Source organism: Calidifontibacillus erzurumensis (genome assembly GCF_013303125.1).
Taxonomy (GTDB): domain Bacteria; phylum Bacillota; class Bacilli; order Bacillales; family Bacillaceae_J; genus Calidifontibacillus; species Calidifontibacillus erzurumensis.
In genome coordinates, this window is record NZ_JABTTE010000002.1 from 57,672 (window position 1) to 115,342 (window position 57,671).

Sequence of the window (57,671 nt, forward strand, 5' to 3'; positions counted from 1 at the left end):
GCAGCAGGTATAAATTCGAATTATGAAAGCACTACGTTAACATTGATTCCTCAAATTGTTGATAAAGTAAAAATTCCTGTCGTTGCAGCTGGAGGGATTGGAGACGGTAGGGGACTTGCCGCTGTTATGATGTTAGGTGCCAGCGGAGCTCAAATTGGTACACGTCTCATCGCTACGCAAGAAGCTCCTTTTAGCGAAAAATATAAAGAAAAACTTTTATCTGCAACTGATACAGACACTGTCATCGTTGGACGTAAAGTAAATAGAGTGCGTCGAGTTTTAAAAACGCCATACGCAAAAAAACTACTAGAATTAGAGAATAGTAACGATTTTTCACTAGATAAGTTTTCTGAATTAACGAGTGAAAAATATCATAAAATTGGTGCTATAGAAGGGAATTTTGAGGAAGGTTTTATTAATGGTGGACAAATTTCCGGAATGATTAATGACGTTCCTACTGTAAAGGAATTATTGGATCGAATGGTTAAAGAAATGTATGAAGCAATTGGAACTGCAAACGATTTATTAAACAATAAATAATATTACGTGTAACAAACGTAATGCATAAAAACGTTATATTAGTATTTGATAAATTGGAAAATAAGAGGTTTTTGGTAGTATAGGTTCCGCCTGTACTGCTTTTTTTAAACGTTATTAATTCGGTAGTTTCCACATGCAACCAAAAAATAAACAAAAAAATATAATAAGTTTAAAAAATATTTAAAATTTTATTGACAGTTAATATATGAAAGCGGTATCATTCTAGATGTATCATCACAAAAAATAAACGTGAAAAAAACGTCATACAATTTCAGTTAGGAGGGATACGATTGGGTGAGTTGCTGCAATTTTTGATAACGGGTTTAACGATTGGAAGTATTTATGCAATCGTTGCTTTAGGTTTCGTCACAGTTTATAGTGTTACAAAAGTGATAAACTTAGCCCAAGGTGAATTTGTGATGTTAGGCGGCATGACGATGTTTACGTTACTTTCTTTCGGGGTGCCATATTTTATATCTTTTATAATTACTATAATAATAGTTGTTATACTAGGATATTTGTTAGAATTAACAATTATTAGAAGAGCGCGGAAAGCTGACGCGCTAAGCTTGATCATATTAACGATCGGTGCTTCCATTTTTGTTCGTGGTATAGCAAGTATCATTTGGGGAAAAAATCCTGTTAAAATTGAACCATTTACAAATAATGATCCTATAAACATTTTAGGTGCATCCATTACTCCACAAAGTATTTGGGTTATGATCATCTTACTCATTTCTGTAATCATCCTATATTTCCTAATGGAAAAAACGATAGTAGGAAAAGCTTTTCGTGCTTGTTCCGCAAACCCAATGGCAGCTCGTTTGATGAGCATTAGTCCTGCTAAAATGTCATCCTTCTCATTCGTTCTCAGTGCAGCTTTAGGAGCATTAGCGGGTCTCGCAATTTCCCCGATTCTATTCCCAGCTTATGACATGGGATCAATGCTAGGAATTAAAGGATTTTCAGCAAGTATTCTTGGTGGATTAGGAAGTGCTCCTGGTGCAGTTATTGGCGGTTTGATTCTCGGTTTAATAGAGTCGCTTGGAGCAGGATATATAAGCTCGGGAATGAAAGATGCCATCGTATTCGGTGTTATACTAATTATTTTATTAATTAGACCTTATGGAATTTTAGGAGAAAAAAATGTTGGTAAAGGAGGGCTCTAATTTGAAGGGTCTTCAAAAATCTAGCTGGGCAGGCTTACTACTTTTTGCCTTACTTGTTATCATTTTTCCGTTCATTATTACTGAATCATTTTATATAACGAAAGCCACTTATGCAGGTATTTATACGATTGTTGCCGTTAGTTTAGGTCTTTTAATGGGATTTGCCGGTCAAATATCATTGGGGCACGCTGCATTTTACGGAGTAGGTGCTTATACTACAGCGGTATTAACTACAACTTACGATTTTAATCCATGGATCAGCTTAATATTTTCTTTATTGCTTCCAGGGATCGTCGCTTACATCATCGGTTTTACGATGTCTAGATTAAGTGGTTATTATTTAGCAATGGCTACTCTCGCTTTTGGAATTATCGTTCATGTATTGTTAGTTGAATGGAAATCGGTTACAAAAGGTGCTTCGGGTTTATATGGAATACCTAAAATACAGCTTTTCGGATATACCTTAACACAAGGGATCGCTTATTACTATTTTGCTTGGGCATTTGCACTAATCATTATCATTATTTCATTGAATATCATTAATTCAAGAATAGGCCGGGCTCTTCGCTCTATTCATGGCAGTGAAGTTGCAGCAAGTGCGATGGGCGTTGATGCAGGGAAATATAAAATGCAAGTGTTTATATTAGGTGCTATGTTTACCGGACTAGCTGGTTGGTTAATGGCACATATGAGTTATAGCATTTCACCTACATCTTTTACGCTGGAAACATCAATCGTATTTTTGGCTATGGTTGTATTAGGAGGAAGCATCAGCGTTTGGGGAGCAGTTATTGGCGCCTTGCTTATAACGTTAATTGGAATAATCGTTAAATTATTAGGAGAGCACATTTCATTTATTACAAGTGATTTTGAGCATGTACTCTACGGATTAATCTTAATGTTAGTTGTTATCTTCCTTCCAAAGGGATTATTCCCATCATTGATGGACCTCTTGCAAAAAAAGCTTGTGAATTCTAAGAAAATGAAAGTCTCTGAAGATGTTCAAATGTAATAAAAGGGGGGAAAGAAAAAAGAATGAATAACTTACTAGAAGTACAAAACTTAACAAAGAGTTTTGGGGGAGTTGTTGCAAACAGCGACATATCCTTTACGATTGAAGAAGGATTAATTGTTGGATTAATCGGCCCTAATGGTGCTGGGAAAAGTACTTTGTTTAATATGGTTTCTGCTGTTTTTCCACCAACTGCTGGAGTAATAAAATATAAAGGTCAAAGGATCGATCATCTTCCATCTTTTAAGATATGTGAGCTAGGAATTTCACGAACATTCCAAAATTTGCAAATCTTCAAAAATATGACTGTATTAGAAAATGTAATGGTTGGACACCATTCGAGAACGAAATCAGGGATGATCAGTGCTGCTTTACGTTTGCCACGTTCTCGAAAGGAAGAACAAATTATTTATAATGCTGCAATGGAGCAAATTAAATTCGTCGGTCTTGAAGACGTTTGTGATGTAAATGCAGGAAGTTTGCCATTAGGAAAACTCAGGTTATTGGAGCTTGCGAGAGCACTCGCAACAGAACCTCAACTATTGCTTTTAGATGAAATTGCTGCTGGATTAAACCATCAGGAAACAAAAGAGATGAGCGATTTGATAAAACAAATTCGGGATAAAGGAATTTCTGTTTTTGTCGTTGAACATGACATGGATTTAGTGATGGGAATTTGTGATAAAATCATCGTTCTTGACCAAGGTGTAAAAATAGCGGAAGGAACACCTAAAGAAATTCAAAATAATGAAAAAGTAATCACTGCATATCTTGGCGAAGAATTCGCAGAAAAGATGGAGGTGACAGGATGAATAAAATAGCAGATTTAAATAATAGAATTCTTGAAGTTAAGAATTTGAATTTTAGCTATGGTCCTATTAAAGCATTAAATAACTTGTCCTTTCATGTAAATAAAGGAGAAATTGTTGCGTTATTAGGTGCAAACGGTGCAGGAAAAACGACATTATTGAAAACAATTTCCGGTTTGCAAAATGCTCAATCAGGCACTATTTACTATAAAGGTGAAGATATTACTAAACTGCCTGCTGAACAGATTGTTAAACGTCAACTTATTCACGTTCCTGAGCACCGTCAAATATTTTCTACGCTTAGTGTGATTGATAATTTGCATTTAGGTGCTTATCACCATTATTCGAAAACGAAAAGAAAAAACGTTGTTAAGGAAATAGAGCAGCTGTTTGAAATCTTTCCTATCTTGAAAGAAAGACAAAACCAGCTAGCTGGAACGTTATCAGGTGGTCAACAGCAAATGTTGGCAATTGCTAGGGCCATTATGGCAAAGCCGGATTTACTCTTATTAGATGAACCATCTTTAGGTCTGGCTCCGATCATTGTGAAAGAAGTATTAGATTTAGTAAAAAGGTTGCGAGATCATTATCAAACTACAGTTTTATTAATTGAGCAAAACGTATTTGCTTCATTGAAAATATCCGATCGTGCTTATGTTATGCAGCACGGAACAATCATAAATGAAGGCTATGCACAAGATATTTTGCGAGATGAAAATATTAAAGAGGCGTTTTTAGGTCATGCAGTAGGCTAGAAGTTTAGTAAATGAAATGAACTAAGGTTTTGAGTTAAAGAGTTTTTTGGAATATAAATTTTCTTTCTATTACAAATATTCCGAAAGACGATTTAACTAAAATAAATAATTTTCTATTATTTGGGGGGTAAATTATGAAAAAATTGTTGAATGTAGGAATTATTTTCTTGCTGGTTAGCATGATTCTTACTGCCTGTGGCGGTGGCAACCAGCAATCAGGAAACAGTTCTGATAATGAAAGCAAAGGGGAAGAAACGAAAGCGCCTGAAGTTTATAAAATTGGCGCCATTTATTCAAAAACAGGTCCTGCAAGTCCTCTAGGGGAGCCAGAATGGAATGCAACATTGCTGCTTGAAGAGCAAATTAATGCCAATGGTGGAATTAATGGTGTACCAGTAAAAGTGATTCTTGCTGATGATGAATCAAAGCAAGAAAAGGCGATTGAAGAAATGAACCGATTAATTCATGACGAAAAAGTTAGTATTATTCTAGGTACTTCCACAACTGGTCCAAGCCTAGCAATGAAAGGTTTGGCAATGGAAAATCAAGTACCAATGATTTCAGCAGCTGCGGCAACATCGATTGTTGAGCCAGTAGAAGAATCAACATGGGTGTTTAAGACGCCGCACTCCGATCTCCATGCAGTTACAAAGCTTTATGAACATTTTAAAGAAGTAGGAATTAAGAAAATTGCAACTTTAACAGACTCCAATGCTTATGGAGCTGCAGGATTAGAAGTTTTAAAACAACATGCTGGTGAGTATGGAATTGAAATTGTAACTAGTGAGTCATACAATACGACTGACGCTGATATGAGTACACAATTAACAAAAATCAATAACTCTGGTGCTGAAGCACTTGTAGTTTGGGGTACTAACCCAGGACCTGCTATTATAGCTAAAAATATGAAAGAATTAGGCATGAAGATGCCTCATTACAGCAGCCATGGTGTTGCAAATAATACATTTATTGAACTTGCCGAAGGTGCTGCTGAAGGCGTTATCATTCCGACTGGAAAACTTTTATTCCCATCACAAATTGAAGAGAGCGATCCTCAATACGAAGTTATTAAAAACTTCTATGATGCCTACCAAGCAAAATTTGGTGGAGAGCCTACACAATTTGGTTCTTATGGATATGACAATATGCTCTTAGCAGTGGAAGCGCTTAAAGCGGTTGGAGGAGACCGTGCTGCCATCAGAGATTATTTAGAGAACAACATTAAAAACTTTGTAGGTGCTACTGGTACATTTAACTTTAGCGATAAAGACCATAACGGCCTTCAAGCAGACAGCATGGTTTTAGCTGAAGTGAAAGATGGCAAATGGGTACTTAAAAAGTAAAAAAAAAGGGCTGTTTATGACAGCCCTTTCATATCTTATATAAATATTAACGTGAGGTGTGCAAATGATCGATACAAAGATATTGGATCGAGTGACGAATGATCCGTATGCAAAATTTTTAGGAATTAAAGTTGAAGAAGTGAAAGAAGGATATGCGAAAGCATCAATCGTTATAACAGAAGATTTGCTTAATATTCATCAAACCGTTAATGGTGGAGTCATCTTTTCATTAGCAGATGTTGTTTTTGCAATTGCAAGTAACACATATGATCAAACGGCTGTTGGAATTAATGTAAATATTAATTATATGTCAGCAGCATTCTTGAATGATAAATTAACAGCTGTTGCAAAAGAAGTCCATAAAAATCCAAGATTAGGATTTTACCATATGGAAGTAAAAAATGAAAAAAATGAATTAATTGCAACAGCAGAAGGGATGGTTTATCGGAAAAAGAAAAACAGCCAGTAATTAATGTCTTCCATTCTTCTTGATTTCTTGAAGTCTTCTTTTTGAGGAAACCAATGATAAATAAGATCTGAAAAAGAAAAAGGTCTTCATCTTTTTGATGAAGACCTTTTTGCCCATTTTGTACGATGCATTGCCTAAATCGCCAGCTTTATTCTAGCTCTAACAACAAATCATCGACTTGAACAGCTTCGCCGCTTTTTACATGAATTTCTTTCACAACACCATCAAACGGCGCTTGAACAGTTGTTTCCATTTTCATCGCTTCTGTAATCATCAAGTGATCGCCTTTTTTCACTTTTTCGCCTTTTTCTACTAGAACTTTAACAACCGTTCCTGGCATTGTTGCACCGATGTGATTTGGATTTTTCTTTTCAGCTTTCCGCTTCGCATGTGTTGCTGTCTTGACACTTTCATCCTTGACAACCACTTCGCGCGGCTGTCCGTTTAATTCGAAGTAAACGACTTTCGTTCCATCACTTTGAGTTTGGCCGATCGATACAAGTTTGACGATTAGCGTTTTACCTTGTTCGATTTCAACTTCGATTTCTTCACCAAGGCGCATGCCATAGAAGAATGTAAGTGTATCTAGGACTGAGACGTCGCCATATTGGTTATAGAACTGTTGATATTCTTCAAATACTTTTGGATATAAAGCATAGCTAATGACATCTAAATCGGTAAATTCTTGTTCGAATGTTTCTTCTAGTTCTTTTTTCAAGGCTTCAAAATCAACGTTTTCAAGCAGTTCCCCAGGTCTTACAGTAATTGGTTCGCGTCCTTTTAAAATAACTTTCTGAAGTTTCTCTGGGAAACCTTGATATGGCTGTCCTAAATAGCCTTGGAAAAACTCAACGACTGAATCAGGAAAGTCGATCGTATCTCCGCGTTCATAAATATCTTCTTCTGTCAATTGGTTTTGAACCATAAATAAAGCCATGTCACCGACAACTTTTGATGAAGGTGTTACTTTAACAACATCACCAAACATATCATTGACTTTGCGATACATCTTTTTAACATCGTCCCATTGGCTTTCTAAACCAACAGCTTTTGCTTGCTGCTGCAAGTTGCTGTATTGTCCTCCAGGCATTTCGTGATTGTAAACTTCAGTGTGCGGTGCCATCATTCCAGATTCAAAAGCTTTGTAGTAATGGCGGACATCTTCCCAGTAATGGGACAGTTTTTCTAGTGCTTCAATATCTACGTTAGGTTGACGGTCTTGATGTTCTAATGCATAGTACAGCGTATTGGCGCTTGGCTGTGAAGTTAATCCAGCCATTGAGCTAATCGCAACATCAACGATATCAACACCAGCTTCAATCGCTTTTACATACGTATAAATGCCGTTGCCGCTCGTATCATGAGTATGGAGATGAATCGGCAAATCAACAGTTTCTTTCAGTGTTGAAATCAAGGCGTATGCGGCTTGAGGTTTTAACAATCCTGCCATATCTTTAATTCCTAAAATGTGGGCACCGGATTGTTCAAGTTCTTTTGCCAAAGCTTTGTAATAATTTAGATCGTATTTTTGACGTGTTGGATCTAGAATATCGCCAGTATAACAAATAGCAGCTTCAGCAATTTTTCCAGCATCGCGTACCGCATCAATGGCCAATGTCATTCCTTTTACCCAGTTCAAGCTATCGAAAATCCTGAACACATCAATTCCGTTTTCAGCTGATTTTTGAACAAATTCTTTAATAACATTGTCTGGATAGTTTTTATACCCAACCGCATTGGATGCACGAAGCAGCATTTGGAAGAGCAAGTTCGGCATTTTTTCACGTAATAATTGCAACCTTACCCATGGATCTTCTTTTAAGAAACGATAAGCGACATCAAATGTTGCTCCGCCCCACATTTCCACTGAGAATAAATTAGGCAATAGTTTTGCTGTTGGCTGTGCGATATGCAATAAGTCATTTGTTCGTATACGAGTTGCTAACAAAGATTGATGAGCATCCCTGAAAGTTGTATCCGTTAATAAAACTTCTTTTTTGCTTCTAATCCAGTTGACAACGCCTTCCGGGCCTTCTTTATCAAGGATTTGTTTTGTTCCCTCAGGCATTTTTTCTGATAACTTAATTTGAGGGATTCTCGCACTTTTCAACAGCGGTTTCTTTTCTTTGCCAATGCCCGGATATCCATTAACAACTGTATTCGCAATAAATGTTAACATCTTTGTACCGCGGTCTTTCGGCTTCGGAAACACAAATAACTCCGGTGTTTGATCGATAAAATTCGTATTATATTGGCCAGTTAAAAATTTCTCATGTGTAATTACATTTTCTAAAAATGGAATATTTGTTTTGATGCCGCGAATTCTGAACTCTTTTAATGTTCGGAGCATTTTCGCTGCTGCTTGTTTAAATGTCAACGCATGTGTAGAAATCTTAACAAGCAAGCTATCATAATATGGAGTAATTACTGCCCCGGCAAAAGAGTTTCCTGCATCTAAACGAACGCCGAATCCGCCTCCGGAACGATAAGCTGTAATTTTACCAGTATCAGGCATGAAATTATTTTCAGGGTCTTCGGTTGTTACACGGCATTGGATCGCATAGCCGTGGGTTTTAATTTCTGATTGATTAGGAATTCCAATCTCTTTACTATGTAGGGAATGACCCTCGGCAATGAGAATTTGAGATTGAACGATATCAATACCTGTAACCATTTCAGTAATGGTATGTTCTACTTGTACCCTTGGGTTTACTTCTATAAAATAAAATTCATTTTCTGTAACTAGAAATTCTACCGTTCCTGCGTTAATGTAATTGACATTTTCCATTAAGCGAACGGCTGCTTCACAAATCCGCTCTCTAAGCGAATTTGGTAATGAAATGCTTGGAGCTACTTCAACAACTTTTTGATGACGGCGTTGAACGGAACAATCCCGCTCATATAGGTGTACGATATTTCCAGAATTGTCGCCAAGAATTTGAACTTCAATATGTTTTGGATTTTCAATAAATTTTTCAACATAAACTTCATCATTACCAAATGAAGATTTCGCTTCTGATTTTGCACGTTCGTAATTTTCAACGAGTTCAGATTCATTACGTACAATCCGCATACCGCGGCCACCGCCGCCAAGAGCAGCTTTAATAATAAAAGGATACCCATATTGATTAGCAAAAGCTTTCACATCGTCAATGGAATGTACAGGACCATTAGAACCAGGAATGACAGGAATGTTTGCTAATTCAGCTTGCTGTCTTACTTTTACTTTGTCTCCGAACATATCTAAATGTTCTACTTTTGGTCCAATAAAGATAATTCCTTCTTCTTCACAACGTTTTGCAAATTGGACATTTTCTGACAAAAAACCATATCCAGGGTGGATGGCATCCACTTCATTTGCTTTTGCGATTTCAATGATACCTTCTATATCTAAATAGGCATCGATCGGGCTTTTTCCTTCACCAACTAAATAAGCTTCATCTGCTTTATAGCGGTGGTATGAACCAGTATCTTCTTTTGAATAGATTGCGACTGTGCGGATTCCTAGCTCTGTGCAGGCTCGAAATACTCGAATCGCAATTTCGCCCCTGTTTGCTACAAGTACTTTTCTAATTTTTTGTTGGCTCATGAATTAATTCTCCTCCTAAACATATACCTACTAGCACTGTAAATGATAGAAATCATTTTAGCAAAAATTCGAAAAAATAAAAATGAAAAAGTACTTTTTTTACGATAATAAAAGTTTTTAAAATTGTCTATTGTTGAAATGTACAATAATGGATTTCGTTAAAATGTAAATTTTTGTGATTGAATTCATTTTTAAATAAAAAAAGAAGAGGTTGATTTTTATAATAAAAGTCAACCTCTTTATAAAATTTTTCTATATTAATAATAGGGGCTTTTTATGGAATCATCCATGAGAATACCGTATGTTGTAAATAAGTAATAATCGCAATTAGTAACAGCAAGAAAATACTATGCTTTACAGTAAATCGGAACAAATCACTTTCTTTACCCGCTAAACCAACGGCCGCACAAGCAACTGCAATCGATTGAGGTGAAATCATTTTACCTGTAACCCCACCGGAAGAGTTTGCGGCAATTGCAAGAACTGGATCCATTCCAACTGAAGTAGCTGTAATTTTTTGTAAGTTTCCGAATAGTAAGTTTGCGGACGTATCTGAACCAGTAATAAATACGCCAAGCCACCCTAAGAATGGCGAGAAGAATGGGAATAATGCTCCAGTTAGAGCTAGTGTCATACCTAAAGATGTACTCATACCTGATGCATTCGTTACATAAGCAAAGGCAACAACTGACGCAATTGTAATGATTGGATTTTTTAATTCTACTAACGTTTCGCCAAATGTTTTTACCCAATCGCTCCAAGAAATTTTAACAATGAATTTCGTTACTACCGCTGAAAGCAAAATCGCTGTTCCAGCTGCAGCAAGGATTTCTAATTTGTAAACTGCTGCAATTGGTTGACCATCTGGATTTAATACTAAATTGTGTAAACCAGGAACTTCAGGTTTGAAAGTTAAAGCATGTCCAAGGGCACTAAGAGCTTTTAAAATCGGATTTGTTCCTTCGTATGCACCAACTAAAGCAGTTTTAATGGAAGGTATACCCCAAATTGAAATGAAAGCTGTCAAAATTAAGAAAGGTGACCATGCTTTGAAAACTTGTCCAGCTGTATATTGTGTATGGTTCGAATTTAATGTAGTATCTAAATTTTCAGTTGAAAAGCGGAAAACTGAAGCAGGTTTCCAAAACTTCAAGAAAATAGCTAATGCAAATAAAGAAACTAAAGCTGATAAAATATCTGGCAATTCAGGACCTAGGAAATTCGAAGTTAAGTATTGAGTGACTGCAAATGAAATTCCGGAAATTAGAATTGCTGGCATAACTTCTACTGTTTTCTTCCAACCAGCCATAATCATTACTAAATAGAAAGGAATAAATACAGATAAGAATGGCAATTGGCGACCAACCATTTTTGAAATTTCTGTAGCAGGAATTCCTGTAGGACCTTCAACGGCAATAATCGGAATACCAATTGCTCCGAAAGCAACAGGTGCTGTATTTGCAAGCAAACATAAACCTGCTGCATAAAGTGGGTTAAAACCAAGACCAACGAGGAGGGCTGCTGAAATTGCAACCGGTGCACCGAATCCAGCGGCTCCTTCTAGAAACGCACCAAAAGAAAATGCTACGAGCAAAGCCTGAAGTCGGCGGTCTTCTGTAATTGATAATACCGAATTACGAATGATATCAAATTGACCTGTTTTAACAGTAAGTTTATATAGGAATACAGATGTGATAATGATCCATCCAATTGGCAAGATACCATAAACAGCACCTTGCGTAGCAGACATAATAGCCATCGTTGCAGGCATTTTATATGCAACAATTGCAACAACAAGAGCTACAAGCAATGTAGTTAAACCTGCGATATGGCCTTTCATTCTTTTTATTGCAAGAGCCCAGAAGAAATAGAGAATCGGAATAAGGGCTACTAATGCAGATAAAACAACGCTATCTCCTACAGGAGAAAAATTTTGTGTCCATTGCATATCGTTCATTCACCTCTTCAAGTAAGATTTATTAAGCATAGTCTTTTTAAATATGAATGATTTATGCGTTTTTTCGTTCATTCCCCCTTCTGTTGATTAGAATCAAACATCTAATCATCTAGTCATCAGATGACCTCATGATAATGTAAGCGTAAACAATTTGCAATACATTTTTTTAAAAATTGTCCAAAAATTTTTATTGACAGAACAAAAATTCGGAAAAAATCAATATATTGTATATAGCGTCCAAGTAGTATACAATAATCTATGAATTTGGATAGAGGTGTAACAAATGAATTACAAGACGATTCAAAAAAAAAAAATTTATGAAGAAGTTGCAGATGCAATTATCGAATTAATTAAATCAGGTCAATTAAAACCTGGAGATAAACTAGATTCCGTTCAACAATTGGCTGAAAACTTCCAAGTAGGAAGATCTGCTATTCGTGAAGCGTTAAGTGCACTAAGAGCGATGGGACTAGTAGAAATGCGCCAAGGAGAAGGCACATTTATAAAAGAGTTTGATTCATCGTTGTTAAATCTCCCATTACAGTCTTCCATTTTGATGAGAAAACAAGATTTAAAGAACTTGCTGGAAGTAAGGAAAATTTTAGAGGTTGGAACGGTTGAGCTTTCTGCGGAACGAAGAACGGAAGAAAATTTGATGGAAATAAAAGAAGCTCTAAACCAAATGATGTATGCAAATGGGGATAAAGAATTAGGAAACCAAGCTGATTTAAAATTCCATTTTGCTATTGCAAAAGCTGCTAATAATGAATTGTTATTAAATTTGATGAACCAAATTTCCGAAATCATGAATGCAACAATGGCTGATACAAGGAAATTATGGTTATATTCAACAAAATCTTCTTGGGACAAGCTCAATGAAGACCATATTAATATTTATAAAGCGATTGAAGGGAAAAATAAGGAAGAAGCAAAAAGATTAATGTACAATCATTTAAAAAATGTCGAAAAAGTACTAGAGGATTACCTGTAAACATGCAGGTAGTCTTTTTTTATTTTTTCAAAAGATATCATCAAGTCATCAGATAACCTGTTGACTATTTTCTTATATACAATTAAATTAATGGATAAAGGTTATAAATTTTTTGAAATACTAAAAGTAATGATCAATTTTGAAAGGGGCATGAGCTAAGCGTGAGAGTATCTCTATTTGCTACTTGTTTAGTTGATCTATTTCATGGTGATATCGGTAAAGATACTGTCGAGCTTCTTGAGAGACTCGGATGCGAAATAGATTTTCCTGAAAGTCAAACGTGTTGTGGTCAGCCGGCATACAATAGCGGCTATGTGAAAGATGCGAAGGAAGCAATGAAAAATATCATTAAAGCTTTTGAACATTCAGAGTATGTTGTTGCTCCGTCAGGCTCTTGTGCAGGGATGATTAAAGAATATCCAAAAGTATTTAAAGGGGATCCCGATTGGGAAGAACGTGCTCAAAAACTTGCAGATAAAACATATGAATTAACTCAATTTATCGTTGATGTTCTTAAAATTGAAAATGTTGGTGCAAAGCTAAAAGGAAAAGCTACATACCATACATCCTGTCATATGACCCGTATACTTGGAGTAAAAGACGCACCTATTACTTTGTTAAAAAATGTTGAAGGCCTCGAATTTGTACCACTACCAAATAAAGAAGATTGTTGTGGATTTGGTGGAACTTTTTCAGTGAAAATGGCTGAAATATCCGAACAAATGGTTGATGAAAAAATCAGACATATTGAAGAAACCGGTGCTGATTATTTAATAGGAGCTGACGCAGGCTGCTTAATGAATATTGGAGGTCGAGCTTTGAGAAAAGAAAGGCCATTTAAAGTAATGCATATTGCAAGCGTTTTAAATAACCGATCATAAAAGAAAGGGGAAAGATGAATGCCTATCAAAATTGGAACTGCTCCATTTAAAGAGCGCGTTCAAGAAGGACTTCATGATTCCTTTATGCGCAATGCTGTTTCCAGTGCACAAGGACGGTTTCGCACTAGAAAACAAACTGCATCTGAGGAATTAGGAAACTGGGAAGATTGGAGAAGACATGGAGAAGAAATCCGGAAGCATACATTAGAAAATCTTGATTTTTATTTAGAGCAATTAAGTGAAAATGTTGCTAAACGCGGTGGCCATGTTTTTTTTGCACAAACAGCTAAAGAAGCCAATGATTATATTAAAAATGTCATTGAAAAGAAAAACGCCAAGAAGATTGTAAAGTCAAAATCAATGGTTACGGAAGAAATCAGCTTGAACCATACGTTGCTTGAAATGGGCTGCGATGTAGTTGAAACTGATTTAGGTGAATGGATTCTTCAAGTTGATGATTGGGATGCACCTTCTCATATTGTAACGCCGGCTTTACACAAAGACAAAGAACAAATCCGCGATGTTTTTCGCAAAAAATTTAACTATGATAAATCTGAAAAACCTGAAGAATTAGCTCAATTTGCAAGAGAAATGCTGCGCAAAGAATTTTTGTCTGCAGATGTAGGTATTACTGGCTGTAACTTTGCGATCGCCGAATCTGGAACTATGACTCTCGTTACGAATGAAGGAAACTTAGATATGGTGACGACACTCCCGAAAACACAAATTACAGTCATGGGTATGGAACGGATTGTACCGACATGGGAGGAAATGGAGATTCTCGTCAGCTTATTGACACGTGCAGCAGTCGGACAGCGCCTGACAAGTTATATCACCATGTTAACAGGTCCAAAAGACGAGGGGGATGTTGATGGTCCGGAAGAATTCCATCTTGTCATCGTTGATAATGGTCGATCAAAAATTTTAGGTACAGAATTTCGTGCGATTTTACAATGTATTCGCTGTGCAGCCTGTATTAATGTTTGTCCGGTTTACAGGCAAATTGGCGGACATTCCTATGGATCTATCTATCCTGGACCAGTCGGGGCAGTATTAACTCCACTCTTAGCAGGTTATGATGAATATAAGGAACTTCCTTATGCTTCAACATTGTGTGCGGCCTGTACGGAAGCATGTCCTGTGAAAATTCCGTTGCATGAACTGCTCATTAAACATCGTCAAAATATCGTGGAAAAAGACGGAAGAGCCCCTGTATTTGAAAATATTACAATGAAAGCATTCCGATTAGGAACAGCTTCACCGACGATGTATAATATTGGATCAAAACTTGCGCCAAAAGTTTTGCAAACATTTGTTAAAGATGAAAAGATTTCAGAAGGCCCAGGCCCGCTCAAACTTTGGACGGATGTCCGCGATTTTCCAGCTCCTAATAAAGAAAGGTTTAGAGACTGGATGAAAAATAGAAGCAAAGGGAGGGCTGACTAATGAAGACAGGAACAATTCATAACCGTGAAACATTTTTAAACAATATTGCAAAACAATTAGGCCGGGACAGAAGAAAAAATGTTGTACGTCCTGAATGGAAGTATAACCCTCAATTGGAAGTATATAAAGATGCATCCCAAGATGAGCTTTTGGAAATATTTAAAAATCATTGTAAAAATATTCATACCGCTGTTTATGAAACAAATACCAACGGTTTAGAAGATGTTCTAAATCAAGTAATTGCTGAATATGAAGGGCAGTCAATTATTACTTGGGATGATAAACGATTTGCGGAGTTTGGCTTAACTGATTATTTCCAAAATAAACTACCGAAAAACGGAAAACGTATACATGTTTGGGATCCTAGTCTTGGAACGGAAAATATTAATTTTGCGAAAACAGCTGACATAGGAATTACTTTTAGTGATTTTACCCTTGCAGAATCAGGGACAGTCGTTCTTTTTAGCGATAAAAAGAGAGGAAGATCTGTGAGTTTATTGCCAAAAACGTATATAGCCATCGTTCCAAAAAGTACCATTGTTCCACGTATGACACAAGCTTGCAGCAGTATTCACGAGCGGATTGCGAATGGTGAAAAAATTCCTTCTGCTATCCATTTTATTTCTGGCCCTAGTAACAGTGCAGATATTGAAATGGTATTAGTAGTTGGAGTACATGGACCGATGAAGGCAACTTATATTGTTGTAAATGATAAGTAATCGTTCAGCTGTCTTAAAAAGTCTATTTACAACAAATATGAAAGACTTTTTGAGATAGCTTTTTTTAATGGTGGTGGTTCGAATGCAGCTTTTCCCAGCAATGGCACAAAAAATTGTAAAAGAAGTTTCCAATGTCATAACAGAACAAATTATCGTCGTCGACAAATCTGGCACAATTATTGCCTCTAGTGATGAAAGTAGAATTGGTAACTTCCACGAAGGTGCGATGAAAGCACTAAAACAAGAAAAAATGATTTATATAAATACTGAACAAGCGAAATTAATGAAAAATGTTAAACCGGGAATCAACATGCCTCTTTATTTCGATAATATACCGATAGGCGTAATAGGTATAACAGGGGAGCCGGAAAGAGTTAAATCCTATGCGGAATTAATACGGAGAATGACCGAACTATTAGTAAAGGAAGCTTACCATTCTGAACAATTGCGGTCACAAGCGCGCGGACTTGAATCATTTATTTATGAATGGGTTAATTTAGACACGATCAAAGATGAATTTATTGAACGCGGTGAAATTTTAGGCATCAAGATGACGACGCCATATTTAATTACGATGTTTCAGTTAGATATTCAAACGCAAAATCCTAATATCCAAATGGTTGAAAGAGAAATGTTGGAATGGTTTCACCGGAATTTTTCAATGACAAAACAAGATTTCCTTGTGAACTGGGGGCAAGGGCGGTTTGTATTATTAAAAAGCATCGATCAAGTATTTAATCGTTCCTATTTTACCCAACAGTTAACACGCTGGAAAAATTATTTTGAAGAGACTTTTTCTGTTCGTTTTTCGATTGGAGTAGGGAAAACGATTCAATCAAAAACGATTGGAAAAAGTTATCTTGAAGCAAAAAAAGCGTTAAAAGCTTCAGAAAAGAAAAATAGCATCGTATTTTATGAAGATCTTATTTTGGAACTATTGCTTCAAGAAATATCTTTAGATGCGAAAAAAGAATTTTTGTCAAAAACGTTGATGCCTATACTTGAAGACGACGAATTAAAGGAAACATTAAAAATCTATTTGCTGGAAAATCAATCGATGAAAAAAACCGCTCAACGAATGCATATTCATAAGAACACACTCCACTACCGTCTTAAACAAATTAAAGAAAAAACGGGAATCGACCCAAAAAATACAGAAGGAATTGTTCTTTTTTACCTTGGTCTTGCTTTCCAATCTGATGATGTATAAATGCACAAAAAATCAAAAGTGAAAGCGATTTATATTTATTTCTTTTCACATAGAAACTAAAGTTTTGCTTCTTTATGATATAGAATATATCGATTTCCTAAAGAAAACGGAAAGGAGAAACCCGATGATTACAAATGATATTAAACAAAAATTCATTGATATAGTTGGGAAAGAAAATTATCAAGATTCAAATGAAATAAAGTTAGTGTATTCATATGATGCTACTCCAAATTTTCAATCGCTGCCGGATGCTGTCATTAGCCCTCGTAGTACAGAAGAAGTTAGTAAGGTTTTAAAATTATGTAATGAACATAAAATACCAGTTGTTCCACGTGGTTCTGGTACGAATCTTTCTGCCGGGACATGCCCTATTAACGGTGGAATTGTAATGATCTTTAACAATATGGCAAAAATTCTCGAACTTGATGAAGATAATTTAACGATTACTGTTCAACCAGGGGTGATTACCCAGGAAATTAACACCCTCGTTGAATCAAAAGGCTTATTTTATCCGCCAGATCCAGGCTCTATGAAAATTTCAACCATTGGCGGCAATATTATGGAAAACTCAGGTGGATTGCGCGGTTTAAAATATGGTGTCACTCGTGATTACGTCATTGGAATGGAATTTGTATTACCGAACGGTGATATCGTTAGAACGGGTGGAAAACTTGCAAAAGACGTTGCGGGTTATGATTTAACTAGGTTAATGGTTGGTTCAGAGGGAACATTGGGCGTTATTACTGAAGCAACATTAAAACTAATTCCAAAGCCAGAAGCAAGAAAAACAATTTTGGCTGTTTATGAAAATTTAGAATCAGCAGCACAAACCGTTTCCAATATTATTGCCAATAAAATTATCCCTGTAACACTAGAGTTTATGGATCAATCAACAATTCGAGTGGTTGAAGAGTTTGCTAAAGTTGGTTTGCCAACTGACGCTGAAGCCGTATTGTTAATTGAACAAGACGGTGCTCCAGAAGTTGTCGAACGTGATATCCAAATGATTGAAAAAATCTGTAAAGAGATGAATGCTGTCCGTGTAGATGTTGCTAAAAATGATGAGGAAGCTGCAAAATTAACAACAGCTCGCCGTTATGCTCTATCAGCATTAGCTCGTCTAAGACCTACGACAATTTTGGAAGATGCGACAGTTCCTCGCTCAGAAATTGCAAAAATCGTAAGAGCAATTAATGAAATTGCTAAAAAGTATAATGTTCCAATTTCTACTTTTGGCCATGCTGGAGATGGAAATATGCATCCAACATGTACGACAGATGTACGCGACCATGATGAAATGGAACGTGTAGAAAAAGCGTTCGAGGAAATATTTGATGCGGCAATTAAATTAGGTGGTACGATTACTGGCGAACATGGTGTTGGAGTTGTAAAATCCCCTTATCTTGCATGGAAATTAGGAGAATCCGGGGTTAATATTATGAAATCTATTAAACATGCATTTGATCCAAATAATATTATGAACCCAGGAAAAATGTTCGCCAAAGATACGAGAAAGCGAGTGGTTGTACAGTGACTACACAGCAACAGGAATTGCAACAAGCATTCAAAGAACGAATGAACTATGATGACCTGATCAATTGTGCCCGCTGTGGATTTTGTTTACCATCCTGTCCAACATATACACAAACGAATCGTAATGAGGCTGCTTCACCTCGTGGAAGAATTGCTTTAATTAAAGGTGTTGTCGACGGTCTTATTGAGCCGGATGAAGATTTTGAAAAGCAGTTGAATTTCTGTTTAGGCTGCCGAGCTTGCGAAACGGTTTGTCCATCAGGCGTCAATTACGGCCATATTTTAGAAGAAGCTCGCGATATTATTAATTCTAAAAAGAAACATTCATTCCCAGTGAAAGTGATTCGCAAACTTGTATTCAAGGAGCTATTTCCACATCAATCAAGAATGCGAACTGTCAATAGCTTACTATGGTTTTATCAACAAAGCGGATTGCAAAAGTTTGCACAAAAGAGCGGTGTATTGAAGGTATTGCCAGAAAATTTAAGATTGATGGAAAAAGTCCTCCCTCAAATCCCATCACCAAAAGAAATGAAAAATCGTCCAACCCATTTGCAGCCTGAAGTTGCGAAGAAGAAAAAAGTTGCCTTTTTCTCAGGCTGTTTAATGGATACGATGTTTATGAAAATTAATGATGCAACGATGAAACTTTTGCAAAAAGCGGGCTGTGAGATTATTATTCCAGAAGGACAAAATTGCTGCGGTGCCCTTCATGGACATAGCGGCGAAAAAACACAGGCAAAAGAATTGGCTAAGAAAAATATCAAAGCATTTGAAGATCTTGAAGTAGATTATATTGTATTAAATGCTGGAGGATGCGGGGCATTCTTAATCGAATATGACCACTTGCTTAAAGATGACCCTGAGTGGGCTGAAAGAGCAAAAGCATTTTCTAAAAAAGTAAAAGATATTTCGGAAGTATTGGTAGAATTAGAGTTTCACAAAAAAGATTTGAAACTACCTCCACAAGTCATCACTTATCAAGATTCTTGCCATTTGCGAAACGTTATGAAAACAGAAGCAGCGCCACGCCTTCTATTAAAATCGATCAAAGGTGCAGCTTTTGTAGAAATGAAGCATGCAGATCATTGTTGTGGATCAGCAGGTGTTTATAACATTGTACAAAAAGATATGTCGATGCAAATTTTAGATTTTAAAATGAAACATGTCAAAGATGCAGATCCAAAAGTCGTCGTGACAGCCAACCCAGGATGTTTATTGCAAATGAAACTTGGAATTGAAAGAGAAGGATTAAGCGACAAGATGCGTGCAGTCCACATTGCTGAGCTTTTATATGAAGCTATTTCATAAACTAAAATTTAATATTGTAAATAAACAAAGAGGTGTCTGATGAAAAATTTTTTCTTGGACAACCTCTTTTTTTCTTTAGATAAAAAATAATTGAGTAGGTAAGGTTCATCATGTTAATTGATCGATAGAATAATAATTATAGTCTTCTCATTTTCACAAAGTAAGAATGAGCTCCTTTGGATATGCAGATGGAAAAAATGATATCCCTTTTATTCCTTTTGTTACTTTTTAAAGAAATGTGCACTTCGCATTTTTCCTCATGATTTTTTTACAATATTTTATTTATGTACTTAAAAGTTTCAAATGAGTAAACGACATAAGTATGATAATACGAATTTTTATACAGTTTTTTATTGCAATAACGTTGCCTTATGGAAATTTGATAATTCTACATAAAAAAACCTACCTATATTTCATATATCGCAACAATTGGATTGTTAGCTATTTTGAAAAGATTTAGTATAAATAAAAAAGTTATTAATTTTAAGCTAAAGGATGTGGAAAGTTAAATGCCACTAATTCAAATTCACATCATCGAGGGACGCCCTCCAGAAAAAATTGAACAATTAATTAAGGAAGTAACGGATACCGTATGTAAAACTTTAGATGCACCAATTGAATCTGTTCGGGTGCTTATTAATGAAATACCTCCGGAACATTGGGGAATTGCTGGGGAATCGGTAAAAAAGCGACGGTTACAAGCAAATTAAGTGAGTAGCAATTTTTTGACGTTAATCGAAAAATATTCAATTCCAATATGAATTACAAAAAATGATTGAAGCAGCTAAGAAAAAGGAAACACAGTTGGGTATTGTTGTTAAGATTGCAATTGTGATGATTGAGGGAATTTAGTTGCTTTTTCATTCAAGCCTAATTATTGAGGTTTCACAAAATAAAGCGTTTATATCGATTGTATTTGGAAAACTAACATCAGACAGGTAACCGATAAATTAAGATGACCGTGATTTATCAAATGGTATAGTCTATACTTCCAGCTTAGTATTTTAGGAGGAGTATTTCCAATCAATTTAGATGGAAAAATTTTTGACGTAATTGATGTGAGCGGAGGCAGTGCTGCTGAGGATGAGAAGTGTTGAAACTATACAAAATAATAATTTAGGATAATATTATTTCGACTTTGACAGATCAATTAAAAGAAATAGGCTGGATATGTTGATACGTTTCTAGCCTGAAAAAATTTTGTTGTATGTATATATACATATAGGTTGCTTTTTCGAAATTATAATTTATATTACTAAATTTGTTATGGGAAATTTTAGCTTAAGTAAATACTATTGTAAATAGTTTTGATTAAATATTTATATATAGAAAAATTAGTGTCCCTTTGAAAAGGTTGATATACAGCCTTTTTAAGGGGTTTTTATCTTAAAAGCTATAAAAGTAGGGAATGATATAGGTAAATATGCTTTTTAATTGAAAACCATTCCATTCATTGACAATTAAAAATAGCAATAAAAGACATTCATGAGACAAGAAAAAAATAAATGCGCTAAAGTTATCATTGACAAGACAGGCTAGAACACCTCCCTTCGCAAATCATACCATAATGTTTTTTACTTTTCTTATTACTAAACGCTGCTCTATTTTTCATCGCCAATAACCCATTCGTTCCGATATTTCCATGCTAGATTCGATGACTTTTTTAGCTAATGGACGAATTTTCTCTTCAGTTATTCGCTGCATTGGCCCTACAACAGTTAATGCTGCGATCACTTTCCCAGTATAATCAAATATTGGTGCTGCCACTGAATTGACGCCTTCATTAAATTCTCCTAGGCTATAGGCAAAGCCATCCTTTTTTATTTTTTTTAAATGTTCCTTAAAATGAGCAGGCTCAATAATAGTTTTATTTGTGTACATTTTTAAACCTGAGTCAATTACATTTTGAATAGTACTTTCGTCAGAATAAGCAAGCAGTACTTTTCCTGAGCTCGTACAATGTACAGGGTTTTTTCTACCCACGTGCGTCAATGCTCTTACATAATGGTTGCAATCAATTTTTAAAATGTAAATGACATCGGTATTATCAAGAATAGCAATATGTGCTGTTTCATCTATATCTCGGACAAGTTTGTTCAGAACCGGTTGTGATTCTCTAAAAATATCCATATTATTTTGAATAATGCCGCTTAACGAAAGGATTGTCATTCCAAGCCGGTACTTTTTTGTTTCAGGATCTTTATAAACGAAACCTTCACTTGCAAGGGTCGCCATCGTTCGACTGACGGTACTTTTATTTAAACCTAGAGTTGAGGCGATTTCACTAATTTTTTTCTCCGGCTCCTCCATCGTAAAGCTTCGTAAAATTAAAAGAGCATTTTTTACTGATGATAAAAAATGGTCGTTATCTGCTTTCTTTTCCTTCATTTTTTTACTCCTTTCCTTAGTTTCATATACATCAACTTAAGTATCTCATAGAAAACATTATCAAAAAATAAAAAATTAAGAATAATATAAAAATATTATCGTTGTTGCATATAAAGAAACAGCAACGTTGTTTGTGCAACGGGTAGTAGTTATTATAATAGTGTGAATTATCAAAAAAATCAATAATAAAGGGGGATTTCGAAATGCTTAAAGAAGTAACGCTTCGTTCGCCTGTGAAGCCGATTAATTGTTTGCATTTTATCAATGGAAAATACTTGCCCTCATTCAATGGAAAAACTTTTAACAATATTAACCCTGCGACAGAAGAAGTGCTTGGCTCAGTTGCTGAAGGTGGAAAAGAAGAAGTTGATTTGGCAGTTCAAGCAGCAAGAAGAGCGTTGAAAGGACCTTGGAAATATACAACGGTAGAAGAGCGCTCAAAACTATTGCGCCGAATCGGAGATTTGATTCTAGAAAGGAAAGAAGAGCTCGCATATTTAGAATCTTTGGATACCGGTAAACCATTTTCGTTAGCAAAGACAGTTGATATTCCTCGAGCAGCCTATAACTTTCATTTTTATGCTGATTATATAATTGGTGTAAATACCGATGCCAATGAACAAAATGATATTGCTTTGCATTATACATTACGTCGTCCAGTTGGGGTTATCGGAATTATAAAACCATGGAATTTGCCGCTTTTATTATTAACATGGAAGCTTGCGCCAGCGTTAGCAATGGGAAATACTTGTGTCATTAAACCGGCAGAATGGACGCCAATAACCGCAACTGTATTAATGGAAATTATGAAGGAAGCCGGACTGCCAGATGGTGTTGCAAATCTTGTCCATGGTTTTGGAACTAATTCAGCGGGTGCTGCTATTTCTGAACATCCTGATGTTGACGCCATATCTTTTATCGGAGAACCTAGCACGGGTGCAGCAATTATGCGGTCAGCTGCACAAAATTTGAAGAAGTTATCTTTTGAATTGGGGGGCAAAAATCCTAATATTATTTTTGCTGATGCTAACATTGATGATTGTATTGATACGACGATTCGCTCCAGCTTTGTCAATCAAGGGGAAGTTTGCCTATGCGGTTCAAGAATATATGTGGAGCGGCCAATATTTGATCTGTTTATGGAAAAATTTATCGCAAAAACGAAAGAATTGAAAGTGGGCGATCCGTTAAATCCTGAAACGACTACAGGTGCCTTAATTAGTAAAGAACATTATGAACGTGTTTTTAGTTATATTGAAATCGCAAAGGCTGATGGGGCAAAAATTCATGTTGGTGGAAAGCGTCCGGAAGGCTTGGAAAAAGGCTATTTCCTCGAGCCAACAATTATTACCGGGTTGGATAAAAATTCCCGCTGTGTCCGTGAAGAAATTTTCGGTCCTGTTGTAACGGTGGCACCTTTTGACACTGAAGAGGAAGTCATTTGCGAAGCAAACGATACCCATTATGGGCTGGCAGCTACAGTTTGGACGAGTGATTTAAAAAGGGCTATGCGCATTACTCGAAGTTTGGAAGCAGGTGTAATTTGGGTGAACACTTGGTTTTTACGCGATTTGCGGACACCATTTGGTGGAATGAAGCATAGCGGTATTGGTCGAACAGGTGGCATGCACAGCATCGATTTCTATTCTGAATTTTCAAATGTAACAATTAAATATTAACGATATAGATTGGAGTGGAGCATTTTGGCTATTCAAACGATGCGATTAGCTGATGCTTTATGGGAAGCAGAAGTTTCTGGAATTGCTATTGATCCATTAACAGACTCTAATCCCGATTTAACACCGGAAGAAGCCTATCAAATTCAATTGCAAAATATTGAAAGAAAATTAAAAGAAGGACGCAAAATTGTTGGAAAAAAAATAGGCTTAACTTCTTTAGCAATGCAAAAATTACTCGGTGTTAACGAGCCGGATTATGGGCATTTGTTAGATTCAATGGTCGTAGAGAATGGTGGAACCGTTTCGGTAAATCAAGTTCTTCAACCGCGGGTGGAAGGTGAAATTGCCTTTATTTTAAAAAAAGATTTATATGGATCAAACATTACAATGTTAGATGTTCTTCAAGCAACGAAATATATTGTTCCAGCTTTGGAGATTGTTGGAAGTAGAATAAAAGATTGGAAGATAAAATTGCCTGATACGATTGCAGATAATGCATCTAGCGGCCTTTATGTTTTAGGAGGCAAACCTACAAAAGTTGAAGATGTTAATGTAGAACAAATAGGCATGGTGCTATCAAAAAATGGTCGAATCATTAACACAGGAGTTGGAGCTGCTGCCCTTGGCCACCCAGCTACTTGTGTAGCATGGCTCGCAAATAAATTATCCCAATTTGATATTCCGCTTCGAGCCGGGGAAGTGATCTTATCAGGGGCCCTATCAGCAATGGTCGTTGCTGAACCGGGCGATTCATTTACGGCAAAATTTGCCCATATTGGCCAAGTACACGTTAATTTTGAGAAATAAATTTATAAAGGAGATCATCTATAATGAGCAAAGTAAAAGTTGCTGTTTTAGGTTCGGGGAATATAGGTTCAGATTTAATGATGAAGCTTAGAAGGGCAAAAAATTTGCAGTTGACAACTGTCATAGGTATTGATCCGAATTCTGATGGTTTAAAGAGGGCAAAGGAATATGGTTATATTACGTTTGAGAAAGGGATTGATGACTTTCTTCAACATCTTGAACTCGCTGATATAGTATTTGATGCAACTGGTGCTAAAGCTCATATACGTCATGCGAAATTGTTAAAAGAAGCTGGAAAGCGGGTTATTGATTTAACTCCAGCTGCAGTAGGTCCATTCGTTGTACCGACGGTAAATCTTGAAGAGCATGAAAATGAAGATAATGTCAATATGGTTACTTGCGGCGGACAGGCAACAACACCAATTGTTCATGCAATGAACTGTGTGCAGCCGATTTCTTATGCAGAAGTGATCGCAACCGTTTCCTCAAGAAGTGCTGGACCTGCCACAAGAGCGAATATCAATGAATTTATAGAAACAACTAATAAAGCTTTAGAAACAATTGGTGGTGCGAAAAAAGGCAAAACTGTATTAATCATAAATCCTGCTGAACCACCGATTATCATGAGAGATACGATCCATGCACTTTTCGAAGGTGAAACTATTGACAAAGAAGCGATTGTAAAAGCAATCTACGATGCAGAGAAAAAAGTACAAGCATATGTCCCTGGGTATCGTATTCGAACAGAACCGATATTTGATGGAAATCAAGTGACGATTCTAATTGAAGTTGAAGGTGCTGGCGATTATTTGCCAAAGTATGCAGGAAATTTAGACATCATAACTGCTGCTAGTGTTCAAGTTGCTGAACAATGGGCAGCGAAGATCATTGCAAATTCAGCAGTATAAAGAAAGGAGGATTTCATTAATGGAAAATGTTTGCATAACTGAAGTTGCTTTACGCGACGGGAGTCATGCTATTAGACATCAATTTACAGTTGAACAAGTAGCAACTATTGTAAAAGCACTTGATGAAGCAAATGTGCCTTTTATTGAAGTAGCACATGGAGATGGTCTTGGAGGTTCAACATTGCAGTACGGTTTATCTTTAACAAATGAATTTGAACTTATTGAAGCAGCGGTAGCCAATGCAAAAAATGCTAAAATCGCAGTACTTCTTTTGCCTGGCATCGGCTTGGAAAAAGATTTAAAACAAGCGGCGCAATTAGGTGTAAAAATGGCTCGTATTGCTACTCATGTCACAGAAGCAGATATTTCTCCAGCATATATTTCACTTGCAAAAGAACTTGGAATGGAAACAGTCGGTTTTCTTATGATGTCCCATATGGCTCCAACAGCAAAACTCGTTGAACAAGCAAAATTAATGGAAAGTTACGGTGCAGATACTGTATATGTTGTCGATTCTGCAGGCGCTCTTTTGCCCCATGAAGTGAAAGAAAAGATTCGAGCTTTAAAGAACACCTTATCAATCAATATTGGTTTCCATGGCCATAATAATTTATCACTGGCGATGGCTAATACACTTGCTGCTATTGAAGAAGGTGCAACAAGAGTTGATGGCAGTATTAGATGTTTAGGTGCAGGTGCAGGCAACACGCAAACTGAAGTACTTGTAGCGGTATTAGATAAATTAGGAATACAAACGGGAATCGATGTGTATAAAATGATGGATATTGCTGAAGAACTTGTTGCACCAATTTTACAAAAGCCCCAAGAAATAACGAGAGATAGCCTCGTTCTTGGCTATGCCGGTGTTTATTCAAGTTTTCTATTGCATGCAAGGAAGGCTGCCGAAATGTTTAATATTGATTCTCGTGATATTTTGCTTGAATTGGGAAAACGGCATATTGTTGGCGGCCAAGAAGATATGATTGTTGATGTAGCGGCAGAACTGGCAAAGAAAAAGGATGTTACAATCGGATAAGGAGGTAGCCATTTGATTTCGAGCGATCAAATTAACAAAATTGCATGCTATCTTTTAAATGGAGAGTACGAGAAAAGGGAAGTTGTCAAAGTAACATCTTCCATCAAACAAGATTTGACATTAGAAGAAGCTTATTTAGTTCAAGAAGAAATTGTTAGACGAAAATTAAGTGAGGGGAAGAAAATTATTGGTCCTAAAATGGGGCTAACAAGCTATGCAAAAATGAAACAAATGGGTGTTGAAACACCGATTTATGGATATGTTTTTGATTATATGCTCATAAATAATGGTGGACAATTGAAACTAAGCGAATTGATCCATCCGAAAGTTGAAGCAGAAATTGCTTTTATAATGGGAGAGGATGTAGAAGGGCCAGGTATTACTGGTGTACAAGTACTGGCAGCGACTGAATACGTCATACCTGCCCTAGAAATAATTGATAGCCGCTATGAAAAATTCAATTTTACATTGCCGGATGTCGTTGCTGATAATGCCTCTACTTCTAGAGTTGTATTTGGCACAACATTAAAAAAGCCTGATTGGATAGAGTTAGATTTAGTGGGTGCAATTATTACGATCAATGGTGAAATTAAAGGGCTTGGAGCCGGAGCAGCCGTCCTTGGACATCCTGCTAATTCTATAGCGATGTTAGCAAATATGCTTGCAAAAAAAGGAAAAAAAATAAAGAAAGGAGATATAATTTTATCTGGCGGTATTACTGAAGCAGTCACGCTTCAACGAGGTGATAACGTAACTGGTAAATTTGATAGTTTAGGAGAGGTTACATTTACCGTTGTTGAATAATTCAATCAAAGAAGCAATGAATAAGGGAATTTTTTCATTCATGTAATCTTCAAATCAATAATTCGAAAAGTTATTAATAAACTACTCCCACTTACTTTTTCGAGGTGGGAGATTTTTTCATACTTTTTAACAGTCCACACTTTTATAAAAGTAGTTACAAGTACAAGTAACTCATTAACCTCCCTTATAAAACTATTTTATATCTCTCAATTACTCCATTCTCTCAAGAATTCATAGATACGATACCTATTAGTTAATACCTTTAATTCTCTTTGAGAATTATTATTATCGTTTAATCGATTTTTGTGATGTGGTCTTGCAAAGTTTCATGCAGGATTCGGGATTCAAGCAATAGTCAACAATCTCCTGAAATAGGAAGGATCTGCCATACTAATTTTGAGCAATAAAAACAGCGATTTGAGAACTCATAATTTCCTCAATTCGCTGTTTTTTTCGGTAATTTTCGGATGGCTCCTTATTCTAATGGAATTTATTTAATTTTTAAAACACTTATTATAATTTCAATTCCGGAATGCCGTTAAATCAACATCCTACAAAATTTCTCCAGTTAGTTTATAAGTTTGTCCTTTTATTATTGCCGGTGGCCAAACAGATAAATCAAATGGGTAGTCCGAACCAGGAAGGATGCGGTCGGCGCCTACAGTTTTTACGAGCAATTCCAGACTGTTTTCATTCCATAAAACAGTGTCATACCAAAATCGTTTCAAATATTCCGATGGTTTTGCTTGTAAGTTGGGGGCAACATCTTTCCACATTTCATACCCTTTATCAAGTCTACCAATTTGATATGGGAGGTAACCGCCACCGTGGGAAAAAACAATTTTTATTTTCGGATATTTATCTATAAATCCACTTAAAATCAAATTAGTTGCAGTAACAGTCGTCTCCCAAGGAACACCGATTAAGTTTGGCATTTTTTTCGACTTGATGCGCGGATCTGTATTTAATAACGGATGAATAAATAAAATTGCTTCCAGCCGATTTGCTTCCTCAAAAAAAGGTGTGAAATATTTGTCTGATAATAATTTTTCTCCTAAGTCAGGTCCGATGATTGCTCCTTTTAACCCCAGGTTTATCGCTTCATTTAAAACTGTTGCTGCTTTTTCCGGATTGGGTAATGGCACTGTAGCTAATGCAGAGAAGCATTTTGGTTCCTGCTTCACAATATTAGTTAACGCTCCATTGTATATTCGTGCCACTTCTGTTGTAAGCTCATCGCTGAATTCGTACATAAATAACTGCGGTATCGGGGATAAAACTGAGTGTGTCACACCAGCTCTATAGCATTCAGTTTTATAAAGTTCTAAATCATAAAAGGCAGGTTTTAATTCGAAGCTCCATTTTCTATTGACCGTTAAAAATTCATGCTTATCGGGTACTTTCTTTTCCCATTCGGCATTAACAGCAGATTTGTTTTCTTTTAGCCATGCGAGAACGTCTGATGGGATAAAATGTGTGTGAAAGTCGTACATGAAATATCCTCCTGATAAAATTTTTTATTTTCATTTTATAGAAAATTTTCAAAAAAGAAAGAAAGTTGTTGCTGTAAATGAAACGATTTTTGTTGAAAAATATTTTTGTATTCATCAACCAAAATATTAATAGTTTTCCGTGAGTATATAGTAAAAAGAATCGTTCATTGAAAAATTGTTGATCAAAATGTTTTTTTTAAAACCAATTTACAAATCATTGTGGCAAATAAAAAAATATAAAGCTATAAAACTAAAAAAGTTTAAAAAAATTTTATGTTGTTACATATAGAGCAACAATAGTTTGAGATTCCGGTAAAATGCTGATATTTTAATAAAAAAAAAGAAAATACAGAAAATTTAAAAAGGAGGTGTTAGGTATAGTTAGAAATTTCAAAAAACAAAAAATTGAATCGTTTGTTCTGTTTTTTGAAAAAGTTTTAGCCTTAACAATTCAGCGATCTATTAAGGGAATGTTAATGCAGAAAAAGCAAGGGGCAAAGCGATGAATTTTGCGGTGGTAGCATTAAGAGAATGAGTGAAAAGACTATTTGTTCAAAGCCATTATATGGTGAGCTTGCAAAACATTAAATTCCAGTAATCTAAATGGTACTAGGTATGTGACTTCTCTTGTTGATGTTTTGAAATTTATTTTTCAAAAGAAAGTAAATTAGCAGACTGAGAGGAAAGATTTTAATTCATTGAGAAGTTTGAAAGCGTTTTAAATTTAAAAATTTTAGGAGGGAATATTGATGTCAATTGAATTATGTGTTCTCGCACCACATGTTCCGAGCATTATTTATGAAGAAGAAACGCCTGATTACCAAAAAGATATGGTTCAAGCAATGAAAAATGTAGGGGAAGAAATTGAACGAATGAATCCGGATGGGATTGTTATAGTTTCTTGTCACTGGCAAACAACATTTTTCCATTATGTCAATTGTACACCTGTTCATAAGGGTAATCTTTCAGCACACGAAATACCTCATATGATTCGCGCTGTTCCGTATCATTTTCCAGGTGATTCGGAGCTGGGCGGAAAATTAGTGGAAGAAGGTGAAAAAGCGGGGATAGACGTAATTGCGATTGAAGATTCAGACTTTGTTTGGGATTATGGAACACTTGTACCGTTGCGATATTTAGCACCAAGCGCCAAAATCCCTGTTGTAAATATGCCTGTTGTTCTTACTGCAAGTTTAGAAGAAACATATAAATGGGGAAAAGCCATTAAGAAAGTATTAAAAGAAAGCGATAAGCGATATGTTTTCATAGCAAGCGGTGCCTTATCACATAGCTTGGTGCGGGGCAGACACCATATGCCAACCACTTCTGAGCATGCATTGGATAAAGAGTTTGTTAAATTAGTTTTAAAACGAGATTATGAAAGTTGTTACAAGATGCTTCCTGAATATGGACCTTGGGCAAAAGTTGAATCTGGCGGACGCCATTTAGCTATGCTGTTAGCAATGATTGATGACGATGCTGTTCCAAGCTATCTAGGCGATGGTCAATCTTCAGGAAGCTGGAATGCGGTTATTACATTTGCTGATAAAGATTATTCGCATTTAAAAACAACAATTAATATTGATCTTTGATTTTCTGGAAAACTTATTTACTATGCCCACCCTATTATTTTATTATATTATATTTCTTTTTTGATTACAAATATCAAAAACCTGCCAAGCTTGCTCATGTGGCAGGTTCCTTTATTCCGGTAATTAACTGAAAATTAATAATTTTGAAATTTTTAGTATAGAAGGAGAGGAATTATGGCGAAAAATCGATTCATATGGACGATCCCTATAACTACGATTATTCTAGTCATTGGTCTATTAGCGGTAGCTATTTCTACAGGAGCGGATGAAAAAAGCGAAGAAGTGATTTTTAACTTTGGCAGCATGGATGGTCCTGTTCACGTTCAAAATAAAGAAACATTTCCTTATTTTATGGAAGAAGTTGAAAAGCTGACAAATGGCCGGGTCAAATTCAGAATGTATTTGGGCGGTGTTTTAGGTGGACCAAACGAAACCCTTGACAATATAATAACAGGATTAATGGATGTCGGACGCGGAATTCATGGGTATAACGCTGGAAAATATCCAGTTACAGCAGTCATGAACTTACCGTTTATGGCGGAAGGAACTGGTGAAGAATTAAGCATTATTGCGCAAAAGTTGCATGATACATTCCCAGAGATTCAAGGTGAATATGATGATGTTAAACTTTTATGGATTCATGCTGCAGATCCTTACGCAATTATAACGAAAGGCAAAGCGGTTCGTAAATTTGAGGATGTAAAAGGCTTGCGTTTGAGGACACCATCAGAAGAAGGAAGCCGCATGCTTTTATCTTGGGGGGCAACGCCTGTGTCTTTGCCAGCGCCTGATATTTATGATGCAATTCAAAAAGGAGTTATTGACGGTGGCGTGTTGCCGATTGCGGCTATCAAAGACTTTAACTTAACAGATATTGTTGATTATGTAACTGTCGGTTATTTCAATACAAATATGTTTTACGTATCGATGAATAAAAAAAGCTGGGAAAAACTGACTCCAGAAGAGCAAGAATTGCTGGAAGAAAATTTATTGGGTCTTCCAATGGCTCAGTATGCCGGACATGTATATGATGAGCAAAAAAAACGTGCTGAGGAAGAAGCAAAAGCTGCTGGTGTTGAATTTATTTATCTTCCTGAACAAGAAATAGAAAAATTTAAAGCAGCATCAAAAGGTGTAATCGAAAATTGGATTCGCCAAATGGATGCAAAAGGAATTGATGGGCGAAAAATTTATAGTGAAGCTCGCAGGCTTATGGAAGAAATAAAAAAAGAGAAGGGGGAAGAAAGCAATGAATGAGCCACAACTTCAAACTGAAAATCAGGAGATTCAAGTGCAGTCGCCTCTTGAAACATTTGTTCAAGGGCTAGAGAGATGTACTGTTTGGCTTAACATTATTCTCCACAAAATTTCAAGTGTCTTTTTGATGGTATTAATGTTTTTAACCGCAGCAGATGTAGCTGGACGCTATTTTTTCAATAAACCGATTACCGGAACATATGAATTAACAGCGTTGCTTCTTGCCATCATGGTTTTCTTTAGCATGGGTACAGGACAAATTTACAAAAACCATATAGAAATTGACTTTTTTACAAAAAAATTTTCTGAACCAACGCAACAAGCGTTACGAAATATTTTCTCCTTTGTTTTATTTGTATTACTCGCTCTAATGGCTTGGCAGTTGTATAACTTTACAGTGCGGATATGGGCCAGCGGGGAAACGAGCGGTGACCTAGGTATACCTTTATATTTGATTACAGGTTTCTCAATTATTGGTGTTATTGCATTTGCATTGACTTTACTATTAGATAGTCTTCAAGCATTTCTTAAGGCGGTGAATAGCAAATGAGTCCAGAATTAATTGGAGTATTAGGGCTTATTATATTGCTTGTGCTAATTTTTCTGCGTGTACCTGTTGGCTTAGCTTTGTTTTTGGTTGGTTTTTTAGGCGTTTCGTTAATCACAAGAGGTGATGTAGGACTTGCGCAATTGTCAATGGCAGCTTTTGGAACAGCCAATGATTACAACCTTAGTGTAATTCCGCTATTTATTTTAATGGGAATGTTTTTATCGTATTCCGGTTTAGGAAAAGAATTGTTTAGTGCAGTCAATGCATGGTTTGGGCGATTCCGTGGTGGCCTTGCGATTGCGACAATCGGAGCTTCCTCCATTTTTGCTTCTATTTCCGGATCTTCCAACGCAACAACAGCAACAATAGCACGCGTGAGTATTCCGGAGATGAACAAGTATAATTATAAAACAACTTTTTCAACCGCTGCGGTTGCGGCTGGAGGAACATTAGGCTCGTTAATTCCGCCAAGTGTTATATTGATTATTTATGGGGCACTGACAAATGTGCCAATTGGTTCATTATTAATCGGTGGCTTTGTTCCTGGGCTTTTATTAACATTATTATTTATCCTTTTAGTTCATTTTCAAGTGCGCTTAAATCCTTCAATAGCACCAATACAAGCAGAACCTGTGACATTAAAAGAGAAAATGATTTCATTGAAGGCAATTTGGCCGTTTTTGCTAATCTTTTTAATTAGTATTGGTGGCATTTATTTAGGCGTGTTTACACCTAGTGAAGCGGGTGGCATCGGAGCGATCCTTGCATTTTTTGTAACAATTATCATGCGCAGGTTAAGTTTTAAAAATTTAATTGATTCTCTTGACGAGACGCTGCGATTGACAGTAATGATTTTTCTTATTTTTATCGGCGCAAATTTATTTGGCAGCTTTTTAGCATTAAGCCGTATTCCGGCCCATTTAACGAATGCTGTCGTTTCCATTGATGTATCAAAATACTTAATATTAGCGTTAATTTTAATTGTGTATATGTTTTTGGGAATGTTTTTAGAAGGAATCGCCATTATGACGTTAACATTGCCAATTGTATATCCAATAATTACTTCTTTAGGGTTTGACGGCTTGTGGTTTGGTATCATTATGGTTATTATGATTAACATTGGTGTATTAACGCCACCATTAGGCTTGAGTGTTTATATTATTAGCGGTATTGTTAGAGATGTACCGATTGAGCAAATATTTAGAGGCGTTATTCCAGCAATTTGTATTATGGTGGCTTTTACAGTTCTATTAATCGTTTTTCCAGAAATTATAACATTTTTGCCTTCATTAGCAAAATAGCGAAATAAAAGGACAGAAAATGTACCTTTGTCCCGTATTTTACGGTGCAAAAGTAAGCTCCTCAAAACTGCGTTCTAATCGCGTTTGTGAGGAGTTTTTTTATAGATTTTCTTAAATAATAACAAAGTGATTCAAGTGTTGTGCAATAAAGATTTAATTCTGAGCAAAAAGTATAAATGGTTGCATATAAAGTAACACATCACTTTTTTAGATATGGAAACTCATTTTCTATTTCGATCAGGCAGTGTGTATGATAATAGAAAAGTTGTAAAGAAAAGGCAATTTGTTGTTCACTTAATCTCTGTTTAGAGGACTTTAAAACATCCAAACAGAATTCTGAATTGTGGTAATAGACAACAATTTTCTGAAGTGGTGGGGCTCCGCTAAAAAAGAGAAACAGGGAATTGGAGAACTCACTGTTTTCTCAATTCCCTGGTTTTTTTTGTACTTTTTTAGACAAGCTTCACCTTATTTTTGATAATTACATATTTTCTGCAACTTTTATTGCCTTTTTGTTTTTCACTTCAATAGGTCCTTTTGCAATAAGTCCTAACGGTTTTCCAAGAGAAAGGACTGTTCTGCCAAAGAAGTTATTTAAGAATGTTGCTCCACATAGGTAGAAGCCTAATAAAGAGATTAAAAATTCTGTATATGCAGCAATCGTAGCGAATAATTCATGATTAATGCCTAGTGTTGCCATTCCTAATGAGAAGAATAAAATATTGATTAGAACTAAAATTGCAGCCATTACAGTGTGTATTTCAAATGCAGCAACCATTATAAAAAGAGAAAAAATCATATAACCGAAAAATGCAACAGCTAATTGGCGTGGATCTGCAGCTGGACTTAATTCACCAATCCATCCTAAACTAATTGCCCAGTGAGCGGCAACGCCCATCCAAAACAATCCGTAAATTCCTAAAGCAATTGCACCGAAATAATTATTGTTTTTAAAATCAATAATTGATGCCCAAATTTGTGCTAGCGACCCTAAAAAAATCGCCCAAGGAAGAACGTATTCCACACCTGTCGTCCATCCCATTTTCTGTGAAGCGGCTACTAATGTTACTATTGCCAGACCAAAAACACCAAGTGCGGTTGGGTCCGACATTTTTACCTTTACTTCTGTAATAGTCCCCATGTTTTCCATTCCTCAGCTCCCCTTTACTTTATTGATATATAACACCTCCTCATTATAAAGGATGTTTTTATATAACACCTTACAAATTATTATCTTTGTATTTTAAAAAAATGCTATATTTTCGGAAAATTATTACTTGTACAAATAAAAGAGCAAGATTCTGTACTATATTTATAAAATAGTGCTGTATCATAAATATGGATCTGTAATATTTCATTTAAAGTTTTACAGCGGGTGGACGCTTTTTGTGGACGTGACTTGTGCTTTATCACGCTTGTGCTCCTACTGGGGCTGAACAAGTGAAAGGAAGTAAACCAATACCTAAGAAATTTTCCATCACTCTTTTTTTAAAGTTTTTCATTTGTGATACGTTACATTGTGAATTTCTAACATAATAAGACCTTAAATTTTTCAAAAAAAAGTAATTTTTTTATAATATTATTAAACTATCTTGCAACATAAATTTTACTCAAAAAATAGATTACGAATATTTCTACAAAAAGCGATCTAATTTTCCGATTCCTACGAGAATTAAGACTAAAAACGAAGGGGTATTTTCTCTAGCACTATTTTGTGTATTCGTAGAAAAAAATTTAAAATAAAGGAAATAAAAATTAAAAAACAATATAATATACATATTATTCGAAAATTTATAAACATTAGGAGGCGTTATAAGTGAAAATATTCCAGCCACAAGATTTAGTTGAGGTAGCAACAAAAGGAAAAATACCGCCAAATTGTGATATAACATTGCAGCTGACACCAACCGTTGCTGAAAATGGTGTTGCTAGAGGAGTTTGGAAGGTAGATGAAAAATTTATTAACGGAAATGGTGTTGTGATGGGAGGGTACCTTGCTGCTGCAGCTGATACAATGATGGCTTATGCGATCGCTTCAAAATTGAGTAAAGGCTTAGTGTTTACAACAATCGATTTACATACGACCTTTCATAGGCCGGCGACAATTGGCGAAATCGAAGTTGAAGCAAGGGTAGAAAGAATGGGAAAAAGGGTTGCATATCTTGTTGCAGATGTCATTCAAAATGAAAAAAAGGTGGTAAGTGCTGTTTCTTCTGTTATGATTTTGGAAAAACAAGATTAATAGGTATTTTTAGCCAATGGCATAACTAATTTAGCGGCCATTGGCTTTTTTTATAAAATTCAAAAAATAATCATATACGATTTTATAAAAAAGTATTGAAATCATATATGATTTGGTATATGATTCAATTATGAAACTATTAATAAATTTTAATAAATTAATTATTTGAATAGAAAGGATGGAATTATTCATGTATTCAGAAGTGAAAAAAAGATTAAGAGGTTCTATTGCACCTATTATTACACCTTTTCATGAAGACTACTCAATCGATTTTGAAACACAAGAGAAATTAATAAACTGGCATATTGAAAGCGGTAGCCATGCGATTTCTGTATGTGGAACAACTGGGGAACCTGCATCATTAACAACTGAAGAGCGCGTAAAAGTAATGGAAAATGCTGCAAGAGTTATAAATGGAAGAGTTCCGTTCGTTCCAGGAACAGGATCTACAAATTATGATGAAACTATATATTTGACGAAAAAAGCAAAAGAACTTGGTGCAGATGCAGCATTAATTATCGTTCCATATTACAATAAACCTTCACAACATGCACTTTACAAACATTACAAATCAATTGCGGAAACAGTTGATATTCCGATCATTGTTTACAATATCCCTGGAAGAACAGCAGTGAATCTCCATGTTGATACATTAGCTGCCCTTGTTAGAGACGTTCCTCAAATCATTGGGGTTAAAGAATCAAACAAAGATTTCGAACATGTTAATCGTGTGTTGTTAAAATGTGGAAGAGACTTTAATTTGTATTCAGGTATTGAATTGCTATGTTATCCAATGTTAGCTATTGGTGGAGCTGGTCATATTAGTGCAACTGCAAACGTATGTCCAAAAGAAGTTGCTCAATTATACAATGATTGGGTTTCTGGCAATATTCAAGCTGCATTAGACCACCATTTTGAATTGATGGAATTAAATGATGTATTGTTTGAAGATACGAACCCAGCTCCATTAAAAGTTGCATTAGGATTGATGGGTAAAGCGAAACCAGTTTTACGTAGACCTATGGATCTTCCAACACCTGAATTGCAAGAAAAAATCCGTAGAGTTTTATCAAAACATGTACAACTTCCAGATCATGCGGCAACAAAATAAAATTTTAGGTCCGATTGAAAGATTTGAAAATTGGACGAAAAAGGGATGTGAAAAGGATGAAAAGTCAAACAGTTGCTTCAAATGTAGAGTTTAAGCATAAACAATTGGAAGATATTCAATTGTTTATTAATGGTGAGTTTGTAGATGCTGAATCAGGTGCTACTTTCGAAAATATAAATCCTTTTACAAATACGGTCATCAACCATATCGCAGAAGGCCGTAAAGAGGATATGAATAAAGCGATTGCCGCTGCTAAAGAAGCCTTTGAAAATGGACCTTGGTCCAAGATGAAACTAAAAGAACGTGTAAAATATATTTATAAAATTGCTGATTTAATTGATGAAGCAAATGATGAAATCGCTTTTTTAGAATCTTTAGATACAGGGCTTCCTATCAGCCAAACTAGAAATCAAGCAGCCAGAGCAGCTGAAAATTTCCGTTTCTATGCGAAAATGGTAGAGACAAAACATAATGAACTGTTTCCTGTAGATGACGAATTTATTAACTATACATTATATAAACCATTAGGAGTTGTCGGATTAATTACTCCGTGGAATGCACCGTTTATGTTAGAAACATGGAAAGTTGCACCAGCTCTTGCAACTGGTAATACAGTCATTTTAAAGCCGGCTGAGTTATCACCACTAACAGCAAACAAGCTTGCTGAAATTATTGATAAAGCAGGCTTACCTAAAGGTGTGTTTAATGTTGTCCACGGATTCGGTGAAACGGCTGGTGCAGCTCTTGTAGCTCATCCAGATGTAAAGGGTGTTTCATTTACAGGTGAGACAACAACAGGTTCCATTATTATTAAAAATGCTGCAGATACATTAAAGAAAACATCTATGGAATTAGGAGGTAAGTCTCCTCTAATCGTTTTTGAAGATGCAGATCTTGATCGTGCACTAGATGCAGCAATTTGGGGAATTTTCTCATTTAATGGTGAGCGTTGTACATCTAATTCCCGTGTATTTCTTCACAAGAACATTAAAGATAAGTTTGTTGCAGCCTTAAAAGAACGAGTACAAAAGATTAAAATCGGCGACCCAATGGATTCTTCAACCCAGCTTGGTCCATTAATTGAAAAAGGTCACTTTAACAAAGTGAAAGGTTATATTGAACTTGCGAAAGAAGAAGGTTGTGAAGTCGTACAAGGAACTGTACCGGAAGATTTTAAGGCTGGAAATTTTGTACCGCCAACTTTGTTATTAAACGCTAAAAACGATATGAGAGTTTGTCAGGAAGAAATCTTTGGACCAGTCATGGCCGTAATCGAATTTGAAGATGAAGAAGAAGTGATTAAAGCGGCTAATGATGTTAGATACGGTCTTGCAGGATTTGTATGGACAAACGACATTAAGCGAGCACATCGTGTTGCAAACCAAATTGAAGCAGGTATGATTTGGATTAATGCACAAAATGTCCGCGATCTTCGCATTCCTTTCGGAGGTATGAAAGACAGTGGCCTTGGTCGCGAAGGCGGTCACTATGCTTTTGAATTTTATACAGAACCAAAAGTCATCCATGTTGCGATTGGAGATCATCATATCCCGCAATTTGGAAAGTAATAGCAATATAAGGTTGGAGAGAAATTTCTCTCTAACCTTGTTTAAACTATTGTTTACACTAAAAACAAAGTGTTAAATATTAAAAGTTTTCTACAAAAAAATGTATAAAAAAGTGTTGTAATCATATATGATTTAGTATATGATTTAAGTAACGAATACCAATCTATTGTTGGAGGTGAAAAGCCTGTTATTGAGGAATAGATGGTGAAAAAAAACAGTAATGTAAAGAAGTTACCAAAGACAACAATTAGTAAAACACAGTATGCTTATGAGTATATAAGCACAAAAATACTAGATGGGGATTTTGTGCCAGGCCAGCGGATCATTATTGATCAAATTGCCAAAGAAATTGGAACGAGTACAATACCAATTCGGGAAGCGATCCGAAATCTTGAGTCAGATGGTTTAATAGAGTACAAGGCCTATAGCGGCGCAGTTGTAAGCGCTATAAATGAAACAGAATATATTGAAATTTTGTCGGTTATTTCTGTTTTAGAAGGTTATGCTTCAGCTTTAAGTGCCCGCAAATTAACAGAAAAAAATTTAAATGAATTAATGAAATTAAATGAACAAATGCATCAAGCATTGAAACAATTTGAATTTGAAAAGTTTAACCAACTCAATCGCAAATTTCACACGATTATTTTTGAAAAATGCGGCAATAACTTTTTGTTAGATGAAATTGAGCGTACACAACAACGTTTAGACCGAATTCGCCGTTCAATTTTTACTCTATTGCCGGAACGGGCACGTCAGTCTATTGAAGAGCATCAACTGATCATTCAGCTGTTTAAAGAAAATGCCCCTTTATCGAAAATTGAAGAAGAGGTACGACAGCATCGTATTAATACAATCATTGCTTTTCAAAAGCAAATGAGGAACAAAAAGAATTAATTTATGTAATTGCAAGTTTAATATTCAGAATATATGGCATTTTCTTAACTATCGCAATTATAGGTTAGAATGATAACGTTTTCAAATTTTTTGATTTAAGTAATGATCTTAGAAAGAATTTCACGAAAAGGATGGAGATTAAATGAACAAAATTTTGAAAAGCAAAGTTGCATTGATCGTAATTTTAGCGCTTCTATTAGTAATGTCTGCTTGTGGAGGTACGCAAAAAACTTCAGAAAATAAAGATTCAGGTACTTCCGAAGATACTGGCAAAACTCACAATTTAATAATTTCTCATTTCTTGCCAGGTAACCATCCGATTCAAACAGAATTATTTGAAGAGTTTGGCAATACATTGAATGAAAAAACAAATGGTAGAATTACTCAAGAATTATACCCTTCTAACGCTCTTGGAGATGCTGGTGCCCACTATGATATGGCTGTAACAGGTGAAGCTGATATTGCATTAAGCGTTTATGGATATACTCCAGGTCGTTTCCCTTCTGTATCAGTCCTAGAATTGCCGTTTTTAGCGGAATCAGCAGTTCATGGTTCGAAAATTGTTCAAACTTTATATGAAGAGTTTCCTGAAATTCAAGCAGAACATTCAGAAACCCATCCATTGTTCATATTCACTGCAGAACCTGCTCAGCTTTTAAGTGTTAAACATCGTATTGAAAAGCCGGAAGATCTTAAAGGATTACGCGTGCGCACACCGTCACCAACTGGAAGTGCTATTTTAGAAGCATTAGGAGCAACAGCTGTATCAATGCCAATGGGTGATGTATATGAAGCGTTGCAAAGAGGTGTCGTTGATGCAGCAATGGTTCCATTAGAAACATTAAAGAACTACAACTTCCATGAAATTGTAAAATATGTAACGATTGGTAACTTTTCAGCTACTCCTTTCTATGCAGTTATGAATAAACAAACTTATGACAGTTTTTCTGATAGTGATAAGCAATTAGTTGATAGTTTGTCAGGTATTCCTATGTCTGAAAAAGCTGGGGCTATTTTCGACCGTGACGGTCAAACTGGTTTAGAGCTAGCCAAAAATAATGGTGCAGAGATTATTGAATTAACTGGCGACAATTTGGCACCTTGGCAAAAGGCTTTAGAATCAGTTGCAAAAAAATGGGTTGAAGATATGAAAGCGAAAGGGCTTCCTGCACAAGAAATCTATGACCGTGCAGTTGAATTGAAATCAGAATTAAAGTAATTGTCAGAAAGTGGTGGTACATCCAATGGGGAAAATTATTAAACTCCTAACAAAAGGGCTACATAGTGTAGCCCAAATCATTTTATTAGTCATGATGTTATTAATTACGTTTGATGTATTAGGTCGTTGGCTTTTTAACCATCCAATCAAGGGGACGGTAGATGTAACCGAGATTGCTTTATGTATGATCGTGTTTTTAAGTATTGGTTATGCTCATTTACAAAAAGTTCATATAACCATTGATTTTGTCGTTGATAAACTTTCAAAAAAAGTTCAACTCATATTTGATATTGTAATTAATATTTTAATAGCCGCTGTGATGGGAATTATCACATATAGTTTGTGGCAAAATGCTGATCGACTAATGAGATCGGGTACAGTTTCAAGTGACTTAAATCTTCCTATTTATATATTCTCTATTTTAGCAGCAATCGGAACAATTATTTTTTCACTAATTGCTATTTTATTTGCGATCGAAAACTCGCGGAAAATATTAAAAAGTACAAAGGTTAAAGATGAAAATTTTAGAGTAAACAGCACTTTTTCACAACAGGCGGTGAATAGCAATGAGTCCTGAAATGATTGGTGTACTAGGAATTGCAGCTTTAATCGTATTATTTATGTTAAGAATACCAGTTGGAATTTCGCTGCTAATGGTTGGCCTTGTAGGTACTGCATTAATAAGAGGCTTAGATATTGCAATTATCCAATCAGGACGTACCGCATTTGACACAGCGAGCAGCTATACGTTGAGCGTAATTCCGTTGTTTATACTTATGGGGATGATCTTATCCTATTCCGGTTTAGGAGGCGACCTTTATAAAGCGGTCGATAGCTGGATGGGGCATTTAAAAGGTGGCCTTGCAATGGCAACGATTGGTACATCCGCCATTTTTTCTTCCATTTCAGGCTCCCTTAATGCAACAACGATGACAGTTGGTAAAATTACATTGCCCGAAATGGAAAAATACAATTATAAACCGAAATTATCGACGGCATGTGTAGCCGCAGGCGGTACTTTAGGCGTCTTAATACCTCCAAGTGTTGTTCTTGTGTTATATGGAATTTTAACAAGGGAGCCGATCGGTAAACTCCTTATAGCTGGTATTATTCCAGGGATTGTCCAAATTATCCTTTTTTTCTTAACAATCTATATTCTCGTACGCCGCGATCCATCCTTGGCTCCTGTAAGAGAGGAAAAAGCTTCATTTGGAGTTAAGGTCAGGTCACTTCTAAAAATATGGCCATTCTTTTGCATATTTGGTATTAGTATTGGAGGGATTTATTTAGGAGTATTTACCCCGACTGAAGCAGCTGCCATTGGTGCATCCAGTGCCCTGTTATTTGCATTAATAACTAGAAAAGTTGATTTTAACAAATTAAAAATTTCATTTAATGAAACTGTTCGTCTAACTGCCTACATCTTTTTAATTTTAATTGGCGCCACACTTTTTAGCCAGTTTTTAACGGTCAGCAGAATTCCCGTTACTATTACAAGTTATGTAGGTACATTAGACTTGAATCCGTACCTCATATTAATATTCATTTTATTTTCCTTGTTTTTATTAGGGTGTTTTATTGATGGTTTATCAATCCTTGTTTTAACCTTGCCGATCATTTATCCGATTGTAACGGATTTAGGATTTAATGGAATTTGGTTTGGGGTCATTATGGTTATTATTACAAATATTGGAGCATTGACTCCACCACTAGGTGTCAGTGTTTATGATGTAAAAGGTGTCGCTCCACATGTTCCAATTGAAACGATTTTTAAAGGAATTATTCCAATGTTGTTAGCGATGATTGCTTGTATTGTCGTTCTTGTTATTTTCCCTGATTTAGTTACGGTATTACCGAATTTGATGAAGTAAAAAGAAAGAATTTAGAGAGGAGCTATAAAATGATAGCTTCTTTCTCTCTTTAAGGTGGAATGAGAATTTTGAAAGATATTGTCGAACAAAACAGTTCTAAGCTTCAAAATCTATTAAAAAGGGGCGGTTTGTTATTATTATTAGGTACATTGACTGCAATCGCTCCTATTTCAACAGATATTTATTTGCCATCTTTTCCGTTCATAACCGAAGAATTTAAGACGATTCCATCGAAAACGCAGCTTAGTTTGACAGCCGGATTAATAGGGTTAGCTTTTGGTCAGTTGTTTTTTGGTCCGATTAGTGATATTTATGGGAGAAAAAAGCCGCTAATGATAGCGATGATTATATATGCAATAGCATCATTCCTTTGTGGAATTGCAACTTCCATTTGGATGTTCATTTTTTTCCGTTTGCTCCAAGGGCTTGCAGGAGCAGGTGGTGTAGTCATTGCCCGTGCTTGTGTGCGTGATCTTTATTCAGGTTCACAATTGACAAAAATTTATGCCATTATGATGTTAGTTGTCGGGATCGCTCCAATTGTAGCACCGGTTATCGGGGGACAACTGCTTCTTCTTATCCCATGGAATGGAATTTTTATTATCCTTTCTATTCTAGGCGTTGTTTTATTGTTTGCAGTATTGTTTGCTTTATCTGAAACGTTGGGGAAAGAAAAACGGTTAAAAGGCGGTTTAAAAAATACGTTTACAACGTTTTTAAGTTTAATTCGACATCGAATTTTTATTGGTTACGCACTTACCCAAGGTCTTATTTTTGCATCGATGTTTGCTTATATTTCCGGTTCATCATTTGTTTATCAGGACATTTTCGGAGTGTCTCCGCAAGTTTATAGCTTTCTTTTTGGATTAAATGCAATTGGCTTGATGACTGCCACACAAATTACAGGTAGACTTGCTGGGAAAATCAGTGAATCAAAATTACTTGTGTTTGGTCTTGGATATGCTCTAATTGGTGGAATTTCTTTACTAATTTCCATTTTAACAGAAGCTGGAATTGTTGCGGTTGCTATAAGTTTGTTTGTTTGCATATCTGCAGTTGGTATTGTTAGTACAACTTGTTTTACATTAGCGATGGAAAGTCAAGGTGGAAAAGCGGGGAGCGCTTCAGCATTATTAGGATTAATGCAATTTACAATCGGAGGACTCATTGCACCAATTGTAGGTATTGCTGGAAGTCAAACCGCATTACCGATGGGGATTGCAATCGTTTCGTGTGAAATCGGGGGAATCTTATTTTATATTACACTTGTCCACCGCGCAAAAACCCAACAGATTGATGTGAAAAATGAAAAACTATCGATTTAAGTACAGTCGAAAGGAGGAGATCTTTTGTTAAACTATGCTCAATATAAAAAGACAGATGGAGCAATATTCATGGATAATGAACGCATCTTGCTTACTCCTTCCTCGGTATTCGGTACGTTAAGAAAAGAATTAATTGATAATATCGGCATTGAGAGAGTGAAAGGCTTTTTGCTTAGGTATGGTTGGAATCTCGGTGCATATGATGCTGAAAAAGTTTTGAGAGCAAATCGGTTTTCTTCGATAGGCGAGATATTAAAACAAGGTCCTATCCAGCATATGGAAAAAGGATATACAAAGGTTAATACGATACGAACAGATATTGAATGGGATGAAATAAACCAAAAAGTAAAAACGGTTTTCGTGGAAGGCGAATGGATTAATTCTTATGAAGCGGAAGAACATCTTCGTCAATTTGGAATTACCCATACGCCTATTTGCTATACACTTCTTGGTTATGCAAGCGGTTATTATTCTACGATTTGTGGCCATAAAGTTATATTTAAAGAAGTTGCTTGCAAGGGCATGGGAATGAGCCATTGTAAGTATATTGGAAAATCACTCCATGCTTGGTTTGGGGAAGCTGATGAAGAGGTTAAATATTATGATAATCCTACGATTGTTAAAGAACTAGAAAGAACTTATGAAGCGCTTCTCCAAGAAAGAAACAATTTGTCAAAAGCAACGGCAATTAGTAAGCGGATTACTCAAGAATTGGTGAATGGACGTGACTTGCAATATATTTGCGATGTTGTTTATGAAATTATAAATATTCCTATGCTCATTGAAGATCTTCAATTCAGAGACTATGCATACAGCGGATTGTCACAACAGGAGTTATTAACTGTACAAGAAGATTTTAAAGATTGGATTCAAAATCAAAATATTAACCAAGGTTTTCTTGATTATTCAACTGTAACAAAAATTAAAGCAAATCACCATGTTCGCCTACTTACACCGATTAGGATTCAAAAGAAAATTTTTGGATATTGTTCCTTTATTTACAAAGGTGAAGAGGAATCATTTTCTGATCTAGATTATATGGTTTTAGACCGCCTATCTTTTATTGCCGCACTTCATTTATTAAACGAAAAAACTAGTTTTGAAGCGATGGAACGTATGAAAGGCCATTTTTTAGAACAAGTTTTAAATGGCCAATTTTTAACGAAAAAAGAAATTTTTAAAAGGGGAAGATTTATCAATATTGATCTGGAGCTTCCATTTTATTTGATGATCCTTAAATATCAATATCCAGATGAATGTCTGAAAAAGGAACTAGTGTTTCATGAAGAAATGTTGGAAACTACTTTGCAATATTTTAAACAACATGAGATGAATGTAATTATTGGGCAGCGTGCTGGAAATAATGTTTTATTTGTACAGCCAAATAACTATAAAAATGGTATTCTACAATTTTGTCAAGAATTTGCTTCGTATTTAACAGGAAAATATAAAGGAGCTTTATTTCAAATCGGAATTAGTTCTCTAGGTGAAGATATTGAGAAAGCATCTGAATACTATAAAGAAGCTTTGAGCGCTTTAGAGATGACAAATTTACAACGTAAAGTTGTATCGTTTGAAGAGCTCGGAATACTTGGGATGTTAATTCATACGAAGGATGATCAAGCTTTAATCCAAAGAGCAAAGTCGGTTATAGGCCCTTTAATGAACAATAATGGCGTTAAGGGGCCTGAATTGGTCAGGACATTGTATGTTTTTCTACAAAATGGGGGAAATCTTGAGCGGACAATGGAAGAATTGCTGCTCTCAAAAACTGGATTAAGATATCGAATTCAAAAAATAGAAAGTGTATTAGGTGTCGATTTAAGGGATCCAGATGTTAGCTATCATTTGCGGTTGACACTTCAAGTCCTCCTGTTAAAAGGAGAGTTAAAGTTTGATTGAAAAAAAGACACTAAAGTACTAATTATAGTACTAAAAGTTCTAAAAAAATTTTCATTTTAGTCCTTCAATGTCGTAGAAAAACAATGTAAAATCGTATATGATATTAATCAGAAGATAATTAATATTATAAATAATTTTTATAATCTAAAAAATCGAAAATCAAAAGGAGGAAGGTTTTCATGCCAGCACGTACAGGAAAACAATACTTGGAGAAATTGAAAAAGGATCGCCGTGAAATTTATTTGGATGGGGAAAGAATTGACGATATTACTGAACATCCGGAATTAAAAGGTGCTGCAGAAGCAGTTGCTCATTTATATGATTTACAATACGAGTATCCTGATATTATGTTGACTGAAAATGAAAAAGGTGAAAAAGTAGCAACCGCTTTCATGTTCCCGAAAACGAAAGAAGATTTGTGGAAAATTCATAAAGCGTCAAAACTTTGGTCCGAATATTCTGCGGGAATTATGGGACGCAGCCCAGACTATTTAAATATTACATTTGCATGCTATGCTAGTAGAACAGACGTATGGAGAAAATACGGAGAAGAAGAAAAAGCTAAAAACTTAGAAAACTACTTTAAATATATTCGTGATAATGACCTATGCTTAACACACTGTATCGTTAACCCACAAGTTGACCGTTCTGTACCTGAAGCAATGCAAGGGGAAGGTGACTTAGCGTTACACAAAGTTGGTGAAACAGAAGATTCCATTATTGTAAGCGGTGCCAGAATGTTAGGTACATTAGCACCATTCGCTGATGAAATGACGATCTATCCTTCCAGAGCAGGAAAAGGGATTCGTCCAGAAGATACAAAATATGCATTAATGTTTGCGGTTCCAATGGATCAACCGGGCATGAAGCTCATTTGCCGTGATTCATTCAGCAAGAAACGTGATACATTTGATTATCCACTATCATCACGTTTTGATGAGCAAGATGCAATTGTAATCTTTGATAATGCACACATTCCGAAAGAGCGTGTATTCATTGATGGAAATACTGAATTATATCGTGCTGTTACAGATGAAGTAAACTGGGGCGCTTATATCGTATTCCAAGCAATGACAAGAGCGCTTACAAAATTAGAATTCTTGTTTGGTATCGGACACATGATTGCTGATATGAATGGTGTAAACGCTTTCGATCATATTAAAGAAAAACTTGGTGAGATTTGGCAATACAAAGAATTAACACGTTCCGCTATTGTTTCAGCCATTGAAGGCGCGAAGGAAAACGGTGTTAATGGCGTCTTAGTACCAGATGCTAGACCATTAACTGCTCTAAGGGGTTGTATGCCAAAATGGATTCCAAGATCAATCGAATTAATTCAATTGATCGGCGGCGGTGGATTCTTATGTACACCATCTAGAAAAGATATGCAAGGTCCATTACGTCCATATATCGATAAATACTATCAAGCAAGAAATAAATCTGCACTTGAAAAGATTAAAGTTAATCGCTTAGCTTGGGACTTCATCGGATCAGACCTAGCTGGCCGCGGTGAACTATATGAGCGTTTCTATCTAGTAGATTCATTCCGTGTAACAATGGATACGTACACTAACGCTGATAAGACTGCTGAAATTGCGCTCGTTAAGAGATTTTTAGATCAAATGGTTTTAGAAGAAGAAAAAGAATTAGTTTAATGAATAATAGTTAGCAAGTTTAGGGGCTGTCCAGAAATTGGATAGCCCCTAACATGTTGATAAAATAAGTTTTAAAGAATTGAGAGTAAGTGATATTTAAAAACCGGAAATAGCCCTTTATGGAAAGTCCCTAATATTACATTCTAATAATGATATATTAGAAAAATCAAAAGAAAACTTGTTTCAAATCAATAAATAATTATTAATAGTTGTAACCCCATTTTCAGTTAATAAAGTTCGATGCTTAAATTAAGCTGAAATAGTCCATATTGATTTTCGTATGTGTAATTACTAAAGTTGATTATTATTGGCTCTGGATTTTCAAGAACACGCTTTATATATATTCATACCTATGCTGCACAGGTATTTCAGAAAGCTCAATTACATCACCTACCTCCATATATTTCTCCAAGTAGACGAAAAAATGATAATCACCAAAACCGCCAACTCCGGAAATATAACTACAATACTATTCATCAATTAATAAAATTTTAGTTAGCATAAAATTAATATATTGGATTGTGAATTAAACAAAAAAACACCTAGACTGCATGAGTCCAGGTGTTTTTATTACCCAACGAAAACGTTTTCCTTTTTGACTAGTATATCATTCTCTTCACCCAACGCTTTCATCCATTTAATTGAAACCGCATTTCCAACCGATAAATTAAAATCTTCATATATATAAACGATAAGAAGACTGTAGTTGTCGCCTCTGATAATTTTTTCAATTGTTCCATGATAAAATAGATTATTGCATGTGAATTGGATTTGATAATGATCATCTTTTGGAAGTAAGACATCATTATCTATTTTTACAATCAATTCTTGTCTGCCATCATTTAATAATAAAGATCTATAAATGATACCGTATACTTTATAATAGGTTCCTAAATATTTTGGCAATTGTTCCAAATGTCCTTGTTGAACTAGTTCTCTAATTAACGTTGAGCTAATTTTTTCTTTATTATACGATATTTTATTGACTACTGTTACACCAAATCGGTCTTTTCCAGATTGCAAAAGCGTTTCTGTATTACCTAAACCTTTATATCCATATGTGTAGTCAAAGCCGGTTACAATGTGGATACATCCTAATTGTAAAATATATTGATTAACAAATTCATCAGGACTTAAAAGTGCAAAATCTGAATCAAATTTGATGACATAAAGCCTCTCCACCCCCATATTTCTCAATATTTCTTGTTTAATGTGCAATGGGGTTAAATATTTTACCGGGGCCTTCTTCTTATTCACTATTTGCCTTGGATGGGGATAAAAAGTCATGACAGCAAGAGTTGCATCTTTTTCCTCAGCAATTTTTTTTGCCGTTTGAATCAGCTTTTGGTGACCTAAGTGTACTCCGTCGAAAAATCCAAGTGCTAACACACATGGTTTGTCTTTTTTTAATTGCGACTTGGAATTTGCATGCTCAATAAAAATGGTTTCCACATCGGTATCCCCCTAAAAAATTAGTCTTTAACAACTTTACCGTATTTGCCTTCAAAGAATGCCAATGGCTCCCCATCAGTTAATTTAAGCTCTGTCACTTCACCGATAAATACCGTATGATCACCTTCTACATAGGCAGATTTTACATTGCATATGATATTTGCTAATGCATTTTTAATGACTGGCATATCATCGATAGTTTCAAACTCGACAGAAACTCCTTCTATTAATTGACCTGCAAAATGCATAGATAAATTTTTTTGTTCGTTTGATAAAATATTGACCACAAATCGTTTGGAATTATTAATCTTTTCCAACATCTTTGCTTTTTCACTGATAGAAATGGCTACTAATCTAGGATTCAATGAAACTGACATAAAGGCATTAGCTGTCATTCCGTGAATATGTTCATCGACTTTTGTTGTAATAACTGTTACTCCTGTTGCGAATTTTCCCATTGCATTTCGAAATAAACGATCATCCATATTTAATCCTCCTGAACTAAATTAAATTTATTGTTTAAATTATATATGAAATAATATATGATTACAATAAGAATAATATATGATTTTATGTGATTATAACAGAAATTTCTGAAAATGAGTATTGACTCTCCAGTAACCGGATAGTTTATATTAAAAGTAAGAAAAATATATTTAAAGATTTATATAAAATATTGTTTTAGTGAGGAGAGGAAGGAACTATGAAAAGGAAAAATTTTGACATTATTCGATTGCATCATGCAGAAATTACTGTTACTGATTTAGATCGTGCCAGAGAATTTTATTGTAAAGGTTTAGGTTTTATTGAGACGGAAAGTGATGAAAACCATATTTATTTAAGAGCCATTGAAGATGCCAATCACCATTGCTTAGTGTTAACTAAAGGGAAGCAAGCGAGCTTGAAACATATAGCATATCGGGTAAGCAGTGAGGAAGATTTGGATGAACTAGATCAATTATTTACTGAATTAGGTGTGACAAAGAAAAGATGGGTTGCTCCAGGGGAAGAAAAAGGTCAAGGACGCGCGCTTAGAATTCAAGATCCAGGCGGTATTCCTGTCGAATTCTTTTATGAAATGGATAAAGCTGAAAGAATGCTGCAAAAATTCCATTTACAAGGAAATTCAAAAGTTAAACGCATCGATCATGCCAACTGTTTAATTACAAATATTGATGAGTTATATGATTGGTATAGCAACCATTTAGGTTTTAGAACTTCGGAATATACTGTAAACGGTTACGAAGAAAACGAGCATATTTGGGCAGCTTGGATGCACCGCAAACCTAGTGTCCATGATTTGGCATTAATTAGTGAAAAAGGCCCTCGTTATCACCATACAGGATTTTGGATGGATGATGCAAAAGCAATTTTAGATGCATGCGATCACCTTGCAGCATTAGGGTACCACACTCATATTGAACGCTCACCAGGAAGACATGGTACGTCTAACGCATTTTTCGTTTACGTGCGTGACCACGATGGCAACCGGATTGAATTATATACAGGGGACTATTTCACCAATGACCCTGACTGGGAACCAGTTAAATGGCATTTAGATGATCCGCAGCGTGCAACTTTCTGGGGTCAAGTTCCACCGGAAAGTTGGAGAACAGAAGCTGTGCCTGTTGAAGATATTATTACTGGCGAGCTATTGCCGATTGAATCAGTGAAAAAATTAGAGAAAAAAGAAGCTTAATAAAATCGTTGTTTGGCTGACCCTGCTAGGTGTCAGCCTTCTTTCATAGGAAATGAAGCCTTTTAATAAAATTTTATTGTAGTGGCTATTCTATTTTAATAATTGTAAAAGATTTGAAAACTAAAATACAATGGAAGAGAACCCGATGGTTACTATGATGCAGAAATTGGTGAGATCAAATGAAAGATAAATTTTCAATTGGACAATTATCGAAACTACACAATATTCCTATTAAGACTTTGAGGTATTACGATGAAATTGATTTATTTAAACCTATTTATGTAAATGAAGAAACTGGGTATCGCTATTATTCATCTGAGCAATTCAAACAATTAGATATTATCCATTATTTGAAAACATTAGGTGTGCCTTTAAAAGAAATTAAACAGCAAATTCAAAGCAAAAATATTGGTGAATTATTGGAAACATTAAAAAAGCATCGAGAAACAATTGAAACAAAAATAAAAGAATTGGAGAAAATCAAGGTTCGGCTGGAAGGGAGAATTCGGGAAATCGAAGGGAGTCAAACGATAAAAAATATTGGCGTTCCTGAAATTAAATATATCCCGAAAAGAATTCATGTTCAATTGCAAGAAAAGATTGCAAGTACTCAAGAGTTGGAGCTTGCCCTTCGTAAATTAAAAAATGAATTTCAGGAAATAACTCCTATTTTTTTAGGAAAAGTTGGATTTACCCGAACGATTACGCAGGTGATGGAAAATAATTTCAAAGAATATAATTCGATTTTTTTGCTCTTAGAGGAAGTCGAAGAACAAGAATTGTTACAAAAGATTAGTACGAATTTTCCAGAAGGGTATTATGCTACCATTTACTATCGGGGAGTGCGAAGCGAAGCGCCGACTTATTATAAAGTTTTAATGAACTTTCTTAAAGAAAACAACTATGAGATTAAAGGTGATTTTATTGAACGTGCAATCGTTGATCAATTTTTATCAAAAGATGAAAATACTTTTTTAACAGAAATACAAGTACCGATTAAATATTCACATAGATCTTGAACTTTTAAAGCTTTTGATAAACTCTTTTTCGGCGTCTGTTTATTATATTCAGAATGTTCTTGAATTCCGCTTGAAATCATATATGATTTGGTATATGATTTATTATAGAATTTGTAATCGCTTATATTTTTATAAAAGGAGAGATTCATGATGGCATTAAAAAAGAAGCTATATATAAATGGAGAATGGATTGAAGCAAAATCTTATACAGAGTTAAAGTCGCCTTATTCTGAAGAAATTATAGCTGAAATTCCTCAAGCAACAGAAGAAGAAGTAAATCAAGCCATTGACGCAGCAGACCGTGCAAGGGAAACAATGAGAAAAATGCCGGCCCACCAGCGTGCTGGCATCCTTGAAAAATTAGTTCGCCTCCTCGAATCACGTGTAGATGAAGCAGCGAGAATTATAGCTTTAGAAGCAGCAAAACCGATCACAACTGCTAGAGAAGAAGTTTTACGGACCATTCAAACATACAAATTTGCAGCAGAAGAAGCAAAGCGCATCCATGGGGAAACACTTCCACTTGATGCAGCTCCAGGCGGCGAAAATAGAATTGCTTATACTGTTCGTGAACCGCTTGGGATCATCGGTGCTATCACCCCATTTAATTTTCCTATGAATCTAGTTGCTCACAAGTTAGGCCCTGCTATTGCCGCAGGCAACACAATTGTTTTAAAGCCTGCTTCACAAACGCCATTGTCTGCTTTCTTTATAGCTGAACTGCTTGAAGAAGCTGGTCTTCCGAAAGGTGCACTAAATGTTGTGACAGGAAGCGGGAGAGTTGTAGGTGAAAAATTAGTAACTGATGATCGTATTAAAGTCATCACATTTACTGGAAGCCCAGAAGTAGGAATCGGCATTCGGAATAAAGCTGGGTTAAAACGGGTAACGCTGGAACTTGGTTCAAATGCAGCACTTATTGTTGATGATGGTGTTGATCTTAATAAAGTCATTCCACGTTCCATTAAAGGAGCTTTTTCAAACCAAGGTCAAGTTTGTATTTCTTTGCAACGCGTTTATGTTCATGAAAATTTATACGATGCTTTTGTAGAAAAATTTGTGGCTGAAACGAAAAAATTAAAAACAGGAGATCCGCTTGATCCACAAACAGATGTTTCCGCATTGATTACAAAGGGGGATGTTGAACGCACCCTTTCATGGATCGAAGAAGCAAAACAACATGGAGCGATCGTTGCAACAGGCGGAAATGCAGAAGGAAATGTACTCGTTCCAACTGTTCTTTTGAATGCTGATAAAGCGTTAAAAGTTTCATGCCAAGAAGTATTTGCTCCAATTGTTTTAATTAATAAAGTGAAGTCCGTCGATGAAGCAATTGAATTTGTAAATGATTCCCGGTACGGCCTGCAGGCAGGAATTTATACGAATGATGTAAATACTGCACTAAATGCAGCGGAGAAATTGCATGTCGGCGGAGTTATGATCAATGACATTCCAACTTTCCGTGTCGACCATATGCCATATGGAGGCGTGAAAGAAAGCGGAGTTGGTCGTGAAGGTATTAAATATGCAGTGGAAGAAATGACAGAAATGAAATTAGTTGTATTCAATCGTAATTAGGCGAGATGAGGTGAAATCATTGCATAGTGGAAAAATAAAAATAAGCGGAATGTTACAAGAAGAGACCGTCCTCATTGATAATACAGAACAGATGATCATTAGAAATGGAAAAAAACAAAGTTTCCAAGAGTTAAAGTTGGATCCTCCTGTTTCTGGAACAATTTATGGAACTCTATTAAATTATAAAGGTGTATTAGAAAAGCTAAGTGATGCTTTGAATAAAGACCCATATAAACAACCACCTAAAGCACCGATTCTATATATAAAACCAGCAAATACTATGATAGGGAATAAAATGGCAATCCCGCTTCCAGAAGGTGTTGAAGAATTAGAAATTGGTGCGTCGTTAGGAATTGTCATTGGCCGTAAAGCAACCCAAGTGCGGAAAGAGGAGGTTTTCAATTATATAGCTGGGTATACGATCGCAAATGACGTCAGCATCCCTCATGAGAGCGTGTATCGCCCAGCCATTAGTCAAAAGTGCCGTGACGGTTTTTGTCCAGTAGGTCCATGGGTTATTGAGCGAGATGCCGTTTTAAATCCGGATGCATTGGAAATACGTGTTTATATTAATGGTGAATTGAAACAGAAAAATACTACAGCCAATTTAATTCGCTCTGTTTCTCAATTAGTTGCGGATGTAACTGAATTTATGTCTTTAGATGAAGGGGATGTACTCCTTGTCGGCGTGCCGGAGAACCCTCCTCTAGCGAAGGCAGGAGATCAAGTGCGAATCGAAATAGAGGGCATTGGTAGTTTGGAAAATATTGTTGTATATGAAGAAGAGCTGGCAGGAGGTGTTTTGAAATGAAAAAAGCTAGGGTTGCATATTCTGGGGCCATCCATGATGCGGTTGAATTTGAAGGGCGAATTAAGCTAGATGATGGCCGGATTGTTGGGGAGGAAGAAGTAGTCTGGCTGCCGCCAGTCCAAGTGCGCACTGTCTTTGCCCTTGGATTGAATTATGCGGATCATGCCGCAGAACTTGCTTTCAAAGCTCCAACGGAACCTCTTGTATTTTTAAAGGGGCCTAATACATTTATTGGTCATCGTGGACAAACATTCCGGCCTCACGATGCAACGTTTATGCATTACGAGTGCGAACTTGCTGTTGTAATTGGAAAACAGGCAAGAAAAGTAAAGCAAGAAGATGCGTATCATTATGTGGCAGGCTATACGGTAGCTAATGACTATGCTATTCGCGATTATTTAGAAAATTATTACCGTCCGAATTTGCGAGTAAAAAATCGCGATACATGTACACCAATCGGACCGTGGCTTGTGGATGCTAAAGACATTGATGATCCGATGAATTTAACTTTACGAACATATGTAAATGGTCAATTGACGCAAGAGGGCAATACAAAAGATATGATATTTAACATCCCGTTTCTTATTGAATATTTGACGAGCTTCATGACGCTAAATAAAGGAGACATCATTTTAACAGGAACACCTGTTGGTGCCGTAAATGTAGAAGTTGGTGATGAAGTTGTGACTGAAATTGAACAAATTGGCCGATTAGTCAATACCATTGTTGCTAAACCAATGATCTAGGTCAAAACGGAAGGTGAAATATCATGCCACATATCATCGTTGAATATACAAATAATATAAAAAAAGAAGCAAATATTCCTGTACTTCTTGAAAAAATTCATGAAGTTATCATATCTAAGAGCCCATTATTTCCAATCGGAGGTTTGCGATCAAGAGCGATTGAACTTCAAGATTATCGCGTAGCTGATGGAAAAGAAGATGATGCTTTTGTTCACGTTACATTAAAAATTGGTGCCGGCCGCAGTGAACAAGATAAAAAAAGCACTTGTGATGAGCTTTTTGAGGTGATTAAGGAACATTTTGCCGAACTATTTGCAAAAAGGTATTTAGCTATATCGATGGAGCTCGTAGAATTTAGCGAAGCTGGCACATATAAACATAATAATATCCATAAGAGATTTAAATGAAAAATAGAAAAAACTTCACTTGATTTCATATATGGTGTTATATATGATTAAACTATGGAAAAAAATCAAATTTCTACAATGAGCAAGTCACAATATGCCTATGAGTATTTGCGTACAAAGATTTTGGAAGGTGTGTATGTGCCGGGGCAACGGATTGTAATAGACCAAGTTGCAAAAGAGCTTGGTACGAGTACAATTCCAATTCGTGAGGCGATCCGCAATCTTGAATCAGATGGTTTAATTGTTTACAAACCATATAGCGGTGCGATCGTCAGTGCGATAAATGAAACCGAATATATTGAAGTATTATCCGTTATTGCCATTTTAGATGGGTATGCAGCTTCTTTAAGTGTAGGACGACTTACATCCGAAGAACTTGCACAATTAGAACAATTAAACAAGCAAATGGCGGAAGCTGTGGAAAATTTCGAATTTGAGAAATTTAGTCAATTAAATCGCAGTTTCCACACGATAATATTAGAGAAGTGCGGGAATGAATTTTTGATTGATCAAATTCGTCAATCCCAACAGCGCTTGGATCGGATTCGCCGTTCTATTTTTACTTTTGTACCTCAACGGGCACGCGAATCAATTGAAGAACATGCTACGATATTAAGACTTTTTAAAGAAAATGCGCCTCGGGATGAAATTGAAAAAGTTGTTCGTGCACACAGATTAACAACATTAACAGCTTTTCAAAATCGAAAAAGCAGCTAATTTTGCTAGTTTCATTGAAAAAAGAGAGATGTAGTAAAAAGTAAGAAGGAGGGCAATTCATTTTTCATATCTTAATATATTAATATTAAATGAAGGGACAAAGTTCAAACTGCTAATGTTTGAACTTTTCTTTTTTCATTGTATACTTATTGAAAAAAACGAATGGAGTGATGATGATGAATGAGGTTTTAAAAACAATGTCAAACCACCGGTCAATTCGACATTATTTGAAAAAAGAAATCCCAAATGATGTCCTTGAGCAGATTATAGGAGCAGCGCAATGGGCATCAACTTCAAGTAATGTGCAGGCATATTCAATTATAAAAGTAAAGGATCAAGCCCGTAAGGAAAAATTGGCAGAGTTGTGCGGAAATCAACAACATGTTATTAATTGTCCTGTTTTTCTCGTTTTTTGCGGTGATTTTTATAGACTATCACTTGCAGCAAAAATGGAAAATACAGAGACAAATTTTGATACGGTTGAACCGTTACTTGTTGCAACGATCGATGCTGCGTTAGTTGCTCAAAATGTTTTGCTTGCAGCAGAATCGTGCGGCATTGGTGGTGTATTTATCGGAGGTATTAGAAATAACAGTAAAGAAGTTAGTGAATTGCTCCAATTGCCTGACTATGTATATCCAGTTTTTGGAATGTGTTTAGGGTATCCAGATATGAAAAATATACCTGAACAAAAGCCTCGATTGCCGTTACAGGCGATTTTACATGAAGAAATATATCAAACTGAAAATCAAGAGAAATATATTGAAGAATATAATGAAGTAATGAAAAATTATTATGAAACAAGATCAACTGGAAAACGCTCCGAAACTTGGACGGAAAATGTAAGTAAGATTTATCAAGCACCAAGGAGACTACATTTACGTGGTTTTATCGAGAGTAAGAGGTTTGGATTTAAATAAATGGTTGGTGGATGAAAAAACAATAAAATGATGAAGTTAGTAAATTATAGAAAGAAAACAAGGATGGGAAAAATTTGATTAATAAAGATTTATTACAAGATATTATTGAAAATGGCAATGAAGAAGAACAACAATTGATCAACCTTGCTTTAAAGGCGATTGAAAGAAAAAGAGAAAAAAATACCATTTATTTATCCAGCTTTTTAGATTTTACATATGAGCTTCCGGAAGAAGATTATATTGAGTTAACCTTCCCAATGTCACCTTTTTTGTTGAATTCTCTTGGAATTATACACGGTGGTATTACAGCCACAATTATGGATACGACAATGGGAACTTTAGTAACTAAAAGCCTCAAACGCCAATGTGTAACAACAGAAATGAAAATTAATTATTTAAAACCAGGCAAAGGGAAAAATTTTACCGCAAAAGCAATATTTTTACATAAAGGAAAAACACAATGTGTCGTTGAATGTAAGGTTTATAATGATGAAAATATATTAATTGCCGCTAGTACAGGGACATTTTTTCTTATTGAATAAGTAGAATGGATATGGGTGCCTAAAACAATTTTTTGTAAAAAAGGGTTTATCACAATTGATTTCAGTTAATTAGTCTAGCAATTAAGTATGTGCTGTTTCATACGTTAATTGCTTTTTTTATTTTTTAAAGATAGGAGAATATATATACGTATTAAAATCAACTCCGTCTAAGATTCACGAAAATCCAGGAAATTTTTTTATAAAAAATTTACTAAAGAATCATAAAGATATGGATAATTATTTTGGGCATGAGTTATGTGCCAAAATGTTCGTTTTTATAAGGATGAACTCATTATTAAATGGTTTAAAATTAAGATAATAGATCCTTTCGGGGGTGATGTTTTGTTAGATCGAAAACTTTGTTTTAAAGCACTTGTTGGCAGCCATAATTACAATTTACAAACAGAAGAGTCGGACAAAGATTATAAAATATTTTTTTATCCT

Annotated in this window: 51 protein-coding genes (2 of these 51 cut by a window edge); 44 read left to right on the top strand and 7 right to left on the bottom strand. The window is 35.6% G+C overall.

Features of this window, described 5'->3' with window-relative positions; translation table 11 throughout:
• From HR057_RS02120 to HR057_RS02150, 7 genes are all read left to right on the top strand, one after another.
• Positions 1 to 540, top strand: partial view of an NAD(P)H-dependent flavin oxidoreductase gene (locus HR057_RS02120; protein WP_173729760.1) — the 3' portion only. 420 nt of this gene lie to the left of the window's left edge; the window shows 540 of its 960 coding nt (coding positions 421-960); the start codon falls outside the window, past its left edge; its stop codon occupies positions 538 to 540.
• Between the two features lie 290 nt (positions 541 to 830).
• A complete protein-coding gene (locus tag HR057_RS02125; protein WP_173729761.1) occupies positions 831 to 1,709 on the top strand; it encodes a branched-chain amino acid ABC transporter permease in 879 nt (292 codons plus the stop codon).
• Position 1,710: 1 nt separating this feature from the next.
• Complete coding sequence (locus HR057_RS02130) at positions 1,711 to 2,721, top strand: branched-chain amino acid ABC transporter permease (protein WP_230474324.1); 1,011 nt, start codon at positions 1,711 to 1,713, stop codon at positions 2,719 to 2,721.
• Positions 2,722 to 2,744: 23 nt separating this feature from the next.
• A complete protein-coding gene (locus HR057_RS02135) occupies positions 2,745 to 3,533 on the top strand; it encodes an ABC transporter ATP-binding protein (RefSeq protein ID WP_173729763.1) in 789 nt (262 codons plus the stop codon).
• Positions 3,530 to 4,285 (top strand): ABC transporter ATP-binding protein, encoded by a 756-nt coding sequence (locus tag HR057_RS02140; protein ID WP_173729764.1) that lies wholly within the window; start codon positions 3,530 to 3,532, stop codon positions 4,283 to 4,285. Before HR057_RS02135 ends, HR057_RS02140 begins: the two co-directional genes overlap by 4 nt.
• Positions 4,286 to 4,419: 134 nt before the next feature.
• Entirely contained in the window at positions 4,420 to 5,628 is a 1,209-nt protein-coding gene (locus HR057_RS02145) for an ABC transporter substrate-binding protein (RefSeq protein WP_173729765.1), read from the top strand.
• Between the two features lie 64 nt (positions 5,629 to 5,692).
• On the top strand, positions 5,693 to 6,097 hold the full coding sequence (locus HR057_RS02150) for a PaaI family thioesterase (RefSeq protein ID WP_173729766.1): 405 nt from the start codon (positions 5,693 to 5,695) through the stop codon (positions 6,095 to 6,097).
• A gap of 148 nt (positions 6,098 to 6,245) precedes the next feature.
• Here HR057_RS02150 and pyc read toward each other — a convergent pair whose 3' ends face one another.
• Positions 6,246 to 9,686, bottom strand: coding sequence for a pyruvate carboxylase (pyc, locus tag HR057_RS02155; RefSeq protein WP_173729767.1), 3,441 nt, complete (start codon positions 9,684 to 9,686; stop codon positions 6,246 to 6,248).
• Between the two features lie 274 nt (positions 9,687 to 9,960).
• Positions 9,961 to 11,634: an L-lactate permease gene (locus tag HR057_RS02160; RefSeq protein ID WP_173729768.1), complete on the bottom strand. Its 1,674-nt coding sequence runs from the start codon at positions 11,632 to 11,634 to the stop codon at positions 9,961 to 9,963.
• Between the two features lie 292 nt (positions 11,635 to 11,926).
• On the opposite strand from HR057_RS02160, the gene HR057_RS02165 reads away from it, so the two are divergent.
• The 8 genes from HR057_RS02165 to HR057_RS02200 all read left to right on the top strand — a co-directional run bounded on the left by HR057_RS02165 (position 11,927) and on the right by HR057_RS02200 (position 20,444).
• Positions 11,927 to 12,634: a FadR/GntR family transcriptional regulator gene (locus HR057_RS02165; protein ID WP_173729769.1), complete on the top strand. Its 708-nt coding sequence runs from the start codon at positions 11,927 to 11,929 to the stop codon at positions 12,632 to 12,634.
• A gap of 161 nt (positions 12,635 to 12,795) precedes the next feature.
• Positions 12,796 to 13,515: a (Fe-S)-binding protein gene (locus HR057_RS02170; RefSeq protein WP_173729770.1), complete on the top strand. Its 720-nt coding sequence runs from the start codon at positions 12,796 to 12,798 to the stop codon at positions 13,513 to 13,515.
• 18 nt (positions 13,516 to 13,533) lie between these two features.
• Positions 13,534 to 14,961 (top strand): LutB/LldF family L-lactate oxidation iron-sulfur protein, encoded by a 1,428-nt coding sequence (locus HR057_RS02175; protein ID WP_173729771.1) that lies wholly within the window; start codon positions 13,534 to 13,536, stop codon positions 14,959 to 14,961.
• A complete protein-coding gene (locus tag HR057_RS02180) occupies positions 14,961 to 15,680 on the top strand; it encodes a LutC/YkgG family protein (RefSeq protein WP_173729772.1) in 720 nt (239 codons plus the stop codon). The genes HR057_RS02175 and HR057_RS02180 overlap by 1 nt, the downstream gene beginning before the upstream one ends.
• An 82-nt stretch (positions 15,681 to 15,762) precedes the next feature.
• Positions 15,763 to 16,890, top strand: a complete 1,128-nt coding sequence (locus HR057_RS02185) for a CdaR family transcriptional regulator (RefSeq protein WP_173729773.1) — start codon at positions 15,763 to 15,765, stop codon at positions 16,888 to 16,890.
• Between the two features lie 124 nt (positions 16,891 to 17,014).
• Positions 17,015 to 18,424, top strand: coding sequence for a glycolate oxidase subunit GlcD (gene glcD / locus HR057_RS02190; protein ID WP_173729774.1), 1,410 nt, complete (start codon positions 17,015 to 17,017; stop codon positions 18,422 to 18,424).
• A 41-nt stretch (positions 18,425 to 18,465) separates the two neighbouring features.
• A complete protein-coding gene (locus tag HR057_RS02195; RefSeq protein ID WP_173729983.1) occupies positions 18,466 to 19,734 on the top strand; it encodes a (Fe-S)-binding protein in 1,269 nt (422 codons plus the stop codon).
• 509 nt (positions 19,735 to 20,243) lie between these two features.
• Positions 20,244 to 20,444, top strand: a complete 201-nt coding sequence (locus HR057_RS02200) for a 4-oxalocrotonate tautomerase (protein ID WP_173729775.1) — start codon at positions 20,244 to 20,246, stop codon at positions 20,442 to 20,444.
• A gap of 898 nt (positions 20,445 to 21,342) precedes the next feature.
• Here HR057_RS02200 and HR057_RS02210 read toward each other — a convergent pair.
• On the bottom strand, positions 21,343 to 22,122 hold the full coding sequence (locus tag HR057_RS02210; RefSeq protein WP_173729776.1) for an IclR family transcriptional regulator: 780 nt from the start codon (positions 22,120 to 22,122) through the stop codon (positions 21,343 to 21,345).
• A gap of 203 nt (positions 22,123 to 22,325) precedes the next feature.
• Here HR057_RS02210 and HR057_RS02215 point away from each other — a divergent pair, with 203 nt between their 5' ends.
• From HR057_RS02215 to HR057_RS02235, 5 genes are read left to right on the top strand one after another with little or no spacing between them, the layout of a single operon-like run.
• Positions 22,326 to 23,801, top strand: coding sequence for an aldehyde dehydrogenase (locus HR057_RS02215; RefSeq protein WP_173729777.1), 1,476 nt, complete (start codon positions 22,326 to 22,328; stop codon positions 23,799 to 23,801).
• 39 nt (positions 23,802 to 23,840) lie between these two features.
• Positions 23,841 to 24,608, top strand: a complete 768-nt coding sequence (locus HR057_RS02220; protein ID WP_173729985.1) for a 2-keto-4-pentenoate hydratase — start codon at positions 23,841 to 23,843, stop codon at positions 24,606 to 24,608.
• A gap of 23 nt (positions 24,609 to 24,631) precedes the next feature.
• A complete protein-coding gene (locus HR057_RS02225; RefSeq protein WP_173729778.1) occupies positions 24,632 to 25,516 on the top strand; it encodes an acetaldehyde dehydrogenase (acetylating) in 885 nt (294 codons plus the stop codon).
• Positions 25,517 to 25,535: 19 nt separating this feature from the next.
• Positions 25,536 to 26,552, top strand: coding sequence for a 4-hydroxy-2-oxovalerate aldolase (dmpG, locus tag HR057_RS02230; protein WP_173729779.1), 1,017 nt, complete (start codon positions 25,536 to 25,538; stop codon positions 26,550 to 26,552).
• Between the two features lie 15 nt (positions 26,553 to 26,567).
• Positions 26,568 to 27,356, top strand: a complete 789-nt coding sequence (locus HR057_RS02235) for a 2-keto-4-pentenoate hydratase (protein WP_173729986.1) — start codon at positions 26,568 to 26,570, stop codon at positions 27,354 to 27,356.
• A gap of 551 nt (positions 27,357 to 27,907) precedes the next feature.
• Here HR057_RS02235 and HR057_RS02240 read toward each other — a convergent pair.
• Entirely contained in the window at positions 27,908 to 28,849 is a 942-nt protein-coding gene (locus HR057_RS02240) for an amidohydrolase family protein (protein WP_173729780.1), read from the bottom strand.
• Positions 28,850 to 29,598: 749 nt separating this feature from the next.
• Between HR057_RS02240 and HR057_RS02245 the strand changes: the two genes are divergently transcribed.
• The 4 genes from HR057_RS02245 (at position 29,599) to HR057_RS02260 (ending at position 33,549) form a co-directional block, all read left to right on the top strand.
• Positions 29,599 to 30,441, top strand: a complete 843-nt coding sequence (locus HR057_RS02245; protein WP_173729781.1) for a DODA-type extradiol aromatic ring-opening family dioxygenase — start codon at positions 29,599 to 29,601, stop codon at positions 30,439 to 30,441.
• A 174-nt stretch (positions 30,442 to 30,615) separates the two neighbouring features.
• Positions 30,616 to 31,698, top strand: a complete 1,083-nt coding sequence (locus HR057_RS02250) for a TRAP transporter substrate-binding protein (RefSeq protein ID WP_173729782.1) — start codon at positions 30,616 to 30,618, stop codon at positions 31,696 to 31,698.
• The gene (locus HR057_RS02255) at positions 31,691 to 32,248 is read left to right on the top strand and encodes a TRAP transporter small permease (RefSeq protein ID WP_173729783.1); all 558 of its coding nucleotides are present in this window, start codon (positions 31,691 to 31,693) and stop codon (positions 32,246 to 32,248) included. Before HR057_RS02250 ends, HR057_RS02255 begins: the two co-directional genes overlap by 8 nt.
• The gene (locus tag HR057_RS02260; protein ID WP_173729784.1) at positions 32,245 to 33,549 is read left to right on the top strand and encodes a TRAP transporter large permease; all 1,305 of its coding nucleotides are present in this window, start codon (positions 32,245 to 32,247) and stop codon (positions 33,547 to 33,549) included. Before HR057_RS02255 ends, HR057_RS02260 begins: the two co-directional genes overlap by 4 nt.
• Before the next feature lie 481 nt (positions 33,550 to 34,030).
• On the opposite strand, the gene HR057_RS02265 is transcribed toward HR057_RS02260, so the two are convergent.
• Positions 34,031 to 34,699 carry an acetate uptake transporter gene (locus HR057_RS02265; protein WP_173729785.1) on the bottom strand — a complete coding sequence of 223 codons (669 nt, stop codon included), beginning with the start codon at positions 34,697 to 34,699 and terminating at the stop codon, positions 34,031 to 34,033.
• Between the two features lie 666 nt (positions 34,700 to 35,365).
• Between HR057_RS02265 and HR057_RS02270 the strand changes: the two genes are divergently transcribed.
• The 10 genes from HR057_RS02270 (at position 35,366) to HR057_RS02315 (ending at position 47,336) form a co-directional block, all read left to right on the top strand.
• On the top strand, positions 35,366 to 35,791 hold the full coding sequence (locus HR057_RS02270) for a PaaI family thioesterase (RefSeq protein ID WP_173729786.1): 426 nt from the start codon (positions 35,366 to 35,368) through the stop codon (positions 35,789 to 35,791).
• Between the two features lie 190 nt (positions 35,792 to 35,981).
• A complete protein-coding gene (gene hpaI / locus HR057_RS02275) occupies positions 35,982 to 36,902 on the top strand; it encodes a 2,4-dihydroxyhept-2-ene-1,7-dioic acid aldolase (RefSeq protein ID WP_173729787.1) in 921 nt (306 codons plus the stop codon).
• Positions 36,903 to 36,958: 56 nt separating this feature from the next.
• Positions 36,959 to 38,470 (top strand): 5-carboxymethyl-2-hydroxymuconate semialdehyde dehydrogenase, encoded by a 1,512-nt coding sequence (gene hpaE, locus HR057_RS02280; protein WP_173729788.1) that lies wholly within the window; start codon positions 36,959 to 36,961, stop codon positions 38,468 to 38,470.
• Between the two features lie 204 nt (positions 38,471 to 38,674).
• Positions 38,675 to 39,364 (top strand): GntR family transcriptional regulator, encoded by a 690-nt coding sequence (locus HR057_RS02285; RefSeq protein ID WP_329955817.1) that lies wholly within the window; start codon positions 38,675 to 38,677, stop codon positions 39,362 to 39,364.
• Between the two features lie 142 nt (positions 39,365 to 39,506).
• Positions 39,507 to 40,583 carry a TRAP transporter substrate-binding protein gene (locus HR057_RS02290; protein ID WP_173729790.1) on the top strand — a complete coding sequence of 359 codons (1,077 nt, stop codon included), beginning with the start codon at positions 39,507 to 39,509 and terminating at the stop codon, positions 40,581 to 40,583.
• Positions 40,584 to 40,608: 25 nt separating this feature from the next.
• Positions 40,609 to 41,160: a TRAP transporter small permease gene (locus HR057_RS02295; protein ID WP_173729791.1), complete on the top strand. Its 552-nt coding sequence runs from the start codon at positions 40,609 to 40,611 to the stop codon at positions 41,158 to 41,160.
• Positions 41,150 to 42,454: a TRAP transporter large permease gene (locus HR057_RS02300; protein ID WP_173729792.1), complete on the top strand. Its 1,305-nt coding sequence runs from the start codon at positions 41,150 to 41,152 to the stop codon at positions 42,452 to 42,454. Before HR057_RS02295 ends, HR057_RS02300 begins: the two co-directional genes overlap by 11 nt.
• A gap of 128 nt (positions 42,455 to 42,582) precedes the next feature.
• The gene (locus tag HR057_RS02305) at positions 42,583 to 43,779 is read left to right on the top strand and encodes a multidrug effflux MFS transporter (RefSeq protein ID WP_173729987.1); all 1,197 of its coding nucleotides are present in this window, start codon (positions 42,583 to 42,585) and stop codon (positions 43,777 to 43,779) included.
• A gap of 24 nt (positions 43,780 to 43,803) precedes the next feature.
• Complete coding sequence (locus HR057_RS02310) at positions 43,804 to 45,681, top strand: XylR N-terminal domain-containing protein (protein WP_173729793.1); 1,878 nt, start codon at positions 43,804 to 43,806, stop codon at positions 45,679 to 45,681.
• Positions 45,682 to 45,860: 179 nt separating this feature from the next.
• Entirely contained in the window at positions 45,861 to 47,336 is a 1,476-nt protein-coding gene (locus HR057_RS02315) for a 4-hydroxyphenylacetate 3-hydroxylase family protein (RefSeq protein ID WP_173729794.1), read from the top strand.
• A 570-nt stretch (positions 47,337 to 47,906) separates the two neighbouring features.
• Here the strand turns inward: HR057_RS02315 and HR057_RS02320 are convergent.
• Complete coding sequence (locus HR057_RS02320) at positions 47,907 to 48,788, bottom strand: adenylyltransferase/cytidyltransferase family protein (RefSeq protein WP_173729795.1); 882 nt, start codon at positions 48,786 to 48,788, stop codon at positions 47,907 to 47,909.
• Between the two features lie 20 nt (positions 48,789 to 48,808).
• Positions 48,809 to 49,273: a flavin reductase family protein gene (locus HR057_RS02325; RefSeq protein ID WP_173729796.1), complete on the bottom strand. Its 465-nt coding sequence runs from the start codon at positions 49,271 to 49,273 to the stop codon at positions 48,809 to 48,811.
• 218 nt (positions 49,274 to 49,491) lie between these two features.
• On the opposite strand from HR057_RS02325, the gene hpaD reads away from it, so the two are divergent.
• From hpaD to HR057_RS02375, 10 genes are all read left to right on the top strand, one after another.
• A complete protein-coding gene (gene hpaD / locus HR057_RS02330; protein ID WP_173729797.1) occupies positions 49,492 to 50,487 on the top strand; it encodes a 3,4-dihydroxyphenylacetate 2,3-dioxygenase in 996 nt (331 codons plus the stop codon).
• A 179-nt stretch (positions 50,488 to 50,666) separates the two neighbouring features.
• Positions 50,667 to 51,506 carry a MerR family transcriptional regulator gene (locus HR057_RS02335; RefSeq protein ID WP_173729798.1) on the top strand — a complete coding sequence of 280 codons (840 nt, stop codon included), beginning with the start codon at positions 50,667 to 50,669 and terminating at the stop codon, positions 51,504 to 51,506.
• Between the two features lie 150 nt (positions 51,507 to 51,656).
• A complete protein-coding gene (locus tag HR057_RS02340; RefSeq protein ID WP_173729799.1) occupies positions 51,657 to 53,084 on the top strand; it encodes an aldehyde dehydrogenase family protein in 1,428 nt (475 codons plus the stop codon).
• A 19-nt stretch (positions 53,085 to 53,103) separates the two neighbouring features.
• Positions 53,104 to 53,895, top strand: coding sequence for a fumarylacetoacetate hydrolase family protein (locus tag HR057_RS02345; protein ID WP_230474326.1), 792 nt, complete (start codon positions 53,104 to 53,106; stop codon positions 53,893 to 53,895).
• The gene (locus HR057_RS02350; protein ID WP_173729800.1) at positions 53,892 to 54,641 is read left to right on the top strand and encodes a fumarylacetoacetate hydrolase family protein; all 750 of its coding nucleotides are present in this window, start codon (positions 53,892 to 53,894) and stop codon (positions 54,639 to 54,641) included. The genes HR057_RS02345 and HR057_RS02350 overlap by 4 nt, the downstream gene beginning before the upstream one ends.
• A gap of 23 nt (positions 54,642 to 54,664) precedes the next feature.
• The gene (locus HR057_RS02355) at positions 54,665 to 55,048 is read left to right on the top strand and encodes a 5-carboxymethyl-2-hydroxymuconate Delta-isomerase (protein WP_173729801.1); all 384 of its coding nucleotides are present in this window, start codon (positions 54,665 to 54,667) and stop codon (positions 55,046 to 55,048) included.
• A 54-nt stretch (positions 55,049 to 55,102) separates the two neighbouring features.
• Positions 55,103 to 55,765, top strand: coding sequence for a GntR family transcriptional regulator (locus tag HR057_RS02360; protein WP_173729802.1), 663 nt, complete (start codon positions 55,103 to 55,105; stop codon positions 55,763 to 55,765).
• A 176-nt stretch (positions 55,766 to 55,941) separates the two neighbouring features.
• Positions 55,942 to 56,685: an oxygen-insensitive NADPH nitroreductase gene (gene nfsA / locus HR057_RS02365; protein WP_173729803.1), complete on the top strand. Its 744-nt coding sequence runs from the start codon at positions 55,942 to 55,944 to the stop codon at positions 56,683 to 56,685.
• Between the two features lie 74 nt (positions 56,686 to 56,759).
• Positions 56,760 to 57,227, top strand: a complete 468-nt coding sequence (locus tag HR057_RS02370; RefSeq protein WP_173729804.1) for a PaaI family thioesterase — start codon at positions 56,760 to 56,762, stop codon at positions 57,225 to 57,227.
• A 342-nt stretch (positions 57,228 to 57,569) separates the two neighbouring features.
• Positions 57,570 to 57,671 carry the start of a DNA polymerase beta superfamily protein gene (locus tag HR057_RS02375; RefSeq protein WP_173729805.1) on the top strand. 609 nt of this gene lie beyond the right edge of the window, so 102 of the gene's 711 nt are visible here — the first part of the coding sequence; it begins with the start codon at positions 57,570 to 57,572; its stop codon lies beyond the right edge, outside the window.

Excerpts from the sequence above, each read along its gene's own strand:
- HR057_RS02135 (WP_173729763.1), top strand. The coding sequence starts at position 2,745 with ATGAATAACTTACTAGAAGTACAAAACTTAACAAAGAGTTTTGGGGGA.
- HR057_RS02140 (WP_173729764.1), top strand. The coding sequence starts at position 3,530 with ATGAATAAAATAGCAGATTTAAATAATAGAATTCTTGAAGTTAAGAAT.
- HR057_RS02145 (WP_173729765.1), top strand. The coding sequence starts at position 4,420 with ATGAAAAAATTGTTGAATGTAGGAATTATTTTCTTGCTGGTTAGCATG.
- HR057_RS02150 (WP_173729766.1), top strand. The coding sequence starts at position 5,693 with ATGATCGATACAAAGATATTGGATCGAGTGACGAATGATCCGTATGCA.
- pyc (WP_173729767.1), bottom strand. The coding sequence starts at position 9,686 with ATGAGCCAACAAAAAATTAGAAAAGTACTTGTAGCAAACAGGGGCGAA.
- HR057_RS02160 (WP_173729768.1), bottom strand. The coding sequence starts at position 11,634 with ATGCAATGGACACAAAATTTTTCTCCTGTAGGAGATAGCGTTGTTTTA.
- HR057_RS02165 (WP_173729769.1), top strand. The coding sequence starts at position 11,927 with ATGAATTACAAGACGATTCAAAAAAAAAAAATTTATGAAGAAGTTGCA.
- HR057_RS02175 (WP_173729771.1), top strand. The coding sequence starts at position 13,534 with ATGCCTATCAAAATTGGAACTGCTCCATTTAAAGAGCGCGTTCAAGAA.
- HR057_RS02180 (WP_173729772.1), top strand. The coding sequence starts at position 14,961 with ATGAAGACAGGAACAATTCATAACCGTGAAACATTTTTAAACAATATT.
- HR057_RS02185 (WP_173729773.1), top strand. The coding sequence starts at position 15,763 with ATGCAGCTTTTCCCAGCAATGGCACAAAAAATTGTAAAAGAAGTTTCC.
- glcD (WP_173729774.1), top strand. The coding sequence starts at position 17,015 with ATGATTACAAATGATATTAAACAAAAATTCATTGATATAGTTGGGAAA.
- HR057_RS02195 (WP_173729983.1), top strand. The coding sequence starts at position 18,466 with ATGAACTATGATGACCTGATCAATTGTGCCCGCTGTGGATTTTGTTTA.
- HR057_RS02200 (WP_173729775.1), top strand. The coding sequence starts at position 20,244 with ATGCCACTAATTCAAATTCACATCATCGAGGGACGCCCTCCAGAAAAA.
- HR057_RS02210 (WP_173729776.1), bottom strand. The coding sequence starts at position 22,122 with ATGAAGGAAAAGAAAGCAGATAACGACCATTTTTTATCATCAGTAAAA.
- HR057_RS02215 (WP_173729777.1), top strand. The coding sequence starts at position 22,326 with ATGCTTAAAGAAGTAACGCTTCGTTCGCCTGTGAAGCCGATTAATTGT.
- HR057_RS02220 (WP_173729985.1), top strand. The coding sequence starts at position 23,841 with ATGCGATTAGCTGATGCTTTATGGGAAGCAGAAGTTTCTGGAATTGCT.
- HR057_RS02225 (WP_173729778.1), top strand. The coding sequence starts at position 24,632 with ATGAGCAAAGTAAAAGTTGCTGTTTTAGGTTCGGGGAATATAGGTTCA.
- dmpG (WP_173729779.1), top strand. The coding sequence starts at position 25,536 with ATGGAAAATGTTTGCATAACTGAAGTTGCTTTACGCGACGGGAGTCAT.
- HR057_RS02240 (WP_173729780.1), bottom strand. The coding sequence starts at position 28,849 with ATGTACGACTTTCACACACATTTTATCCCATCAGACGTTCTCGCATGG.
- HR057_RS02245 (WP_173729781.1), top strand. The coding sequence starts at position 29,599 with ATGTCAATTGAATTATGTGTTCTCGCACCACATGTTCCGAGCATTATT.
- HR057_RS02250 (WP_173729782.1), top strand. The coding sequence starts at position 30,616 with ATGGCGAAAAATCGATTCATATGGACGATCCCTATAACTACGATTATT.
- HR057_RS02255 (WP_173729783.1), top strand. The coding sequence starts at position 31,691 with ATGAATGAGCCACAACTTCAAACTGAAAATCAGGAGATTCAAGTGCAG.
- HR057_RS02260 (WP_173729784.1), top strand. The coding sequence starts at position 32,245 with ATGAGTCCAGAATTAATTGGAGTATTAGGGCTTATTATATTGCTTGTG.
- HR057_RS02265 (WP_173729785.1), bottom strand. The coding sequence starts at position 34,699 with ATGGAAAACATGGGGACTATTACAGAAGTAAAGGTAAAAATGTCGGAC.
- hpaI (WP_173729787.1), top strand. The coding sequence starts at position 35,982 with ATGTATTCAGAAGTGAAAAAAAGATTAAGAGGTTCTATTGCACCTATT.
- hpaE (WP_173729788.1), top strand. The coding sequence starts at position 36,959 with ATGAAAAGTCAAACAGTTGCTTCAAATGTAGAGTTTAAGCATAAACAA.
- HR057_RS02290 (WP_173729790.1), top strand. The coding sequence starts at position 39,507 with ATGAACAAAATTTTGAAAAGCAAAGTTGCATTGATCGTAATTTTAGCG.
- HR057_RS02295 (WP_173729791.1), top strand. The coding sequence starts at position 40,609 with ATGGGGAAAATTATTAAACTCCTAACAAAAGGGCTACATAGTGTAGCC.
- HR057_RS02300 (WP_173729792.1), top strand. The coding sequence starts at position 41,150 with ATGAGTCCTGAAATGATTGGTGTACTAGGAATTGCAGCTTTAATCGTA.
- HR057_RS02315 (WP_173729794.1), top strand. The coding sequence starts at position 45,861 with ATGCCAGCACGTACAGGAAAACAATACTTGGAGAAATTGAAAAAGGAT.
- HR057_RS02325 (WP_173729796.1), bottom strand. The coding sequence starts at position 49,273 with ATGGATGATCGTTTATTTCGAAATGCAATGGGAAAATTCGCAACAGGA.
- hpaD (WP_173729797.1), top strand. The coding sequence starts at position 49,492 with ATGAAAAGGAAAAATTTTGACATTATTCGATTGCATCATGCAGAAATT.
- HR057_RS02335 (WP_173729798.1), top strand. The coding sequence starts at position 50,667 with ATGAAAGATAAATTTTCAATTGGACAATTATCGAAACTACACAATATT.
- HR057_RS02340 (WP_173729799.1), top strand. The coding sequence starts at position 51,657 with ATGGCATTAAAAAAGAAGCTATATATAAATGGAGAATGGATTGAAGCA.
- HR057_RS02350 (WP_173729800.1), top strand. The coding sequence starts at position 53,892 with ATGAAAAAAGCTAGGGTTGCATATTCTGGGGCCATCCATGATGCGGTT.
- HR057_RS02355 (WP_173729801.1), top strand. The coding sequence starts at position 54,665 with ATGCCACATATCATCGTTGAATATACAAATAATATAAAAAAAGAAGCA.
- HR057_RS02360 (WP_173729802.1), top strand. The coding sequence starts at position 55,103 with ATGGAAAAAAATCAAATTTCTACAATGAGCAAGTCACAATATGCCTAT.
- nfsA (WP_173729803.1), top strand. The coding sequence starts at position 55,942 with ATGAATGAGGTTTTAAAAACAATGTCAAACCACCGGTCAATTCGACAT.